This is a genomic window from Pseudomonas sp. JL2 (assembly GCF_031570495.1).
GTDB lineage: Bacteria > Pseudomonadota > Gammaproteobacteria > Pseudomonadales > Pseudomonadaceae > Aquipseudomonas > Aquipseudomonas rhizophila.
The window spans coordinates 114,669-172,339 of the sequence record NZ_JAKUDH010000008.1; the positions used below are offsets into that span (position 1 = coordinate 114,669).

Below are 57,671 nucleotides of genomic sequence, written 5' to 3' on the forward strand. Positions count from 1 at the left end.
CCGGCGACGACAGCTTGGTGCCTTGCAGCGGCAGGAATTGCCCGGTGATGCCGGTGTCGTCGCGGGTGTACTGAGACAGGAAGGTCAGACGGGTGTCGTCGTTGATGTTCCAGGTCAGGCTCGGGGCGATGTTGTAGCGTTTGTCCGGGATGTGATCGACCTGGGCGTTGCTGTCGCGCACCGTGCCGCTGAGTCGATAGAGGAACTGGCCTTCGTCATCGACCTTGCCGGTGCTGTCGAAGTTGATCTGCTTGTGTTCGTAGCTGCCGGCTTGCAGTTCGACCTCGTGGCTGCTTTCAGCTTGCGGACGACGGCTGACCATGTCCAGCATGCCGCCGGGTGGCGTCTGGCCGTAGATCGAAGACGCCGGACCACGCAGCACGGCGATGCGCTCGAGGTTCCAGGGCTCGATTTTCGGCGTGACGTAGTTGCCCTTGGGCAGCGGCAGACCATCGAGGAACTGCGTCGGTACAAAACCGCGCACCAGCAGCCAGTCGTTGCGTGAGTCCGAGCCGTAGCCGCTGCTCTGCACGCCAGCGGTGTAGCGCAGGGCGTCATTGAGGTTGAGGACCGAGCGATCTTCCATCTGCTGGCGTGTGACCACGGAAACCGAGCGCGGCAGTTCGACAATCGGCGTATCGGTCTTGGTGCCGGCTGCCGTGCGAGTGGCGACATAGCCATCGGTCGGACCCCACGCGGTCTCGCTGAGGCCGGCGCCGATCACGCTGGTTTCCGGCAAAGCCATGACGCCTTCGGGCACGGCCACCAGGCTGTAGGTGCCGGCGCTGCTTTGTTGCAGTTGAAGGCCGGTGCCGCGCAACGCCTCACGTAATGCGCCAATGGCATCGAACTGGCCCTGGACTGGTGCCGAGGTTTTGCCCGAGGCCAGGGACGGGGTCAGACTCAGGGCGAGCCCGGCCTGACTGGCAATCTGGTTCAGGGTGCTGGCCAATGGTGCGGCGGGCAGGTTGTAGGTGCGCACGCTCGAGGCTTGTTCGGCGGCCAGCAACGGGCCGCTGACCAACGGGGCGGCAAAAGCGATGGCAACGGCCAACAGACTGGGGCGCAACAGGGTGTCTAGCGGGCGGGACATACGGCGGCTCCTGAATGGAAATATTTCTCAATTGCCTTGGTGCCGGATGAAAATTCAAAAGTGATAGGGCTGGATGAAAATAATTTAGATTCAGATTGAGGTGAGGTGTCCAACGGGTCTTCGGATCGGGACGGCTTCATCGCGAGCAGGCTCGCTCCCACAGGGGATCACTGAAGATCAAATGTGGGAGCGAGCCTGCTCGCGATGGGGCCTCAAGGCTTGGTCTCGACCCTCGGCCCCACCATCACCCACCAGCGCGTGTGATGCTCGACTTGCACCGGCAAGGTCGGCAGCAGGGCGCTGAGTGCCAGATCGGTATCGTGCAGCGGGAAGCTGCCCGTGATGCGCAGGTCGGCTACCTGTGGCTCGACGCCCAGGTAGCCGCGACGATAGCGTCCCAGCTCATGGACCAGGTCTTCGAGGCGGGCGTTGTCCACCACCAGCATGCCGCGGGTCCAGGCATCGGCGCCCGGACTCAGGGCCATCGTCGGCCCGAGACCGTCGCGACGCATCAACACCTGCTGGCCTTCGCGCAGGATCTGCTCTTCGTCGGTGGCCTGCGGATGCGCCGCCACTGCCGACTTCAACACGCTCAGGCGCGTGCCTTCTGCTTTTCGCTTGACCAAAAACCGGGTGCCCAGGGCGCGCATGTTGCCTTCGCGGGTTTCAACGATAAACGGACGCGGATCGTTGTGGCCGGTTTCCACCAGGATCTCGCCTTCTTGCAGGACAATGCGGCGCTGCTTGTCATCGAAACGCACGTCCAGCGCACTGTGGGTGTTGAGGTTGATCAGCGTGCCGTCGGCCAAGCGCAGGACGCGTTGTTCGCCGGTGGCGGTGCGCTGGTCGGCCAGCCAGTAATCCAGCGGCAAGTAACGATCTCCGGCAAACAACGCCAGGCCGATCACTGCAACAATGCTGGCCAGGCTGCTACCGAGCTTGCGCACCCGGCGACGGATGTTTGCTCTGGATTGCAACAAGGCGGCTCGCCCAGGGCCGTTGGCGACACTGAAGCGTTGGTCAAGCATGCCCAGTTGCCGCCAGGCCCGGGCGTGTTCTTCGTCGGCGGCATGCCATTGGGCGAACGCTTCCCGCTCCTGGGCACTACCGCCGCCTGAGTCCAAGGACAGCTGCCAGGCAATGGCCGCATCCAGAACCCCGGTCGAGACGGGTTTGGAAGAAGGCGTGCTCATGTCGGCTCACCATAAAGCGCGATGTAGCACTGGCGCATGCCCTGGGCCAGGTACTGCCGCACCCGGGGCACGGAAACCCCCAGGCGCTCGGCGATTTCTGCATGGCTGAGGCCGTCGAGGCGGTTGTAGAGGAAGGCGGCGCGGGCCTTGCTCGACAATTTGCCAAGCAGCCGATCGATAGCCTTGAGGTCTTCGACGATCAGTTGCTGCTCTTCCAACGACGGCTGTTCGTTTTCCGGGATCAGCATCAGCTCGGTGAGGTAGGCCTGCTCCAGCGCCGCCCGACGGAAATAATCGAACAGCAGTCCCTTGGCGATCGCCACCAGAAACGCCCTGGGCTCTCGGGGCGCTGTCAGTTCCTCCCGGCCCAGCAGGCGCACGAAGGTGTCCTGGCTCAGATCTTCGGCCCGTTGCGGGCAGGCCACGTTGCGGCGCAGCCATGCCAATAGCCACCCGCGATGGTCACGGTACAACGCACCAACCAGATCACTGTGGGGGCTTGGGACTGACGACACGAAGCATCACCGACGTTTTAAGTAACGAGAATTGTTCGCGATTGTCGCAGAGGCGGGGGAGAGAAAGCAATTGGCGCTGGTCGGAGCACGATCCGCAGATTCAGGAGAGTCTGGCGCAAGGCTTGCCCGCGATGGCATCGCCGGGACTGGCAGCCTGGCCGAGTCGCCTGCATCGCGGGCAAGCCTTGCTCCCACAGGTCAATCACCTTGGGCTAAAGCGAAGGCGCCCGTTGCCGTCGCTTCCATTGGCTCAGGTGCTGTTGCAGCTCAAGCGGGCTATGGATCTGCTGCTGACGGGCACGGCTGAACAGAATGAGCGCCAATTCGGCGGTGGCCAGGGCGTCGGCGCTGGCGTTATGGCGGTCGAAGACTTGCAATTTGCACCAGTCGATCCAGTCGTCCAGGCCGGCCTTGCGCAGGTGCGCTTGAGGGCAGAGCATCGGCGCCAGGTCAGCGACATCCAGAAACGAATGCTGCAAGCGATAACCGAGGTAATCCTTCAGTGCTCGCCCCAGCATGTGGGAGTCGAACGGCGCATGAAATGCCAGCAGAGGGCTGTCGCCGACGAATTCCATGAACGCCAGCAGCGCCTCGGCGGGGTCGCTGCCGGCGGCAATTTCACTCGGCGCCAGGCCATGGATCAATACGCTGGGTCCCAGCTTCTGCTTGTCGCACTGCAAGGTGCGTTCGAACTGTTGGCTGAAGTCGATGGCGCCGTCTTCTATGACCACCGCACCGATGGACAGCACCTGATCCTTGTTCAGGTTCAACCCCGTGGTTTCCAGATCCAGCACCACCCAGCGTTGCTCCCTCAGGCTGCATTCACCCAGGGGCGCGGGGGCCGGCAGGCGCTCCAGGCGCTGTTGCACGTCTTCAGGCAACATCGGTTGGACCGGGCGTAACCAGGAAAAAATGCTCACAACTGGTACCTCAGCGTCAGGCTGCTTTGCAGCCGTTGGGCCTGGCGCAGGGATTCGCGCAGAATGCGCCGGTCCAGATGATTAAGGCTGTCGGGGTCGACCCGGTTGGAGTAGGGCAGGTTTTCGCGGGTCTGCAGTTGATGTTGTTGCATGCGGGTTTGCTGGATGAAGTGGTAGGCCTCTTCATAGGCCGCGCCATCGAGCGGTTGGATCACGTCCTTGATGACCAGTTGCCGCAAGCGCTCCAGGGTATTGTTGGCTTCGATGCCATTGGCCAGGGCCAGCAGGCGAGCGCCGTCGACAAAAGGCGTCAGGCCTTGCACTTTCAGGTCCAGGGTGGCTTTTTCGCCGTTCTTGCGGCTGAGCACGAAATCCCTGAAGCGTCCCACCGGTGGACGATGACGCAGCGCGTTCTCGGCCATCATGCGCTGGAACAAACGGTTATCGGCCACCTGTTCGAGTACTTGCTGGCGCAACTGCTCACAGCCTTGCTCATCGCCCCAGACCACCCGCAGGTCGAAATAGATACTCGAGCTCAATAGGTTTTCCGGCGTCGCTTCACGAATGAATGCGGCAAAGCGTCGGGCCCATTCGGCGCGGGACAGGCACAGCTCCGGATTGCCGGCCATGATGTTGCCCTTGCACAAGGTGAAACCACAGAGGGCCAGGCTCTGGTTGATCTGTTGGGCGATGGGCAGCAGCAGCCCGCGGATCTGCGCCGCATGGGCGGCGTCCCGGGCTTCGAACAGGATGCCGTTGTCCTGGTCGGTGTGCAGGGTCTGCTCGCGCCGGCCTTCACTGCCGAAACACAACCAACTGAACGGCACGCCCGGGTCACCCTTGTCGGCCAGGGTCAGTTCGATGACCCGGCACACGGTGTGGTCGTTGAGCAGTGTGATGATCTGGGTGATCTGCGTCGACGACGCACCATGGGCCAGCATGCGCTCGACCAATTGACCGATCTCGCCGCGCAGGGCCACCAGGGTCTCGACTTTCGGGGCGCTGCTGATGGTCCGTGCCAGATGCACCAGGTCGACCCGCTGCAGGGAAAACAGATCGCGCTCGGACACCACGCCGCACAAGCGATGGTCCTTGACCAGACAAACATGGGCGATGTGGCGCTCAGTCATGGCGATGGCCGCGTCGAAGGCGCTGTGGTCCGGCGAGAGATAGAAGGGTGTCGGGGTCATGTGCGCGGCGATGGCTTCGGAAAAATCCCCGGAGCCGTCGGCGACCACATGCCGCAGGTCGCGCAGGGTAAAAATCCCTACCGGCGCTTTTTGCTCGTTCACCACCACAATGCTTCCGACCTGCTGTTCGTGCATCAGTTTCACGGCTTCGCGCAGGGGCATGTCGGGGTTGCAACTCACCGGATGACGCATCGCCAGCTCGCCCAGCCGGGTGTTGAGCGAATATTGGGTGCCGAGGGTTTGCGCGGACTTCTGCTGGACTTGCTGATTGAACTGGTCGAGCAGGCTGCTAACTCCACGCAGCGCGAAATCACGAAACGGGCTCGACAGGGCGAATAGCTTGATGAATGCCTGCTTGTTCAACTGCAGGCAGAAGGTGTCCTCGCCGGCACGGTGTTCGGTGCGCGTGGCCCGCTCGCCCAGCAGCGCGGCAAGGGGGAAGCATTCGCCGGTGGTGATTTCGAAGGTGGTCTCGGTGCCACCTTTTGCCGAATGCGGACGCTCGCCCACGACCCGGCCCTGCTTGACGATATAAAAGTGTTCCACCGTGCCGTCGGCCGGTTTGATGATGGTGTCCCCCGGTGCGTAAAAACGCAGCAGGCATTGCTCCACCAGATAAGCCAGGTGAGCGTTTTCCATTTGGTTGAACGGGGGAAAACGCTGAAGGAATTGCAGCGTTCCCTGGATGTTCTGCAACACCGCGGTTTTCCCAGCCTGGGTAAAGGCGTCCGTTTTTTTCATAACCATGGCGCAGTCTTTTTTGAATTGTTGTGGTCGGATCTGTCCCCATGGTCAACCCCTGAGGGTAGGGTGCCCATTGGACGTAAGTCTAGGTCAACGCAAAAGGCTGGGAACGATAGAAAAATCCCTCGTGTGGTCTATCCGAAGCCTGCAATAAATGTACTTGGAAAAAAATCCGACGAAGTGCACATTGAAGCGACGCAGAACGATGTCTGACCACTGTGCCGGGGATCGATTAAAGAACGTAGAGAGCATCATGTCCGACCACGATATTTTGAGTGACGCCGAGCGCGAGGCGCTGAGTGCCGTCATGCTGGAACCCGACCTGCCGCCGCAACGAGTCTTGATTGTCGATGACGACAAGGACGCCCGTGAGCTGCTATCGGAAATTCTGGCCCTGGACGGCATTCACTGCATGACCGCCGCCAGCGGTGAAACGGCGCTCAAGTTGCTGGAAACCAAGCCGTCGATTGGCCTATTGATCACTGACTTGCGTATGGGCAATGTCGATGGCCTTGAACTGGTCCGCCTGGTCCGTGAGTCGGAGCGGGCAGCGCTGCCGATCATCCTCGTCTCCGGCGATGCCGACGTGAAGGACGCCATCGAAGCGATGCACCTGAGCGTAGTGGATTTTTTGCTCAAGCCTATTGATACGGAAAAATTGCTGGGTCTGGTCAAGCATGAGCTGGGGATGGATCTTTAAAATTGTCTGTGGGAGCCGATGAATCCCACAATGACTCGAGCATCAGCTAGGGCTTGGTGATTTTGCAATGAAAAAGCCCTGATCTTTCGATCAGGGCTTTTTCTTGTGCTGCGTTTTACCCTTCAATCACAGCCCATTGGCTGCCTTGAACTCGCGACGACGACGGTGCAGCACCGGCTCGGTATAGCCGTTAGGCTGCCGGGTGCCTTCGATCACCAACTCCACCGCCGCCTGGAAGGCGATGTTGCTGTCGAAGTCCGGCGCCAGTGGACGGTACAGCGGGTCGCTGGCGTTCTGGCGGTCCACCACCGGCGCCATGCGCTTGAGGCTTTCCATCACCTGGTCCTGGGTGACGATGCCATGGCGCAGCCAGTTGGCGATGTGCTGGCTGGAAATACGCAGCGTCGCACGGTCTTCCATCAGGCCAATATCGTTGATGTCCGGCACCTTGGAGCAACCTACGCCCTGGTCGATCCAGCGCACCACGTAACCGAGGATGCCCTGGGCATTGTTGTCCAGTTCGTTCCTGATCTGCTCCGGCGTCCAGTTCGGGTTCACGGCCAACGGGATGGTCAGGATGTCGTCCACCGAGGCGCGGGCACGTTGGGCCAGTTCGGCCTGACGGGCGAACACCTCGACCTTGTGATAATGCAGCGCGTGCAGCGCTGCAGCGGTCGGCGACGGAACCCACGCGGTGTTGGCACCGGCCATGGGATGAGCGATTTTCTGCTCCAGCATCGCTGCCATCAGGTCCGGCATGGCCCACATGCCCTTGCCGATCTGTGCGCGACCCTGCAGGCCGGTGCTCAGGCCGATATCGACGTTCCAATTCTCATACGCGGCGATCCACTTCTCGGCTTTCATATCAGCCTTGCGCACCATCGGGCCGGCTTCCATGGAGGTGTGGATTTCGTCGCCGGTGCGGTCCAGGAAGCCGGTGTTGATGAACACCACGCGTTCACTGGCGGCCTTGATGCAGGCCTTGAGGTTGACCGTGGTCCGGCGCTCCTCGTCCATGATCCCGACCTTGAGGGTGTTGCGCGGCAGGTTCAGCACGTCCTCGACGCGACCGAACAGTTCGTTGGTGAACGCCGCTTCTTCCGGCCCGTGCATCTTCGGCTTGACGATGTACACCGAGCCGGTACGGCTGTTGCGGCGCGAAGTATTGCCGTTGAGGCTGTGGATTGCCGCCAGGCTGGTGACCAGGCCATCCAGGATGCCTTCCGGTACTTCCTGACCGTCCTTGTCCAGGATCGCGTCGATAGTCATCAGATGACCGACGTTGCGCACGAACAGGAGCGAGCGGCCATGCAGGGTCAGGCCCGAACCGTCGACCGTCGTGTACGCCCGATCGGGGTTCATGGTGCGGGTAAACGTTTGACCGCCCTTGGCGACCTGTTCCGACAGATCGCCCTTCATCAGGCCGAGCCAGTTACGGTAGATCACCACTTTGTCATCGGCATCGACGGCGGCGACCGAGTCTTCGCAGTCCATGATGGTGGTCAGCGCCGCTTCCATCAGGATGTCTTTGACGCCGGCGGCATCGGTCTGGCCGACGGGGGTGCTGGCGTCGATCTGGATTTCGAAGTGCAGGCCGTTGTGCTTCAACAGCACGGTGGTCGGTGCCGAAGCGTCGCCCTGGAAACCGATCAGTTGCGCGTCGTCACGCAGGCCGCTGTTGCTGCCGCCCTTGAGGGCAACCACCAGTTTGCCATCGACGATCTTGTAAGCGGTGGAATCGACATGGGAGCCGGCGGCCAACGGCGCGGCTTCGTCGAGGAAGGCGCGGGCAAAGGCAATGACCTTGTCGCCGCGTACCTTGTTGTAGCCTTTGCCTTTCTCCGCGCCGTCGGCTTCGCTGATGGCATCGGTGCCGTACAGCGCGTCGTACAAAGAACCCCAGCGGGCGTTCGAGGCATTGAGGGCGAAGCGGGCATTCATCACCGGCACGACCAGTTGCGGGCCGGCCATGCGGGCGATTTCGTCATCGACATTTTGCGTCGTGGCCTGGAAATCCGCCGCTTCTGGCAGCAGATAACCGATGTCTTGCAGGAAGGCTTTGTAAGCCACGGCGTCGTGGGCCTGGCCGGCACGGGCCTGGTGCCAGGCATCGATCTGCGCCTGGAAATCGTCGCGTTTGGCGAGTAGGGCTTTGTTCTTCGGGGCCAGGTCGTGGATGACTTTGTCGGCACCGGCCCAGAACGCATCGGCGGTGAGGCCGGTTCCGGGGATAGCTTCGTTATTCACGAAGTCGAACAGGACTTTGGCGACCCGCAGGCCACCGACTTGAACGTGTTCAGTCATTGCTTGCCTCACTCTGCTCAGCTATTTCGCTTTTCAGCTCTTCGATTTTGACAATGAAGCCTCGGGACATTTAAACCACAAACCCCGGAACCAGTACATGCCATCGCTGGCGGCTGGGTGGGACCTGTCACGGGCGTTAAGCCTTGCTGACGGGGCTTTCAGGGATGCGACCGCGCCTTGAACAGTCATTGGTCCAACATTATGTAGTGCGCGCTGCGGCATACTACATGATCAATTGCGGTTGTGAAAATTAGACTAATTGCGTCGTTCCGCGACCCACTAAAGTGTTACGGTCACGACGAGGCACGGGATGTTCTCAAAAAACGTATGGATTGTTCCATATAAATCTTGATTTTTGTACACGATGTATCTGGTTTCATCCTGTGGGAGCAAAGCTTGCTGCGATACAGGTGCCCTGGTTTCAGAAGGACCGAGTTGTTTTCATCGCGAGCAAGCTTTGCTCCCACAGAGGCGAGGTTTATATCTTTAGGGCACCAGCCTGTCCGCGACCACCTGCCTATACTCTTCTTTCCACAACAAGAGGGCTCGCGCCATGGACCATCTCGTCATCACTGTTTTCGCCCCGGACAAGCCCGGGTTGGTCGAGCAGATCGCCCTTTGCATCGCCGAGCACGGCGGTAACTGGTTGGAAAGCCGCATGTCCCGTCTGGCGGGACAATTTGCCGGAATCCTGCGCCTGAGCGTTCCGGCTGAATCCCATGATGAATTGATCGAAGCCTTGCAAGGCCTGTCGGCCCACAACATCCGCGTGCTGATCGCCGAGGGCATCGTCGAAGAGTCCTGCACTTGGAAGCCTATCGCGATGGAGCTGGTGGGTAATGATCGCCCGGGGATCGTGCGCGACATCACGCGCTTGCTGAGTGAGCAGGGCGTCAACGTCGAGCGACTGGTCACGGACGTGCGGCCGGCGCCGATGAGCAGCGAGTTGCTGTTTCATGCCGAAGCGATCCTCGGGGTGCCAGTGACCTTGTCCCTGGACACTTTGCAGGAGCGTTTGGAAACCCTGGCCGATGAACTGATGGTGGAGCTGAAACTCAGCGACGAGAACTGATACGGGTTATCCAAGGAAAAACTGCGCCTGCCTGTGGATAACCTGTAGAGACACCTCGCCAGCCCACGTCCGCCGGGCGCTGGCGGGATATGATTAAAAAATCACCAGTTTTCAAGGGCTTGTGCACAAACGGCGGGGATCACGCTGTGGATAACCTTGGGAAGGATACGCGCAGGCCACGCCAGGCGTGGCCTGTGGAGGTTCGTGCGTTTTTTGATCAGTTGCGCCGGCGCATGCTGATCACGGCATCGACGCTATACACCGCAAGCCCAGCCCAGATAAACAGGAACGCCACCAATGTGCTGGACGACAGATGCTCACCGAACAGCAGTACGGCGAGCAACAACACCAGCGTCGGTGCGATGTACTGGAGGAACCCGAGGGTGGTGTAGGGCAAATGCCGCGCCGCAGCGTTAAAGCACACCAACGGCACCAGCGTCACGGGCCCTGCCGCCACCAGCCACCAGGCTTCGGAGGTGGTCCAGAAAACGGCTTGGGCGCTGGTAGCCGCCGGGTTGAACAACAACCAGGCAATGGCGATCGGCACCAGCATCCAGGTTTCCACTACCAGTCCGGGTAAAGCCTTGACCGGCGCTTGCTTGCGGATCAGCCCATAAAAGCCGAAGGTCAGCGCGAGCACCAGCGACACCCAAGGCAGGCTGCCCACTTGCCAGACCTGCTGCGCCACACCGACCGCGGCCAACCCCACCGCCAGCCACTGCATGCGTCGCAACCGTTCACCCAGGATCAACATGCCGAGCAATACGTTCACCAGCGGGTTGATGTAGTACCCCAGGCTCGCTTCGAGCATGCGCTCGTTGTTCACCGCCCAGACGTAGGTCAGCCAGTTGGCCGCGATCAACGTACCGCTCAGGGCCAGGATTGCCAGCCGCTGTGGATTGTCCCGCAGTTCGCGCCACCAGCCCGGGTGTTTCCAGACCATCAGCAACGCCGCGCCGAACAGCGCTGACCACAGCACCCGGTGGATGATGATTTCCACGGACGGCACGTTGGCGATGGCTTTGAAATAGATCGGGAACAGACCCCAGATGATGTAGGCACTCAGGCCCAGGATATACCCGCGACGCGGGTTGGCGGCTTGCATGCAGAATCCTTGCTTAGGCAGCTAACAAAAGAGTGATTGTAAGGAGATTTGTCAGATTGTGCTGTGAACCTTTATGAGCGCCATCGCCTGCCCCTGTGGGAGCGAGCCCGCTCGCGATGACGATGACCCATTCAACATGGACATCGACTGACCTACCGCGATCGCGAGCAGGCTCGCTCCCACAGGGGGGCGGCAGTGGCAAATCAGAACAACTTCAACGGCTCCTCATTGAGCGCCGCCAATTGCTCGCGCAACGCCAACACCTGGTCGCCCCAGTAGCGTTCGCTGCCGAACCACGGGAAGCTGCGCGGGAACGCCGGATCGTCCCAACGGCGCGCTAGCCAGGCGCTGTAGTGCATCAGGCGCAGGGCCCGCAGAGGCTCGATCAAGGCCAGTTCACGCGGGTCAAAGTCATGAAACTCGCGGTAGCCGTCCATCAATTCCGACAACTGCCCCAGGCATTCCTGGCGATCACCGGCGAGCATCATCCACAAATCCTGTACCGCCGGGCCCATGCGGCAGTCGTCCAGGTCGACGATATGAAAAACCTCGTCGCGGCACATCATGTTGCCGGGGTGGCAGTCGCCGTGCATGCGGATGTTCTGGTGAGGCGTGGCGGCATAAACCTCTTCGACCCGTTTGAGCAGGTCCCTGGCCACCGACTCGTAGGCCGGAAGCAGGCTGCGGGGTACGAAACCGCTTTGCAGCACGGTGGCCAGTGAGTCGTGGCCGAAGTTTTTCACGCCCAACGCTTCACGATGCTCGAACGGACGGGTCGACCCGACCGCGTGCAGGCGCCCGAGCAATTGCCCCAGGCGATAGAGTTGGTCGAGGTTGCCCGGCTCAGGCGCGCGGCCGCCGCGACGGGGAAACAGGGTGAAACGAAACCCGGCGTGTTCGTGCAGACTGACGCCGTTGTGAATCAGCGGCGCTACCACCGGCACGTCGCATTCGGCCAGTTCGAAGGTGAAGCGGTGCTCTTCCAGAATCGCTTCGTTGGTCCAGCGCTGAGGGCGATAGAACTTGGCGATCAGCGGCTCGGCGTCTTCGATACCCACCTGATAGACACGGTTTTCATAGCTGTTGAGGGCCAGCACACGGGCATCGCAGAGCAAGCCCATGCTTTCAACGGCATCGAGCACCAGGTCGGGTGTGAGGGTTTCAAACGGATGGGACATGCTGACTCCTGCGCAGCGGCAGGGCTGCCGCGTCCGGCCCAGCATGGTAGCGCAGACGGAGGGAGATAGGTGACGGCTGTGCCGATGCCATCGCGAGCAGGCTCGCTCCCACAGGATTTTGTGGCGCACCGTAGATAGCAGGTGCACTGGAATCAATGTGGGAGCGAGCCTGCTCGCGATAAGGCCCGATCAGGCGCCGATGACCCCGCCATCCTCACGGGTAATCACCATCACCGACGACCGCGGCTTACCGTTGGGCAGATGCTCGGGGAACGTCGAGCCGCCGCTGGGATGCTGGATGCCGACGAACAGGGTTTTGTAGTCTGGCGAGAAGCTGATGCCGGTCACTTCGCAACCCACCGGCCCGACCAGGAATCGACGGATTTCGCCGCTGTCGGGGTCGGCGCAGAGCATCTGGTTGTTGCCCATGCCGGCGAAGTCCCCGGTATTGCTGAAATCACCGTCGGTCTGAATCCACAGCCGCCCGGCCTTGTCGAAGCCCAGGCCATCGGGGCTGTTGAACATGTTCTGGGCGTTGATGTTGGACGAGCCGGCTTTCGGCGTGCCGGCGTGTACCGCCGGGTTGCCGGCGACCACGAACAGATCCCAGGAGAAGGTCTTGGAGGCATGATCGTCGCGGTCGGTGCGCCAGCGCAGGATCTGCCCGTAGACGTTCTTGGCCCGAGGGTTTGGCCCTTCCACCGGTTGACCGGCATCACCGCGCTTGGAGTTGTTGGTCAGGGTGCAATAGACCTGGCCGTCCTTGGGGCTGACCACGATCCACTCGGGGCGGTCCATGCGCGTGGCGCCAACGGCACTGGCGGCCAGGCGCGCATGGATCAGCACTTCGGCCTGGTCAGCGAAACCGCTGCTGGCGTCGATGCCGTTCTTGCCGTGGGTCAGCTCGATCCACTGGCCCTTGCCTTTGGGGTGGTCCGGGTTGCCGTCGCCGGCATCGAAGCGCGCCACATACAAGGTGCCGTGGTCCAGCAGGTTGCGGTTGGCTTTGGCATTGCGATGGTTGATGCGCTCGCGGCTGACGAACTTGTAGATGAATTCGCCGCGCTCGTCATCGCCCATGTACACCACGGCGCGACCGTCATTGGTCTGCGCGAGGGCGGCGTTTTCGTGTTTGAAACGGCCCAGAGCAGTGCGTTTTACCGGGGTGGATTGCGGGTCGAACGGATCGATTTCCACCACCCAGCCATGGCGATTGAGTTCGTTGGGGTTCTTCGCCAGATCAAAACGCGGGTCGTGCAGGTGCCAGTTGATTTCACTGCTGGTGACGGTGGCGCCATAGCGTTTTTGTGCCGCGTCGAACTGCAGGTCCGCCTTGCTGCTGCCGAAGCAGTCAGTGAAGTTCTCTTCGCAGGTCAGGTACGTGCCCCACGGCGTCATGCCGTTGGCGCAGTTCTGGAAAGTCCCCAGCACTTTTTTGCCGCTCTTGTCGGCGCTGGTTTTCAGCAGGTCGTGGCCGGCTGCCGGACCACGCAGGCGAATCGGCGTGTTGCCGTGGATCCGGCGGTTGTAGCGCGATTCCTGGACGAACTGCCACTGGCCGCGACGACGCTGGATCTCGATCACCGACACGCCTTCGGCGGCTTGGGCCTTGCGCACGTCTTCGGCCGACTGCGGCTGGCCGCCGTGAGGGAACAGGTATTGGTAGTTGGTGTACTCGTTGTTGATCGCCATCAGCGCCCGGTTCTTGTCGCCGGGGAATTCGAACAGGCTCATGCCGTCGGTGTTGTCGCCAAACTGCTCTTCCTGAGCGCGGGCTGTTCCATTGCCACTGGGGTCGAACGCCGGTGCATTTTTGCGCAGTGGCTGGCCCCAACTGATCAGCACCGAGGCTTTGTAGCCCGGAGGCAGGGTAATGGTGTCGGCCGTGGCGGCGGCGATGCTTTTAAAGCCCAGCAGCTTGCTGTTGCCTTCGCTCACGGCGGCGGCCAGCACGCTGCGGCTCAGCAGGTTGCCGCCCAGGAACATCGCCGCGCCGCACAGGGCGCCGGCGCTGATGAAGCTTCGACGGCTCAGGCCGACGATCTTTTCCAGGTCGGTGGATTGGTTTTCTTCTAATAGGCTCATCATCAGGCTCCCTGCTGGTTTTGGCAGTCACCTTAAAGCGGGTCGATGAAACTATTGTTGCAGCGCGCTACAGCGGTGTGCCGAGCAGCACATTTGTCGGTGAAAACGCGACGTGCACCGCAGAACCGGTAGCCAGGTTTCGCTCATGCAATTGGAGCGGATCGGCCAGGGCGCACAATGTCTGGCCGTTGGGCAGGCCGATACGCACTTCACTGGGGCCGTCTTCGGCGGCGGCAACCTGCTCGATCACGCCGCGCAACGTGTTGATTCCCGATTGCTCCGCTGACTCGATGGGGTGCAACTCCAACCAGCCGGCCTTGATCAGGGCCACCACTTCGGTGCCGATAGCCAGCTCCAGGCGTAAGGTGCTGTCATGGGTGATTTGCGCCTCGATGACCAGACCCCGGGCCAGTTCCAGGCGTACCCGGTCATTGTGGCCCTGGGCCTCGATCCCCAGGACTTTGCCATGCAGTTGATTGCGCGCGCTGGTGCGCAGCATCAAGCGACTGAGCAGGCCCAGATCCCCGGCGTCCTCGCTGGCTTCCAGTAACTGCGCCTGCAGCGCTTGCAAGCGCTGATACAGCCGCAGCACGCGTTGCCCCTCCTCTGACAGCTTGGCGCCGCCACCGCCCCTGCCGCCGACGCTGCGTTCCACCAGCGGCTGGTCCGCCAGGTTATTCAACTCGTCGATGGCATCCCACGCCGCCTTGTAGCTCAGGCCCGCGCTCTTGGCGGCACGGGTGATCGAGCCTTGTTCGGCGATGTGCTGCAACAAGGCGATGCGTTGTGGGCGCCGGACGATGTGCTGGGTCAGGAGCGGGGGCAATGACATGATGGAGAACTGCGCCAAGGAATCATGAGCGGACGTTGGCGCCTCGCAGGCGGCGCGTCAAGCCGGCTCACCGGGTTTCGGCGTGCGGGCCAGGCAATACACATCGACCCGGGCGGCGCCGGCATCCAACAGCAGGCGGGCCAGCGCCTGGGCTGTGGCGCCGGTCGTGAGCACATCGTCGACCAACGCCAGGTGACGGTTGCCGAGCACGGCGTCGGGTGTGATGGCAAAGGCTTGACGCAGGTTTCGGCGCCGGGCCCTGGCATCGAGTGCCTGCTGGGCGGGGGTGTCCAGGACGCGCCGCAGCAGTTGTTCTTCGCAAGGGATCTTCAATGTCGCGCTGAGCCAGCGTGCAAGCATCGAGGCCTGATTGAAACCCCGTTGACGCAAGCGCCGATTGGCAAGCGGTACTGGCACCAGTGCGTCGGGTGGCTCCAGTCCTTCATTGAAGTGATGCTGCAGGGACTGCGCCAGCAGTTCGCCCATCAACCGACCGAGCGGCCATTTGGCCTGATGTTTGAAGCGTGCGATCAGGCTGTCGATAGGAAAGTCGTAGGCCCATGGCGCCAGGACCCGCTCGAAGGCTGGCGGTTGAGTGGCGCACTGGCCACAACGCAGCCCGGCCATGGGCAGTGGCAAGGCGCAGATACTGCACTGGTCACCGAGCCAGGGCAGTTCGCTCTCGCAGGGGGTGCAAATGGGTTGGGGCGTGTCGGTGGTTTCGCCACACAACAGACAAGGTTGTTTGTTTTTTAACCAGATGTAAACCGGTCCATCGTATCGTGGTTGACAGCGCATGACTCTTCCTTAAATATGCCGAACATCCGTGTCGCGCCTGTGGGTATTCCATGTCCCCAGGTGCCAGCCAAGCATAATCAAGGAAATGCCCATGAGCGCCAGCACCACTGCCAACCTGCGTCATGACTGGTCTTTGGCCGAAGTCAAAGCTCTCTTCGTCCAGCCCTTCAATGACCTGTTGTTCCAGGCGCAGACCGTGCACCGCGCGCATTTCGATGCCAACCGCGTCCAGGTGTCCACGCTGCTGTCGATCAAGACCGGCGCCTGCCCGGAAGATTGCAAATATTGTCCGCAGTCCGGCCACTACAACACCGGGCTGGAAAAAGAAAAGTTGCTGGAAGTGCAGAAAGTCCTCGAAGAGGCCGCCCGTGCCAAGGCCATCGGCTCGACCCGTTTCTGCATGGGCGCGGCGTGGAAGCATCCGTCGGCCAAGGACATGCCTTATGTGCTGGAGATGGTCAAAGGCGTGAAGGCCATGGGCCTGGAGACCTGCATGACCCTGGGCCGCCTCGATCAGGACCAGACCCAGGCCCTGGCCCAGGCCGGCCTGGACTACTACAACCACAACCTCGACACGTCGCCGGAGTTCTACGGCAGCATCATCACCACTCGTACCTACAGCGAGCGTCTGCAAACCCTGGCTTACGTGCGAGATTCGGGGATGAAGATCTGCTCCGGCGGCATCCTGGGCATGGGCGAGTCCCTGGACGATCGCGCCAACCTGCTGATCCAGCTGGCGAACCTGCCGGAGCATCCGGAATCGGTGCCGATCAACATGCTGGTAAAAGTCGCCGGCACGCCACTGGAAAACGCCGAAGACGTCGATCCGTTCGATTTCATTCGCATGCTCGCCGTGGCGCGGATCCTGATGCCCCAGTCCCATGTACGCCTGTCCGCCGGCCGCGAAGCGATGAACGAACAGATGCAGGCCCTGGCATTTTTCGCCGGTGCCAACTCGATTTTTTATGGCGACAAACTCCTGACCACCGCCAACCCGCAAGCCGACAAGGACATGCAACTGTTCGCTCGCCTGGGCATCCAGCCGGAGGCCCGCGAAGAGCATGCTGATGAAGTGCATCAGGCGGCTATTGAACAGGCGCTGGTGGAGCAGAAGAGCAGCGAGCAGTTCTACAACGCCGCCCTCTGAGCTGACGCAAAAAAATGTGGGAGCGAGCCTGCTCGCGATGGCGATGGAGCATTCAACATTTGTTGACTGGCACGCCGCTATCGCGAGCAGGCTCGCTCCCACAGGGGGATCTCCTCCAGTCTTTAAATAGCGGTTCACCCCGAGGCCTGCATGCCCTTCGATCTCGCCGCACGCCTGACTGCCCGTCGTGCCGAAAACCTCTATCGCCAGCGCCCGCTGCTCGAAAGCCCGCAGGGGCCAGAGGTGGTGGTGGACGGCCAGCCGCTGCTGGCGTTCTGCAACAATGATTACCTGGGCCTGGCCAATCATCCACAAGTGATCGAAGCCTGGCGCGCCGGTGCGGCGCGATGGGGCGTGGGTGGCGGTGCTTCCCATCTGGTGATCGGCCACAGCGGGCCTCATCATGCCCTGGAAGAAGCCCTGGCTGACTTGACTGGCCGCCCGCGGGCACTGCTGTTCACCACCGGCTACATGGCCAACCTTGGCGCTGTCACCGCACTGGTGGGGCAGGGTGATACGGTGCTGGAGGATCGACTCAACCACGCTTCGTTGCTCGACGCCGGGTTGCTGTCCGGCGCGCGCTTCAACCGTTACCTGCACAACGATGCCCAGAGCCTGGCCAACCGTCTGGAGAAAGCCACCGGCAATACGCTGGTGGTTACCGATGGTGTGTTCAGCATGGACGGCGACATCGCCGATCTGCCGGCCCTGGCCCGTGCAGCCAGGGCCAAGGGCGCCTGGCTGATGGTCGATGATGCCCACGGTTTCGGCCCGTTGGGGGCCAATGGCGGCGGGATCGTCGAACATTTTGGCTTGAGCCAGGATGACGTGCCGGTATTGGTCGGCACCCTGGGCAAAGCCTTCGGTACTGCCGGTGCTTTTGTCGCCGGCAGTGAAGACCTGATCGAAAGCCTGATCCAGTTCGCTCGTCCCTACATCTACACCACCAGTCAACCGCCGGCTCTGGCCTGCGCTACGCTCAAGAGCCTTGAGCTGCTGCGCAGCGAGCATTGGCGGCGCGAACATTTGCAGGTGCTGATCCGCCAGTTTCGCCACGGTGCCGAGCAGATCGGCCTGCAATTGATGGACAGTTTCACGCCGATCCAGCCGATCCTGATCGGCGATGCGGGGCGGGCGATGCGCTTGTCGCAGATGCTGCGTGAGCGGGGACTGATGGTCACTGCGATCCGCCCACCCACCGTACCGGCCGGCAGCGCTCGTCTGCGCGTGACCTTGACCGCCGCTCACAGTGAGGCTCAGGTGCAGCTACTGCTGGAGGCATTGGCCGAGTGTTTTGCACAACTGGGACCGGAGCCAAGCCATGCGTGATCGACTGATATTGCTGCCTGGTTGGGGCTTGGGCGTTTCCCCGCTGGAGCCTCTGGCGGCTGCGCTGCAAGGGCTCGATGAACATCTGCGGGTCGAGATCGAGCCGTTGCCGACACTGACCTCAAGCGACCTCAATGAATGGCTCGATGAGCTGGATGCCACATTGCCCCAGGATGCCTGGTTGGGTGGCTGGTCGCTGGGCGGCATGCTGGCCGGCGAGCTGGCGGCGCGTCGGGGCGAGCGCTGTTGCGGCTTGTTGACCCTGGCGAGCAACCCTTCTTTCGTGGCCCACGATCAATGGCCGAGCGCGATGGCCGGTGAAACTTTTGATGGGTTTCTCGCCGGGTGCGCCGCCGACCCGCGCCAGACCCTCAAACGCTTCAGTTTGTTATGTGCCCAGGGTTGCAGCGATCCGCGCGGCTTGTCGCGATTGTTGCTGGCGGGTGCGCCAGTCACTTCGCCGGATGTGTTGATGGCCGGGCTCGAGCTGCTGGCGCAACTGGATACCCGCGCCGCCTTGCAGGGCTTCGGCGGCCCGCAGCTCCACGTGTTTGCCGGGCTCGATGCCCTGGTACCGGCTGAGGCAGCGGGTGAACTGCTGGTGTTGCTGCCCGATGTTGAAATCGGTCTGATCGAACAGACCGGCCACGGATTCCCTCTGGAAGACCCCCACGGTGTGGCGGGGGCGATTCAGGCTTTTTTGCATGAGTCCGATGATGACTGATTTGTCTGTTGCCAAATTGCCCGGTGCCTTGCCGGACAAGCGCCAGGTGGCGGCCTCGTTTTCCCGGGCGGCGACCAGTTACGACAGCGTCGCCGAGCTGCAGCGCGACGTAGGCCAGCAGTTGCTGGACCGGCTGCCTGCTTCGATCATGCCTGAGCGCTGGATGGACCTGGGTTGTGGCACCGGCTATTTCACGCGGGCGCTGGGTACGCGCTTCGGCGAGGTGACCGGGTTGGCGCTGGATATCGCCGAAGGTATGCTCAACCATGCTCGCCCTCAGGGTGGTGCTGCGCACTTTATAGCCGGTGATGCCGAGCGGTTGCCCTTGCAGGCATCCAGCTGCGATCTGGTGTTCTCTAGCCTGGCGGTGCAGTGGTGCGCGGATTTTGCCTCGGTGTTGAACGAAGTCCATCGGGTTTTGAAACCCGGTGGCGTGTTTGCCTTTACAAGCCTTTGCGTCGGCACGTTGTACGAATTGCGCGACAGCTGGCGTCAGGTGGATGGCCTGGTGCACGTCAACCGTTTTCGCGGGTTCGAAACGTATCAACAGCTATGTGAGGCCAGCGGGCTGAACGTTATCAGCCTGGAAAACCGTCCCCATGTGATGTATTACCCGGACGTGCGCGGTCTGACCCATGAATTGAAAGCCCTCGGCGCCCACAATCTGAACCCCGGCCGGCCCGGCGGGTTGACGGGCAGGGCGCGGATCCTCGCGCTGGTTGACGCTTACGAACAGTTTCGTCAGGTACAGGGTTTGCCCGCGACCTACCGGGTGGTTTACGCCGTGCTGGAGAAACCGCTATGAGCCAGGCTTATTTCATCACCGGTACCGACACCGACGTGGGCAAAACCACCGTCGCGGCAGGCCTGCTGCATGCTGCGCGACAGGCTGGCATGAGCACCGCCGCCGGTAAGCCTGTGGCCTCCGGTTGCGAAGTAACGCCCAAGGGCCTGCGCAACGCCGATGCCTTGGCGCTGTTGGCCGAATGCTCGGTGCCGCTTGTGTATGCCCAGGTCAACCCGGTGGCGTTCGAGCCGGCCATCGCGCCTCACCTGGCCGCTCGGGAAGCCGGCGTGGCCTTGACTGTGCAATCGTTGCTGGGGCCGATGCGTGAAGTGTTGGCCTTGGAGGCCGATTTCACTCTGATCGAAGGCGCGGGCGGCTGGCGCGTTCCGTTGGCCGATCAGGACAACCTCTCGGACTTGGCGATGGCGCTGGGACTGCCGGTGATCCTGGTGGTGGGCGTGCGCCTGGGCTGCATCAGCCACGCCCTGCTGACCGCCGAGGCCATCGCCCGGGACGGCCTGCAACTGGCGGGTTGGGTGGCCAATATCATCGACCCCAAGACATCGCGCCTGGAAGAAAATCTGGCGACCCTGGCCGAACGCCTGCCGGCGCCGTGCTTGGGGCGTGTGCCGAAAATCAAGGGCATCACCGCCGAAGCCGTGGCTGCGCATCTGCACCTGGATTTGCTGGACTACTAAGGTTTTCACTATGACAAGGCACTGTGCCATTAGTGTTTTTGTCGGGCCTTTTCCCCAGGCTTCTGTTTCAATGTCCGCTGTCTACCCTTCAAGAAGACGAGTTCTGCCATGGAAATCTCAGGAAATACCGCGTTCTATGCCGGTCTGAGCACTATTCAGACAGGGCAGAACCGTGTCGATCAGGCCTCTAGCCAGATTGCCAACAATACAATCGAGCGTTCGGTCACCAGCCAGTCGTCCGAACTGCAAGCCGATCGCTTGCGGTCGGTGGATCGCAGCCAGCAATCGGACTTGGCCAGCAACATGGTTGAAATGTCCCAGGGCAAATTTCAGGTCGAACTGGGCGTGAACGTGGCCAAGGCTTCCGATGAAATGCTCGGTACGTTGATCGACACTTTCGTCTGATCCTCTACTTCAGGTTTGTCAAAACGCCGCGATTATTCGCGGCGTTTTCGTCTCTAACTCCTTCTGGCTCAACTAATCTTTTCCTACGGACGCTGTGAGTGTTTCGCTGCGGTGAATTGCTGTGCCTGGGATTTTTTCCGGGACGATGACGAACGGCAAAAGATCGACGCTTGACAAGATTTAGGCGTAAACGTATGTTTCAAACAACTGTTTGACCGTCACAACAAATCCATGCGGTCGTTCATTCCCGGTTACATCAGCAGAGGTTTATCGCTATGCCTGACTACAAGGCCCCCTTGCGTGATATTCGCTTCGTTCGTGACGAACTGCTTGGCTATGAAGCGCACTATCAGAGCCTTCCGGCTTGCCAGGACGCAACGCCAGACATGGTTGACGCCATTCTTGAAGAAGGCGCCAAGTTTTGTGAGCAGGTGCTGGCGCCGCTGAACCGTGTGGGCGACATCGAGGGCTGCACCTGGAGCGAATCCGGTGTGAAGACCCCGAGCGGCTTCAAGGAAGCCTACAAGCAATTCGTCGAAGGCGGCTGGCCAAGCCTGGCCCACGACGTTGAGCATGGTGGTCAAGGCCTGCCGGAGTCCCTGGGCCTGGCGGTCAGCGAGATGGTCGGCGAAGCCAACTGGTCGTGGGGCATGTACCCAGGCCTGTCCCATGGCGCGATGAACACGATTTCCGAGCACGGTACGCCCGAGCAGCAAGAGGCCTACCTGACCAAGCTGGTTTCCGGCGAATGGACCGGGACCATGTGCCTGACCGAGCCGCACTGCGGCACTGACCTGGGCATGCTGCGCACCAAGGCCGAGCCTCAGGCCGACGGTTCGTACAAGGTCAGCGGCACCAAGATCTTCATTTCGGCCGGCGAACACGACATGGCCGACAACATCGTCCATATCGTTCTGGCACGCCTGCCGGACGCTCCGGCCGGTACCAAAGGTATTTCGCTGTTCATCGTTCCCAAGTTCCTGCCTAACGCCGACGGCTCCATCGGTCAGCGCAATGCGGTGAGCTGTGGTTCGCTGGAACACAAGATGGGCATCCACGGCAACGCCACTTGCGTGATGAACTTTGACGCGGCCACCGGTTTCCTGATTGGCCCGGCGAACAAAGGCTTGAACTGCATGTTCACCTTCATGAACACCGCACGCCTGGGCACCGCGCTGCAAGGCCTGGCTCACGCCGAAATCGGCTTCCAGGGTGGCCTGAAGTACGCCCGTGACCGTCTGCAAATGCGTTCTCTGACTGGCCCGAAAGCGCCGGACAAGGCTGCCGACCCGATCATCGTGCACCCCGACGTGCGTCGCATGCTGCTGACCATGAAGGCCTTCGCCGAAGGTAACCGGGCGATGGTTTACTTCACCGCCAAGCAAGTGGACATCGTCAAATACGGCGTCGATGAAGAAGAGAAGAAAAAAGCCGATGCGCTGCTGGCGTTCATGACGCCGATCGCCAAGGCGTTCATGACTGAAGTCGGCTTCGAATCGGCCAACCACGGCGTGCAGATTTATGGCGGTCACGGTTTCATCGCCGAGTGGGGCATGGAGCAGAACGTTCGCGACAGCCGCATTTCGATGCTGTACGAAGGCACCACCGGCATCCAGGCCCTCGACCTGCTGGGCCGCAAAGTGCTGATGACCCAGGGCGAAGCGCTCAAGGGCTTCACCAAGATCGTTCACAAGTTCTGCCAAAGCAACGAAGGCAACGACGCGGTCAAAGAGTTCGTAGAACCTCTGGCTGCGCTGAACAAGGAATGGGGCGAGCTGACCATGAAGGTCGGTATGGCGGCCATGAAAGACCGCGAAGAAGTTGGCGCGGCCTCGGTGGATTACCTGATGTACTCCGGTTACGCCTGTCTGGCCTACTTCTGGGCTGACATGGCGCGCCTGGCGGCGGAAAAACTCGCCGCCGGCACCACCGAAGAAGCTTTCTACACCGCCAAGCTGCAGACCGCGCGCTTCTACTTCCAGCGCATCCTGCCACGCACCCGCACTCACGTGGCAACCATGTTGTCGGGCGCCAACAACCTGATGGACATGAAAGAAGAAGACTTCGCACTGGGTTACTAAGCCTTACGCGGTTCTTCTAAAAAAGCCGCTGCTTCCTTCGGGAGCAGCGGCTTTTTTGCGCCTGACCACAACCCCTGTGGGAGCGAGCCTGCTCGCGATGACGGCGGCATATCCAACATCATTGTGGGCTGACCCACCGCTATCGCGAGCAGGCTCGCTCCCACAGGAGTTGTTGGCAATCGTGGAACAACATTCATCCAACAAAGCCCTAAGAAAACATCCCCCCCTGCCGTTACAAGGATGGCAGTGTGACATCTGTCACATCTTGCGTGCCTTAATGCCCCAGTAGCAGGCACAATGCCATCTTTGATCAGCCGGGTCGGAGCTTTACCCTTGCCGCGTTCTTCCGCTGTACGTCTCAGTCATTTCCTACCGTCATTGGTGCTATTGCTGGCGGGGCTTGCGGCTGCCTACGTCAAGGATCTCAATGTCTTTTTCACCTCCCTGTTCAACGTTCTTCCTACATTGGTGTTGTTGCTCGGAGGGGCGTACTGCGCCGTTTACCGACGTCAGCGTGAGCTGTTTCTGATGATCACGGTGTACATCGCCTATTTCCTGCTGGACACCCAGACCGACTTCTATCGCGACAATGGCAAGGTGCGCGATGACGCAGCGGTGGTGTTTCACCTCGTCTGCCTGTTGTTGCCGCTGTTGTTTGGCCTGTTCGCCGCGTGGCAGGAGCGGACTCATTTGTTCCAGGACATGGTGGCGCGGTTCGCGGTGCTGCTGATCTTTGGAAGCGTGGCGCTGGCCCTGGAGCAAAGTTTTCCCCAGGCACTGCTGTTGTGGCTTTCGGAGATCCGCTGGCCAGCGTTGCACGGTGCCTGGATGAGCCTGATCCAGTTGTCCTACCCGGTGTTCATCGCCGCCTTTGTGTTGCTGGCCTGGCAATACTGGCGCCATCCGCGACCGTTGCATGCCGCGCAATTGGTGGGTTTGCTCGGCGTGTTCTGGATGTTGCCCAAGACCTTCATCCTGCCATTCACCCTGAACATCATGTGCAGCCAGGTGATGCTGATGATCGCGGCGGCGGTCGCCCACGAGGCTTATCAGATGGCGTTCCGTGACGAACTGACCGGCCTGCCGGGGCGTCGGGCACTGAATGAGCGCATGCAGCGCCTGGGTCGCAATTATGTCTTGGCGATGAGCGACGTGGACCATTTCAAGAAATTCAATGACACCCACGGCCACGACGTGGGCGACCAGGTGTTGCGTCTGGTCGCCAGCAAACTGTCGAAAATCAGCGGTGGCGGTAGGGCTTATCGCTACGGTGGAGAGGAATTTGCGCTGGTATTCGCAGGAAAAACCATCGAAGAGTGCATGCCTCATCTGGAAGTCATTCGCGAATCCATCGCGAACTACAGCATCCAGCTACGCAATCCCGACAGTCGTCCCCAGGATGATCAACAAGGTCGCCAGCGTCGTGCCGGTGCCGGGGCATCCAGTGTATCGGTGACGGTCAGCATCGGTGTGGCCGAGCGCATCGAACAGCGCACCCCCGAAGAAGTGCTCAAATCCGCTGACCAGGCTCTCTACAACGCCAAGGGAGCCGGGCGTAACTGTGTGATTGCCTATGGGCAGAACCGTCGCGGTGCGGTGCGCATGGAAGCGGCCGCGGGTTGAGTGATGATGGCGCATTCAGCGTCTGGACTGTGATTGTGAGCCTCGGTGGCCGGCAGTAGGTTTGAACGACCTGTTACCGGAGAAGACCACCATGCCCGAGTACAAAGCCCCGCTGCGCGACATGCGCTTTCTGATCGATCACGTCTTCGATTTCCCTGGCCGCTATGCCGAACTGGGCGCCAGCGATGCCAGCCCGGACATGGTCAGCGCGATCCTCGAGGAAGGCGCCAGGTTCTGTGAGAATGTGCTGGCGCCGCTCAATCGCTCCGGTGACGAAGAAGGCTGCCATTTCGACAACGGCGTGGTCACCACGCCTACAGGCTTCAAGCAGGCGTTCGCACAGTACGTGGAGGGCGGCTGGCACGGCCTGGCGGCGGACCCGACTTACGGCGGCCAAGGATTGCCCAGTTCCCTGGGCCTGGTCATCAGCGAAATGGTCGGCTCTAGCAACACCTCCTGGGGCATGTACCCGGGCCTGACCCATGGTGCGATGTCGGCCATTCATGCCCACGGCACCGAAGAGCAGAAACAGGCCTACCTCACCAAGCTCACGGCCGGTCAATGGACCGGCACGATGTGCCTCACCGAAGCCCATTGCGGCACGGACCTGGGCATCATCAAGACCCGAGCCTTGCCTCAGGCCGATGGCAGCTACGCGATTACCGGCAGCAAGATTTTCATTTCCGCCGGCGAACACGACATGAGCGACAACATCATTCATTTGGTGCTCGCCAAACTGCCGGATGCGCCTGCCGGGACCAAAGGTATCTCGCTGTTCATCGTGCCCAAGTTCCTGCCAGACGCCAGTGGCGAAGCGGGACCGCGCAATGGCGTCTCCTGCGGCTCGATCGAGCACAAGATGGGCATCAAGGCGTCCGCCACCTGCGTGCTTAATTTCGACGGGGCCAAGGGATTCTTGATTGGCGAGCCGAACAAGGGTCTGAACTGCATGTTCACCATGATGAACCATGCCCGGCTGGGCACCGGCATGCAGGGCCTGTGCCTCGGGGAAGCGAGCTTCCAGGGCGCGATCAAATATGCCAACGACCGTTTGCAGATGCGCTCGCTGACCGGCCCCAAGGCGCCGGAAAAAGCCGCCGATCCGATCATCGTCCACCCCGATGTGCGCCGGATGTTGCTGACCATGAAAGCCTTCAACGAGGGCAACCGGGCGCTGACTTACTTCACCGCGCAACTGCTGGATATCGCACACCTGAGCAGCGACGAAACCGCCCGCCAGGAGGCCGAAGACCTGCTGGCGTTCCTCACCCCGATCTGCAAGGCTTTCATGACCGATACTGGCCTGGAAGTGACCAACCACGGCATGCAGGTGTTTGGCGGCCATGGTTTCATTCGTGAGTGGGGCATGGAACAGCTGGTGCGCGACTGCCGCATTGCGCCGATCTATGAAGGCACCAACGGCATCCAGGCCTTGGATCTATTGGGGCGCAAGGTGTTGGGCAGCCAGGGCAAGTTGCTGCGAGGGTTCACCAAAATCGTCCATAAGTTCTGCGCCGCCAACGCTGAACATGCGCAGCTCAAGGATTACGTCGCGCAACTCAACGGGCTCAACCAGCAATGGGGCGAAATGACCACCCGGGTTGGCATGGCGGCCATGAAGAACCCCGATGAAGTCGGCGCCGCTTCGGTGGACTATCTGATGTACAGCGGTTACATCATCCTGGCCTATCTGTGGCTGCGCATGGCGTTGGTGGCCCAGGCGCAACTGGATGCAGGCGAAGGTGATGCGGATTTCTGCCGGGGCAAACTGGCGACCTGTGAGTTTTACTTCAAGCGCCTGCTGCCAAGGACCGCTGCCCATCGGGCCGCGGTGGAGGCGGGGAGCGATTGCTTGATGAAGCTGCCGGCGGAGTTGTTTGCCCTCTGATGTGAGGAGGACAAAGATCGCAGGCTTCGCCAGCGCCTACAGACGTGCGCATATTCCCTGTAGGAACTGGCGAAGCCTGCGATCTTTTCTGTGGTGACTAAAAATAACAAAACAGTCACTGGCTGACCCTATGTGTCGCAAAAGTTGTTGGGGTACACTCAGGCCACTGCAAAAACCGTTTTCTTACGAACCAATTGTTTAGATCTTGCGAGGTTTGCCATGGCTGACTACAAAGCGCCCCTGCGCGATATGCGCTTCGTCCTCAATGAAGTGTTCGAGGTCGCGAAGCTCTGGGCTCAACTGCCGGCGCTGGCCGAGACCGTAGACGCTGAAACCGTCGAGGCGATCCTTGAGGAAGCCGGCAAAGTCACCAGCAAAAGCGTTGCCCCCCTCAGCCGTGCAGCTGACGAAGAAGGTTGCCACTGGGCTGATGGTGCCGTCACCACGCCAGCCGGTTTCCCACAGGCCTACAAGACTTACGCTGAAGGCGGCTGGGTCGGTGTCGGTGGTGATCCGACCTACGGCGGCATGGGCATGCCCAAGGCTGTTTCGGCTCAGGTCGAAGAAATGGTCAACTCCGCCAGCCTGTCCTTCGGCCTGTACCCCATGCTGACCGCCGGGGCTTGCCTGTCGATCAATGCCCACGCCAGTGAAGAGCTGAAAGCAGCCTACCTGCCGAACATGTACGCCGGCGTCTGGGCCGGTTCCATGTGCCTGACCGAGCCGCATGCCGGTACGGACCTGGGCATCATTCGCACCAAGGCCGAACCTCAGGCCGATGGTTCCTACAAGGTCAGCGGCACCAAGATCTTCATTACTGGCGGCGAACACGACCTCACCGAAAACATCATCCACCTGGTGCTGGCAAAGTTGCCGGACGCACCGGCAGGCCCTAAAGGCATCTCGCTGTTCCTGGTGCCCAAGTTCATGGTTAACGCCGACGGCAGCCTGGGGGCGCGTAACGCGGCCAATTGCGGGTCGATCGAACACAAGATGGGCATCCAGGCGTCCGCCACCTGTGTGATGAACTTCGACGACGCCGTGGGTTATCTGGTCGGCGAGCCGAACAAAGGCCTGGCGGCGATGTTCACCATGATGAACTACGAGCGTTTGGGTGTGGGTATCCAGGGCCTGGCCACCGGTGAGCGCTCCTACCAGAACGCCATCGAATATGCCCGTGACCGCCTGCAAAGTCGTTCGCCAACCGGTGCGCAGAACAAAGACAAAGTCGCTGACCCGATCATCGTCCACCCGGACGTGCGTCGGATGTTGCTGACCATGAAAGCCTCGAACGAAGGTGGCCGGGCATTTTCCACCTACGTGGCGATGCAACTGGACACCGCCAAGTTCAGCGAAGACCCGGCCACCCGCAAGCGTGCCGAAGATCTGGTGGCCTTGCTGACCCCGGTAGCGAAGGCGTTCCTGACGGATCTGGGACTGGAAACCACTGTCCATGGCCAGCAGATTTTCGGCGGCCACGGCTACATTCGCGAATGGGGTCAGGAGCAACTGGTGCGTGACGTGCGCATCACCCAGATCTACGAAGGCACCAACGGTATCCAGGCGCTGGACCTGGTAGGGCGCAAGATCGTCGGCAGTGGCGGGGTGTTCTACAAGCTGTTCGCTGACGAAATCCGCCACTTCACCGCTACCGCGAGCAGTGATCTGGCCGAGTTCACCAAGCCGTTGAACGACGCTGTCGGTACGCTGGATGAACTGACCGAATGGCTGCTGGACCGGGCGAAAAGCAACCCGAACGAAATCGGCGCGGCTTCGGTGGAATACCTCCAGGCGTTCGGCTATACCGCCTACGCCTATATGTGGGCACTGATGGCCAAGGCGGCCTTGGGCAAAGAAGCGCAGGATGATTTCTATGCGAGCAAACTGGGCACGGCGCGGTTCTACTTCGCCCGTTTGCTGCCGCGCATCCACTCCCTGAGTGCCTCGGTGAAGGCGGGTAGCGAGTCACTGTTCCTGCTGGACGCCGGGCAGTTTTGAAATCTGACGGCGTGTAAGCAAATGCTTACACGCCGTGCTGGCGTTTTCCCTCTATCGGCTGATTGGATCCAGAGCTAATCTACTTCGCATGGACGTCGCGCAGGATGCGCAAAGCAAAAACACGGACACGTAGGATTCTGCCAGGATGGCGGAGCGAAATGGATGTCAGGGAAACAGTCTGCAAAGCCCCGCTTCGGCGGGGTTTTCTTTTGTCCGCGTTTTTATCTTCCCGCGCTTTATCCCTTCTGGATGGCTTCTCACTGAACCCTGACGAGCGGTCGGGTGTCCATGAGCTATATGGCAATGTGGCCATCGCCAATCAGGAGTCATCCATGGATATCATTCGAATCATCATCGCCATTCTGCTGCCGCCATTGGGTGTGTTTCTGCAAGTGGGCTTCGGCGGGGCATTCTGGCTCAACATCCTGCTGACTCTGTTGGGTTACATCCCGGGTATCGTGCATGCGGTGTACATCATCGCCAAGCGCTGAATTTTTTGGTTTGCACATATCCCCTGTGGGAGCGAGCCTGCTCGCGATAGCGGTAGATCCAGTCAAAATCTCCATGGACTGATCCACCGTTGTCGCGAGCAGGCTCGCTCCCACATTTGGTTTTGCATTTGCCCTATAGGGGGCCATCCATCACCCTGCGATAGAACAACCATTCATGTTCCAGCGCATGAGCCTGGTTGATCGCCTTGCGAAAGCCATGGCGCTCATCGGCGTAGTAATGCGCTTCTACCGCGATGCCGTTGTTCTGCAATGCCTCGACCATATCGCGTGTCTGCTGCGGCACGACCACGGCATCCAGTTCACCCTGGAAAAATATCACCGGGGTGCGGATCTGATCAGCGTGCAGCAGTGGCGTGCGGTCCCGGTAGCGTTCGGCGTCCTGTTGCGGGTCGCCGATCAACCAATCCAGATAATCGCCTTCGAATTTGTGCGTGGCGTGGGCCAGGGCGACGGGGTCGCTGACACCATAGAGACTGGCGCCGGCGCGGAACACGTCATGGAACGCCAGGGCGCAAAGAGTCGTGTAGCCGCCAGCACTGCCGCCACGAATGAACGCGCAACGGCCATTGATCAAGCCTTGTTCCTCAAGGTACGTGACCACCGCGCAGGCATCCTCGACGTCCACCACCCCCCAATTCAAATACAGCGCCTGTCGATAGGCCCGGCCATAACCGCTGCTGCCGCGGTAATTGAGATCGGCTACGGCAAAGCCGCGCTGGGTCCAGTACTGGATGCGCGGATCAAAGATGGGATAACACGCCGAGGTCGGTCCGCCATGGATGAACACAACCAATGGCGGCTTCTCTTCGGCGTTCATGGCCGGGTAAAAGAACCCATGGGCTTGGCTGGAAGCCGAGGGATAGCGCAGGGTCCGGGGGCGACTGATGTGTTCGATGGGCAACGGCGCAACGCCACCGGCGAGCACCACCACTGCATGGTTTTGCCGCTCAATGGCTATCACCGCCGACGGGCTGATTGGCGAAGCGGCGATGGCATAAATGAACCGCTCATCGAGTGCCAGGCTGCGAAACCGCGAATAGGAGCCGGTGAAATCCTCGGATACGCCGTCACTGCGGCAGAGGCCCAGTCGCCCGAAACCCGCCTCGGTCCAGCTCGCCAGGTAAGCGCTTTCGCCCAGCGGCAGCCAGGTACAGCCGCCCAGTTGCCAGGGTGCTGGGGCGTGATCGGCTTCGGCGGCGGGCAGTGGCTCCAGGTCGTCGGCGGATTCAATCCAGGGCTGCCAATAACCGCCACGATCGCTCAGGCAATAAAGGCGACCGCAATCATCAAAACGCGGTTGCTGAATAGACTCCTCGTGACCGCTGCCCGCGACGCAACGCGGCTCGTCCCAGGTGCCAGCGTTGCGCTCGGCCAGCATCAGTCTCGTTGACGTCCACGGTTGATGGGGGCGGCTCCACTCAATCCAGGCCAGTCTTCGACCATCTGGACTCAAGGTCGGCGCGGCGTAGAAGTCCGCACCTTCGGCCAGCAGATGTCGCTGATGATCTGCCAGGCCGATCGAGACCAGGCGATGCTGATTGGCCTGCTCCTCCACCGCCAGCACCTGGCCGCAAGCGAAGTGAAGATCGCCATATCGACAATCACCTGAGGTCAGCGCCACGGGCTGTTCGCCGGCCAGCGACTGGTGATACACCTGCTGGTCGGCCTCATTGACGAACAGCACACCGTCGTCGCTCAGGCAGAACGATCCGCCGCCATATTCATACACCCGACTGCGGACACTGAATCCATCCGGGGTCAGGCATCGGGCCTTGGCATCCTGCCAATGCCAGATCCGGCAGGCACCGTCTTCGGGACGGTATTGATTCCAGAACAGTCCAAGGGGCCCGACTTGCAGCTCAGCGAAGTCGATGCCTGCCGCAACGGCCTGGGCTGCGCTGAAAGAATCAGCCTTTGGCGATGAGGCGTGAGTTTCGTTCATTGCGAAAGGCCAGTTGTTCAATCGTCTGAGTGGCATGCTCGGCGTCTTCCCGAGCCTGAAGAATCATCCCGTGATGCTCGGATTTGCTGCACACCGGGTCGGCATTGCTCGCATCGCCCGTGAGCATGAATGCCTGGCAGCGACAGCCGCCGAAGTCCTTTTCTTTTTCATCACACGAGCGGCACGGTTCGGGCATCCAGTCATAGCCGCGGAAGCGGTTGAAACCGAACGAGTCGTACCAGATGTGCTGCATGCTGTGGTCGCGCACGTTGGGAAATTGCACGGGCATCTGCCGGGCGCCGTGGCAGGGCAATGCAGTGCCGTCCGGCGTGACGGTCAGGAAAATGCTGCCCCAGCCGTTCATGCAGGCCTTGGGGCGTTCTTCATAATAGTCCGGGGTGACGAAGATCAACTTGCACGGATGCCCTTGGGCCTCAAGTCTGGCGCGGTACTCGTTGGTGACACGTTCGGCGCGTATCAGTTGTTCCTGGGTGGGCAGCAGGCCGACGCGGTTGAGCTGTGCCCAACCGTAGAACTGGCAGGTGGCAAGTTCGACGAAGTCGGCTTCAAGGGCGATGCACAGCTCGATAATGCGGTCGATCTTGTCGATGTTGTGCCGATGGGTGACGAAGTTCAGCACCATCGGATAGCCGTGGGCCTTGACCGCCCGGGCCATTTCCAGTTTTTGCGCGAAGGCTTTCTTTGAACCGGCCAGCAGGTTGTTCACCTGTTCGTCGCTGGCCTGGAAACTGATCTGGATGTGGTCGAGGCCGGCCTTTTTGAAATCGCTGATTTTCTGCTCGGTCAAGCCGATGCCAGAGGTGATCAGGTTGGTGTAGAAACCCAGCCTGCGCGCCTCGGCGATCAGTTCGGCCAGGTCCTGGCGCACCAGCGGCTCGCCGCCAGAAAAGCCCAATTGCGCGGCGCCCATCTCACGCGCCTCGCGAAACACCTTGAACCACTGCTCGGTACTCAGCTCCTTGCCCTGCTCGGCGAAGTCCAGCGGATTGGAGCAGTACGGGCATTGCAACGGGCAACGGTAGGTCAGCTCGGCCAGCAGCCACAGCGGCAGGCCGACTTCAGGCTTGGGCGGCAGGCTTGTGGCGTCAGACAAGTTCGATCCAATGCTCTGCACGGGCGACCTCCATGAATTGCTCGATGTCGTCACCGAGTTCCGGCACGTCGGGGAACTGTTTGGCCAACTCGCCAATGATGGCGGCCACATCCCGTTCACCGTCGATCAGGCCGCCAATCAGCGAAGCGCTGTCGTTGAGCTTGATCATGCCTTCAGGATAGAGCAGCACGTGGCCCTTCTGTGCCGGCTCGTACTGGAAACGATAGCCGGGGCGCCAGCGTGGGGTCTTGCTGCGATCGAAACTCATAAGGTAATTCCTTTGTGCCACACCCGTTGCCCGGTCACGCTGTGATAGGGCGGGCGGTTCAATTCGTAGGCCATGCTCATGGCATCGAGCATGCTCCAGAGGATGTCCAGTTTGAACTGGAGAATCTCCAGCATGCGCTCCTGGCCTTCGCGGGTGGTGTAATGCTGCAAGGTAATCGCCAGGCCGTGCTCCACGTCTCGCCGGGCCTGGCCCAGGCGGGTGCGGAAATATTCGTAGCCGGCGGGGTCGATCCAGGGGTAATGCTGCGGCCAGCTGTCCAGGCGCGACTGATGGATCTGCGGTGCGAACATTTCGGTCAGGGAGCTGCTGGCGGCTTCCTGCCAAGAGGCGCGGCGGGCGAAGTTGACGTAGGCATCCACCGCGAAGCGCACGCCCGGCAGCACCAGTTCCTGGGAGCGCAGTTGATCGGGATCCAGGCCAACCGCCTGACCCAGCCGCAACCAGGCTTCGATGCCGCCGTCTTCGCCGGGCGCGCCGTCATGGTCGAGCAGGCGCTGGATCCACTCGCGGCGGATTTCCCGGTCCGGGCAGTTGGCCAGGATCGCGGCATCCTTGAGCGGGATGTTCACCTGATAGTAAAAACGGTTCGCGACCCAGCCCTGGATCTGCTCGCGAGTGGCGCGGCCCTCATACATCGCCACGTGATACGGGTGATGAATGTGGTAATACGCACCCTTGGCACGCAGGGCCGCTTCGAACTCGGCGGGGGACAGGGGGGTATCAGTCATTGCGGTTCTCCGGGCAATTCCCGTGGATTCTGTGGCGTCAGGGTTGGTCTCATCGCGAGCAGGCTCGCTGCCACACTTGATCTGTAACGCATGAAATATCCGGTACGACTCAAACTACTGTGGGGGCGAGCCTGCTCGCGATGGCGTCTCATCAGCCAGCAGCGATTGGCTGAAACAGCGCACACCCACGCCCACAATCGTCGCGCCCGTCCTACAACTCAATACTCATTCCGTCGTAAGCCACCTCAATCTTTCGACGTACAAGCTCGGCCCGCTCGGGCGAGTCTTCGTCGAGGATCGGGTTGGTATTGTTGATATGAATAAGGACCTTGCGCGGCTCGGGCAGTTGCTCCAGCACTTCGATCATCCCGCCAGGCCCGTTCTGTGCCAGATGGCCCATCTCGCGACCGGTGCGGGTGCCGACGCCACGACGCTGCATTTCATCGTCGTCCCACATCGTGCCGTCCACCAACAGGCAATCGCTGCCGGCCATGATCTCCAGCAAAGGCTCGTCGACTTTGCCCAGGCCAGGGGCGTAAAACAGCTTGCCGCCGGTGCGCAGGTCTTCGACGATCAGGCCGATGTTGTCGCCTGGGTGCGGATCGAAGCGGTGCGGTGAATAGGGCGGCGCGGCGCTGCGCAGCGGCAGGGGAGTGAAGCGCAGGTTCGGGCAGGCCGGGATGGTGAACGGCTGGTCGAGTTCGATGCGGTTCCAGCTCAGCCCGCCGTTCCAGTGGGTCAGCATGTTGAACAGCGGAAAACCCGTGCTCAGGTCTTCATGGACCATGTCGGTGCACCAGACTTGATGCGGGCAGCCTTCGCGCAGGCTGAGCAGGCCGGTGGTGTGGTCGATCTGGCTGTCCATCAGAATGATGGCGCCGATACCGGTGTCCCGCAGTGCCCGACCCGGTTGCATCGGGGCGAACCCTTGGAGCTGGGCGCGAATGTCCGGGGAGGCATTGCACAGCACCCAGTTCACGCCATCATCGGAAATCGCGATGGACGACTGAGTGCGTGCCTGGGCTCGCAGGCTGCCGTTGCGAAAACCTGCGCAATTGGCGCAGTTGCAATTCCACTGGGGGAAACCGCCGCCGGCGGCGGAACCTAGAATCTGGACAAACATGGCCGCTCCATCTGCAAACCGAAATAAAAAACGCCCCGGCTGACCGAGGCGTTGTGCTGCGCGTTCAACCGCCTGCAGCAATCAACGGCTGGCGAAGTACATGGTGACTTCGAAACCGATACGCAGGTCGATATATGCGGGTTTGGACCAAGACATGGAAATACTCCTTTAGGTGGGATGCTGTAATCAGGATGGGTCGGTTGAGACCTATACATATAGTCCACCTCCGAAGGGAGATGTTCAGATGCTTAGGCGGCTATGTTACTAAATCTGACATATTCGTTGGCCGCAATTCTCCAAGAAAGCTCATTGCACAGACTGTAATGATCACGGCACCGCGTGCCAGGGCTCTCCAGGGCAGGCTCCATTGGTCAGGCAGTAGCGTGCACTTTCGGCGCTAGTCAGATGCCGCACGGCGTCCATCAGCTGTTCTCGATCCACACGCATGATGGCATCGGACAATTGCTCAAGATAATCCGACGGGTGGCCAGCGAGTTTGCCCTGCCAGAGCAGTTCGGCCGCTTGGGCGCAGGGCAGGACGGCGCTCTGGAATTGGGCGGCGAGGGCCTGCTGCTGACTGGCCAGCGTCGAATCGTCGAGCTGCCGGAGCAGGTCCGGCAGGCCGCTCAGGAACTGGTCGATATGGGCGATCAACTGGGCCGCCGAGGCGCTGGGTGATTGGACACCGAACAACACACCGGTCTGCCCATCGATCTGCTTCACACCGCTGAACACTGCGTAACCCAACTGCAACTCGACCCGCAGGCGCTGGTAAAACGCTGTTTGACACAGCTGTGCCAGCAACCGCCATGCGGCTTCGTCGCGCAGGGCTCGGGTAGGCGTGGGACAAAACAACAACACGGCCTGTTCGTCGCCGTGGGTCTGAAGGGTGTGCCAGATCGGCTGCCCGCAAGGGGAGGCCGGTTGGGCTTGCTGGCCGGCAATGCCGGGCACCCGGGCCAGCACCGGGCCCATTGCTCCCTGGGTGGCGGCCGAGAGACCGATGGCCAGTGCGTCCCAATGCGCCGTCGTCCACACGCTGTTGTCGCGATCGGGCAGCGCCAAGGCTGACGATGAGGGGTTTTGCTGGCAATGAATCGGCAGCTCCTTCAACAGGTGTCGAATCGGTATCAGCGCAGGTTCGCTCTTCGCTGACGCCGGCGGCAGTGGTTGTCCCAGCTTCGTCAGAATGTGCTCTAGCACCAAGGGCATCGGTGCCTGCAGGCCAACCAGCTTCAGCAGCCATTGGTCGGCGCAGGGCTCAAAGGTGACTTCCACGCCGGCCTGCTGCGCGTCTTCACGCAGATCCTGCAGATGCCGATCAAGCCTGGCCGAGAGGTCGAGCGGGGGCAGCGTCGCCAGGCGCCAGCGCAGATACACCGCGCCTTGTGGGGTGTTGTCCGCCAGCCCTTGGCTGAACTGCATGGGGGAACGTTCCCGCCGGCCCCGGGAGCGGTCCTGGGCGAAGGTGCGCAGACCGCGATGGGCGCTGGTCTGGCCGCGTATCAAGCCGGTACGGGGTGGTTCGCTTGCCGTTTGCAGGAACGGGTTGGGCGCGGGCAGTTGCCATTGCCCGGTGACGTGCTCCGCCGGGTGCAATTGCTTGAGAATTTCCCTGAGCCGCGACAGATCGTTTTCCGACAGTTGAACATCACGTTCCTCATTGTCCCAACGGGCCAGTTGCAACGCCGTCGCGGTCTCCTGCCGACGTTGCAGGCGGGCGCTGAACTCATCGCGCAAGGGCGCCCAGTCGTCTTGGGCGGCGAAAAATCCCAACCAATCGTGCAGCAATGGCTGAATGTCGTTCAGTGCGTGATCGTTGTCGAGTTTGAACTCGATGTGCAACAGCGCCTGCTCGGCAAACTCGTACAGCGCCGATGCCTTGAGGCTGTCAGCCAGACCGCGTTGACGCAAGGTGGCGAGCAGGCCGCCCGGTTTGCTGTTGTTCAGCCATGTGCAGAGAAAATCCATGGCTTGCGGCGAGGCGACCGGTAAACCTTCGAAGGCGTACAGCAGATCGAGACGTCCTGGGCTGACCTGTTGATAACCGGCCTGGTGCGATGCCATCAGCTCCGGCGCTGGCTGCCGGGTGACCGCATCACCCGCAGGCACATCGCCGCTGAACTGCTCGGCCAGTGCCTTCAAGGCTTCGATGCTTTGCGGGCCCGCCAGACTCAGCGTCATTTGGCCGCTCTGGTAGAACCTTCGATAAAAGTCTTGCAGTGCCATTTGGAACTCGGCCCGCTGCACCGCGAGGCTGTCGCGATTACCCGCATGGAAACCTCGCAGTGGATGAGCTGCGGACAGTCCTTCGTGCAGGGCCACTTGTCGCTGGGCCGTGGGGTCCTGAGACCAGGCGATGAATTCCGCGTGCAGCACTTCTCGCTCGCGCAATTGGACGGTTTCATCCAGGCGCGGATGGGAGAGCATGTCCCCGAGTCGCTCCAGACCGCCGGCAAAGGCAGCCGGTGATAATTCGAAGAAGAAATCGGTGGTGCGATCGCTGGTGCGGGCATTGACCTGGCCGCCATGCCGTTGCACGTAGGTCATCAGGTTCTGCTCTGTGGGAAACCGCTCAGTGCCGAGGAAGAAAAGATGTTCGAGCAAGTGCGCCAGTCCCGGCCAGGCGAGCGGCGCATCATGGCTGCCGACCGCCACCCGCAGCACCGCAGCGCTGCGCTTGAGGCCGGGGACATGGCGCAATGTCACTCGCAAGCCGTTGGCCAGGGTTTCAGTGTGGGGGCAGAAGGAATCGACGGCCGACATGAGCGTTTCCAGAACAGAGAAGCGCTCATGCTAGCGGATTAGGGAGCGTTCTCAATCAGTGTTTGTTCAAGTCGTCGTAAAGCTCAGGGCGGCGGTCATGCAGGTAGTTGTAGGCCGCACGGCAATCCTCCATCAGTTGCCGATCCAGGTCCCCGACGATCAAGGCCTCGTCCAGCCCGGCCAGGGCAGGGCGGCTGCCATCCGGGGCGGCGATGCTGCTTTGCCCGCAGTACTGCAATTCACCTTCATGACCGCAATAGTTGGCGTAAGCCACAAAACACTGGTTCTCGATGGCCCGGGCGCGCACGGTGACATCGGCGATGAACTCGTAGGGCTGCATGTTGGCGGTGGGCACCAGGATCAGTTCGGCGCCGGCCAGGGCCAGGCGCCGGGCGTTTTCCGGAAACTCCAGGTCATAGCAGATCAGAAAGCCGAGCTTCCAGCCGTTAAGCTCGACGATGGGCAGCTCGCTATCGCCAGCGCTGAACATCGCGTGGTCCAGATCGCCAAACAGGTGACTCTTTCGATAATTTGCCAGGCGTTCGCCGTGGGCGTCGATCAGTTGCACCGCGTTGTAAATCTGCCCATCTTCGCTGCGTTCCGGGTAGCCATAGGCGATCGCCAGACTGGCCGCCTTGGCGATGCGAGCGATCTGCTGCGCCCATTCGCCGTTGTAGACCTCGGCCAATACATTCACCGCGTCGACGCCAATGTTGTAGCCGGTCAGGAACATTTCCGGCAACACCAACACATCGGCGCCCCTGGCCTCCAGCGCAACCTGATGCAGGCGTTGCAGGTTGGCGGCCGGGTCCAGCGGCAGCGGTGAACATTGGTAAAGGGCTACACGCATCAAAAACTCCTTTTATTCGGGCAGGGCGATCGGACCGATTTCGTCGAACACATCACCTGGCCCCGGGTTCTCGGGGTGAGTTTCACCGCCGAAGTGCTTCATGATTCCCCACACGGCATTGAGTGAGGTTTGTACCGCGCCCTCAACCCAGGCCGGTGTCCATGAGACGTCATCGCCGGCGATAAAGATCCCTCGCTGTTCGGCCGGCATGTCGTCCTGCATGAAATGGGCGTACATGCGCTGGTTATAGCGATAGTGGCCGGGCAGAGCACCTTTGAATGCGCCGAGGAAATGCGGGTCGGCTTCCCAGGAGACGGTGATCGGATCGCCGATGATCCGTGCGGCGATGTCCACCTTGGGGTAAATCTTCTTCAAGGCGTCGAGCGCTAGCTTCACGCGTTTTTCCACCGGATGGGGGAGCATTTTCAGCGCATCGCTCATCCACGAGTACGACAGGCAAATGACCCCCGGCTTGTCATCGCCATTGTCGAACAGATAGGTGCCACGGGTGAGGCGGTCAGTGAGGGTCATGCTCATCAGGTCGCGGCCGGTTTCCGGATCCTTGTCCTTCCAGAACGGCCGGTCGACCATCACGAAAGTCTTCGACGATTGCATGTAGCGGGTGCGATCCAGGGCCATCCACATTTTTTGCGAGAACAGCGCCTCTTCGCATTCGATCTGAGTGGTCAGCAGCCAGCTTTGGCAGGTGACCAGCACCGCGGCATATTCGCGGGTGTTGTCCCACACGTCGGTCACGCTGAACCGGCCATCGTCGGCGCGTGCGATGCGCTTCACACCGCTGCGCGGGGCGCCCAGGTGCAACGAGTTGAGGCTGGTACCTTCTGGCCAGTGCGCGCAGCGCTCCGGCACATGTTTCCAGATGCCATGGGGCACCTGCTCGACGCCGCCGACCACCAGGTGCTGATGATCGTCGCAATTGGTCATCACCACGCGGAAGATTTCCAGCATCGAATTGGGAAAGTCCGAGTCCCAGCCGCCGGTGCCGAAACCCACCTGGCCGAACACTTCACGGTGCTGGAACGAGAGTTTGGCAAACGCCTTGGACGTGGCGACGAAGTCGTAGAAAGTGCGGTCGTCCCACAGGGGGACCAGGGTGTTCCACAGTGCCTTGAGGCGTGGCACGTCGCGGTCGCGAATCGCCTGCTGGATATCGCCGAAGCGCGAACCGTCCTCCAGCGCATCGGCCCAGGCGTCGGCCACTTCCTGGAACAATGCCGGCAGGTCGGCCAACTTTTGTGCGTAGTAGGTCTGGCCTTCCAGATCGATGACCGTGCTGCCCGAGGCCGGGGTCAAAGGGTTGGGAAACGGTTTGGTCTCCAGGCCCAGTTTGTCGACGTAGTGATAGAACGCCGTGGACGACACCGGAAAACGCATGCCCCCCAGCTCGGCTATGACACCCTCGGCGCCGTTGAACGCTTGTGAGCGCAGGCGCCCACCCATCTTCGACGCTTCGTAGACCACCGGCTTGAGGCCCAGCTTCATCAACTCGTAGGCCGCCACCAGACCGGCGATCCCGGCACCGACAATCGCGACTTCTGCCCCGTGGTTTTGGGCGGGAATACTGCCCAGGCCGGCGGGATGCTCGATCCAGTCGTCAAAAGCGAAAGGAAAGTCCGGCCCGAAAATGGTGATGGGCTTCTTGCCGTCTGCTGGGTGGCGATTGTTCTTGTTCATGGCTGACCTTGATTGGGTGACTCGACGCGGCTTTCGCGTCTGAGTATAGGAAAGATGCCAGCCATTCTAGAGAGGGTGAAACACGTTAATAAGACGCAATGTGTCGTCGTTCTGGATTGTTATCAGTCATTTTTATGCATTGATTGGTCATATTGACGAGATGAGTCTTGTGGACATGGGCCTTCTGGTGAAGGGGGTGGGCGGTTACTGGGAGGCTGGCTGTGCTGACGCCTTCGCGAACAAGCCCGCTCTCACATGTACAAATTTCGAAGTGATGGTCTTTTTCACACCGTTCACGCTGTCGATCCTGATCGAACGCCCACAGAAACCCCATTTAACAATTGCCTGCAGGATCGAGCTGGTCAGACAGCTAAGGTTATTCCCTTGAGGTTATATAACTTGGGTGGCATATTGGAATGAGATGGGATGTTGAGTACACCGACGAATTTGAGATGTGGTGGGACCGTCTCAGTGAATCTGAGCAGGATGATGTGCAGGTATCGGTGATGTTGCTTGGTGATGCCGGGCCATATTTGGGCTTTCCTCACACCAGCGATATCAAAGGTTCGCGCCACGGCAACCTTCGGGAGTTACGGGTGCAACATGCAGGCAGACCTTATCGTGTGCTGTATGCATTTGATCCACGTCGCTGCGCCATCCTGCTGATCGGCGGGGACAAAACCGGTCAGGATCGTTGGTATCAGGAGCACGTACCGTTGGCTGAGCGTCTTTATGACGAGCATTTGGAAGTCTTGAAGAATGAGGGTTGTGACAATGGCTAAGAAGTTTGCAGATTTAGTAGCGCGTCGTTCGCCTGACGCCCAGGCTCGTACGCAGGCTCTGTATCAGAAACTGAGGGCAGAAATGCCGCTTCACGAGTTGCGTCAGGCGCAGGAGTTGAGCCAGGACGCTCTGGCCAGGACGCTGCATATCAATCAGGCAGCGGTGTCGAAGATGGAGCGTCGCACCGACATGTACATCAGTACATTGCGTAACTACATTCGTGCTATGGGTGGAGAGTTGGAAATTATTGCAACGTTCCCTGAGGGGCAGGTCAGAATCGAAAATTTCTCCCATCAAACACGGTAATCCGCATTTTCTGTGGGAGCAAACCGGCTCGCGAAAGCGGCATGTCGGTCATGGAAAGGTAGCTGGTCCGACGCCATCGCGAGCACGTTAAGTCGCACCCTCTAGACCGGCTGCCCCCGATCGATCTTGCTGCTGAGGATGATCGAAGTGGTGGTTTTCTCCACCCCATCCACACTGCCAATCTGATCCAGTAACTGATCCAGCTGCTCCGGTGAATCCGTGCGCAGCCAGGCCACATAGTCGAATTCGCCGCTGACCGCACACAGTTGCTGGACCTGGGCCATCGCACTCAAGCGCCGCAGCACGTCCTTGCCGGAGCGCGGTTGAACCTTGATGCCGACGTAAGCCTGTAACCCGCCGTCTATCACCCGCTGCCCCAGACGCACGCCGTACCCGGTGATGACCTTGGTTTTTTCCAGCCGCGCCAGCCGCGAAGTCACGGTGGTGCGGGCGATGCCCAATTGTCGGGCGAGCATGGCGACGCTTTCCCGGGCATTGATTTGCAGGGCGGCAATCAGCTGGCGGTCGATTTCGTCGAGGACGGGAGGGCGGGTGTCAGACAAGATGGGCTCCGGCGTGGATATCGGTGGCTGGCATGTTACAGGCTCGCATGCCTTTGCCACCTACTCCATTTGGGATGCGCTCGGGAATGCCTGCCACCATGAGGTTGGTCATGGCGGCAGTATCCGCAGATTTGACGATGCTGGCATCAGCCCGTTTCAGATGCGGCCGCAGCCCGATTTAGGCGATGACCGGGCCGGGATCATTTCCAGCGATTGGTATCCCATGCCTTGCGGTCGAGATCGAGGTCGGGGAAATTTGCCGGATCGAAGACCGGCCTTGCCACACCGGCTTTCAACTGCGCGCGGAAGTCGTTGATCACCCGTATCGCAGTAGGGAACAGCATCAAAATCGCAATGAGGTTCACCAGTGCCAGAATGCCCATCATCGGATCTGAGAAGAAGAACACCGAGGTGGCGTTCGGGGCCGCGGCGCCGAGGAAAATCAAGCCCAGGATAAACACGCGCAGCACCAGCAGGGCCGGTTTGGATTTGGTGATGGCCGCCAGTGCGTTCTCACCCAGATAGACGTTATAGATGATGGACGAGAAGGCGAAGAGCAGGATCGCCAGGCTCAACGCGTAGCGCGACCACTCACCAAAATGGCTGGCCAGTGACTGTTGTGTCAGCACGACACCGTCGATACCTGTAGCACCGGCAACATAGACATCACCCAACAGGATGATGAAAGCCGTGCACGAGCAAATCACGATCGTGTCGATGAAAACCGAAAACGATTGGGTAATGCCCTGGCTGACCGGGTGATGTACCAACGCTGTCGCTGCAACGTTCGGTGCTGAACCAAGTCCAGCCTCGTTTGAGAACAGACCGCGGCGCAAGCCTTGTGCAATCGCAGCCCCCATGCCGCCGGCGATGGCTTCTTCATAGCCGAAGGCACTGGAGACGATGCGTACGAAGAGCGCCGGAATTTCACCGATGTTCATCACGATGACGATCAGGGCAAGCGCCAGGTAACCCAGCGCCATGACGGGCACCACGACATCGGCCGCCTTGGCGATGCGCTTGATTCCACCAAAGATCACAAAACCGGTGACAAGCACCAGGAGTGCCCCGGTCACAAGGCGGCTGATCCCGAACGAATCCTGCATCGCGCCGGCAACCGTGTTGCCTTGAAAGGCGTTGAAGCCAAGGCCGAACGCCGACAGCAGGCAGACTGCATAAACTATCGCCAGCCAGTTGTAGTTCGACCCGAGGCCGTGCCGGATATAGTCGGCTGGGCCGCCACGGAAGGAGTGTTCACCGTCGGTGCGCTTGTAGATCTGGGCAAGCGTACATTCGACGAGACTTGTCGCCATGCCGACGAGCGCGATGCACCACATCCAGAAAACCGCGCCGGGCCCACCGAGCGTGATCGCGACGGCTACACCGGCAATGTTTCCGCCGCCCACGCGGCCGCCCACGGATACGAGTAGCGCTTGTCGCGCGCTGAGGTTGTTGGGGTCACTGTTCTGGTTCTTCCCTGACAGCACGCGGAACATCCGGCCGAAGAATTCGAACTGGACGAAACCCGACATGATCGTGATGAACACTCCGAAGACCACGAGAATGGGTATGAGCGACCACCCCCACGTGAGGCTGTCGACATACCCAAACAGCGTTTGCAGGAATTCCATCTGTTTCTCCTATATTTCTTATTATCGGCGGAATCGCTCTCTTGAGCGTCCCGCGATCAGTTTATGCCTGGTTTTACATCCGATTTCGCGTCTTCGGACGTTTCGGTGCCGCCGATCGTTCCCGATCTGAAAACTCGCTATATGGCACCGTCGAGTCGTTCGAGGGCTAAACCGGCCTTTATCGCTGGCAGTGGCCGGGCCCTGGCGGGCGCAACTGTACTACAGAGCGGTAGTTTCGGCGCCCTGAGAGTTGTGTTTAATCCGTCTCAGGAGCTGTCCGACGCCTGTTCAGCGGGGACTACCAGTTTGATTCACTGAATGTCCGGTATAGGCGAAATTCACTATAGCTGGGCGGGTACATACCGCATGGATGACGCTCTTGTTGCGCGGTTTATGAAGACCTTGGGCCAGATCACACAGTCTCGCCACTCAAAAACGCAAAAGCCGCGCAATGCGCGGCTTTTTGTATGGTGGGCCCACACGGACTCGAACCGTGGACGAAAGGATTATGAGTTGCTGGGCGAGCTGCTATGCCTAGAGAAACCGTTCGTAGGTGAACGTAGGTTGGCATAGCTGGAGGGCCCGTAGTTACTGGTTTTGAGCGTAATTTTGAGAAGGTTGCTCAAGCTGAGTACTGGACCGTGGTTGTACTGATTTTGCGGACTTTGAGTTTCGCAATTCGCCCCGCAGTGAAATCTTCTCCCACGATTTTCTGTAGTGCCCCCGGGCTAATTCTCTCGCAGCTCCAGAACCACGTTCCATTCACAGATCAAGAAGCAAAACGCGGCTTGGTCTAAGGCATGCGTATCGTCTGACTTTAAAGGTTGGCGATTGCGGTGACCTTTCATGTGCGTTAGATCCGTGCTGTCTAGGATCAGAATTAGGCCGCGCCCGCAGAGTTGGCGAGGCTGGTCAATGTGGCATTACACATTTCCGACTGCACCTGGCCTGCGTTACAGCCGCCACCCATCATTTAGCAGTGATTTTTGGCGGCATCTAACCTACGTTAGGAGTTATCAGTATGTTCAAAGTAACCCCCAATCCGCCGGCAAGGTCCAACGCTAAGATCATCGATCAACGCGCTGTTGATCGACTGTTGTCCCATATGATTTTGGGTCAGAGACGGCACCGAGAAATCGTGCCAGGGCTTCAGTCCCCCTCCGTGAACCGGCGCCGCGTCAGGAAAAGCACCACGCCCAGCGGCACGGCCAGCAGTGCTAGCAGCTCCAGGTCAAAGCCCAGCACCTGCTGCTCACCAACCTTGAAGATGCTGACCAAGCCCGTTGCCAGCAGCGCCAAACCCAGCCACTTGCGCAGCGGGTATGGTTTCAGAAACTGAACGAGGATCGTGCCCAGTACCAGAAGGACGACAGTTTGCATGATGTAGGGCATGTGCAGTTCCTCAGTCCTTGATGACCAGCGTCACGACAGAGCGCTGTGGGCCAATCCCGCCATGGACCTCTCCCTCGATGCTGACCAGCACGTCACCTGCATGCAGGTTCGGCAAGGCCCCTTTGAGGTACCAGTTGACACCTGTCGTCACGACTGCGCCTGAAGCCCAGCCAATGAGCGGCCCGCCCAACGCACCTACCCTCCCGGCAACGCCACCTGTGGCCGCAGCAATTCCCTTGGCGACGTTGCCGCGCATAGTACTGATAGCATCGGCCTGCTGCCGGGTGAGGGGATTGGAAATGCAGACTGTCAGCAGGCATGGCAGGTTTCGAGCCTGCATTCGGTCGTACATATCGACGACCATGCTGTTGACTTGGTAATGGGCGCGTTTCGCTTCGCCAAAGTGCAGCTCGCGCAGGCGACCTCGGTCGCTTTCCATGAGGGTGATTCGAGACAGATTGAAGACGATCCCTTCTGCGGACCTGTACTGCGTGGTCTTCTCGAACTTCATGCGCGTATCCATTCGTGCAAAAAGACGATGATTTTCTACAAGCGGTGACTAAGATGCAAACGGTCTTTGATGTGAGGCCCCGGGGAATTTGATGTCTGCACGGGTCTCATCGCCAGCGAGCCAACTCCCCGGTAACAACACATCGAGCGCGTCGGTTTTGGAGACGTTAGGCCGAGGCGCCTCCGCACGAGGCACTGGCCGGGGTATGCTGTGACCGTGTAAAGCTCCGTCGACAACTTCTGCGTTGCGCTGAGGGTTAAGGGCGTTCAATCAAACTGCAATCGCGGAATCCCGCCGCAAGGTGTCTAGAGAATCCGGGGTGATTCAGGATAACGGGATGGATCTCCCGTAGATATACGCATCGTCTGAATCGATGAGCGCTTGGGGGGGGCACTTTGTGGACACGGCAGCGGGTCGAAGTACCACTTTTTTCTCTGGGAGAAAACGAAAGCCGCGCAATGCGCGGCTTTGGAGTTGGTGGGCCCACACGGACTCGAACCGTGGACCAAAGGATTATGAGTCCTCTGCTCTAACCAACTGAGCTATAGGCCCTCAGTAGGCCGCGGATTATAGCGACGGTTTCTCGGCTGTGCTATCCGAAAAATCCGATACGGTCATACGAAGAAACGTTGCGGCGAACTCTTCGGCGCACAGGGGCAGGCTGACGATGTAGCCCTGGATCTGTTCGCACCCTTCTTCAGCCAGGAATTGTTGTTGGGCCAGGGTCTCGACGCCTTCGGCGATGATGGTGAATTGCATACTGCGGCCCAGCGCGATGATTGCCCGCACGATGGCCACGTCGTGCGGGTCATCGGGCAGGCCACGGACGAAGGACTGGTCGATCTTGAGGAAGTCCAATGGCAAACGCTTGAGATAGCTCAGGGAGGAGTAGCCGGTGCCGAAGTCGTCTATCGCCAGTTGCACACCGAGTTTTTTCAGCTGGTGCAGCACCGCGAGGGCTTCTTCGGCCTGGCTCATGATGAAGTTTTCGGTAATTTCCAGTTGCAACAAGCCGGGCTTGAGGTGGTGCTCACGCAGCAACTGTTCGATACGCCCCAGCAGGTTGGGTTGGCGCAATTGGGCTCCGGCAAGGTTGACCGACAGCGGGCCGAGGCTTTCGTAGGCGTCGTTCCATTCGGACAGTTGTCGACAGGCATGTTCCAGTACCCAGTCGCCAATCTGCAGGATCATGCCGTTTTCTTCGGCCAGGGGGATGAAATGCTCCGGCGGTACGTCGCCAAATGTGGGGTGGGTCCAGCGAATCAGCGCCTCGGCGCCCACCAGGCGATTGTCGGCAAGGCTGAATTTGGGTTGGAAGGACAACGATAATTCGTTGCGCTCGATGGCGCGTCGCAACTCGTGTTCCAGTGCCACCCGCTCACTGGCCTGGGCGGTGAGGTCGCGGGTGTAGCTTTCAACCCGGTTGCGGCCCTTGGCCTTGGAGCGGTACATCGCCGCATCGGCATTCTTGACCAGCGTGGCGACGTCGCAGCCATCCTGTGGGTACAGGCTGGTGCCGATGCTGGCGCTGATGAAGAACTCATGTTCGCCGGCCTGGAACGGTGCGGCAAAGCAATTCAACAGTTTTTGGGCAATGTGTTCGGCGTCGCTGGGTTGTTGCAGGCCTGGCAGCAGGATGATGAATTCGTCACCCCCCAGGCGCGCCACGGTATCGATATCGCGCAACTGCTCGCGCAGGCGCACGGCGATACCCTTGAGCAGCAGATCTCCCACCGGGTGTCCCAAGCTGTCATTGATGTGCTTGAAGCGGTCCAGGTCCAGGAACAGTACCGCACCCTGGCCGCCATCTTCCTGCTGGCTGTTGAGCGCCGTCAGTAATCGGCTTTCGAACAATGTGCGATTTGGCAGGCCGGTGAGCGGGTCGTGGTGCGCCTGGTAATCGAGTCGGGCCTGGGCGTGCTTGAGGCTGGAAATATCGGCAAAGACCGCAACGAAATGGGTGATTTCCCGATCCCGGTTACGCACCGCGCTGATGGTCAGCCAACTGGGATACAACTCGCCGTTTTTACGCCGGTTGGAAATCTCCCCCTGCCAGTGTCCCTCGGCGGTCAACTGGTGCCACATCGCGGCATAGAACGCACTGTCATGCAGGCCGGAAGCCAACAGCCGCGGCGTGTGACCCAAGGCTTCGGTTTCGCTATAGCCGGTGATCTCGCTGAAGGCGCGGTTCACCGCGCTGATGTGCTGTTGTGTATCGGTGATCAGCACGCCTTCGGCAGTGCTTTCGAACACGGTGGCTGCCTGTTGCAGTTTTTCCTGCATCAGGTGGCGTTCGGTGATGTCCCGGGCGATGGTCAGCATGCAGTCTTCGTTGCCGATGGGCAGAGGGCGGCTGGACACTTCGCAGAGCCTTATCTGCCCATCGTTACGGCGGATATGACATCTGAAGTCCCTGACATAACCGTCTCGTTGTAATTGGTCGAGCATCTGTTTGCGCTCATTGAGGTTGACCCAGATACCCAGGTCCAGGGTGGAGCGGTCCACCGACAAGGCGCTGTTGAAACCGGTAATACGGCTGAAGCCTTCGTTGACCTCAATCAGCAGGCCGTCGCTTTGCCGGGACAGTAGCAGGCCGTCGGGCGAGGCATGAAAAGCTTTGGCGAACTTCTCTTCGGAAGTCTGCAACTGCTGCTGTGTTTCCTTGAGCTGGCTGATATCACGGACTACCACGACCAGGGCTGGGGTGGTGTCGAGGTCGAAGGGTTCGGCCGATATCAGCCCGGTGAACACCTGGCCATTGCTGCGGCGAAAAGGCATCTCCAGATTGCGGATGCTGCCGGCCTGTAATCGTTGCAGCAGGCCCGGGCCGACGTCCTGGATGCCCCAGATGTTCAGTTCGGTCGCGGTTTGGCCCACCACCTCTGCGGCGCTCAGGCCAATCTGCTCCTCGAAGGCTTTGTTGACCTCCAGCAGGCAACCGTCCATCAGGCGCGCTATCACCAGGATGTCCGGGCATTGACGGAATACCGAGGCGAATTTTTGCTCGGAGAGGCGCAGCGCTTCCTCGGTGCGTTTGGCTTCGCTGATGTCGATCATCAACCCGCGCATCACCGGTTCGTGGCCGTGTTCGATCAGGCTGACAATGTCGCGCACCCACAGGCAGCGGCCGTCAGCAGTGATCACGCGGTAATCAATGCAATGGTCCCGGCCCGCCAGCACTTCATGCTCACAATAGCTCTGGGCGCGGATCAGGTCGGCAGGATGAATGATGTTGCGCCAGAACCCTGGAATCAGCCAGTGGGAGAGGGGATAACCGAGCAGATCTTCGGCGTGAGGCGACACGTAGCTGTAGGTGAAGTCACTGACCCTTGCCTCCCAGGCAATTGCTGAAAGGCTCTCCACCAGCCCGCGGTAGTGGTATTCGCTGCTGCGCAGTTCTTGTTCCAGATCAACTCGTCGCGCGATCTCTGAGCTGAGGCGGCGATTGATGCGAATCACCGCCGCAAGGACACCGCTCAAGAGGAGCAGCGCAGGCAAGCCGTAAACCAGCAGGTCTGACCAGAACCTTCGGTAATCTCGGACATTGCCGACCCATTTCTCCTGGATTTCGCTGATCTGGGCCGGGCTCATGTCCGCTATCACCTTGTCCAGGATACCCACCAGTATCCTGTTCTCCCGGGGGACGCCCATGGCCAGTTGATAGCGATAGGGTGTTTCTCCGCTGACATAGAGCCCGTCAAGCTTGAGTTGGCGCAGGCTCCAGACACTGGAAGCCAGGTCGCCCACCACCGCATCCACTTTATCTGTGGCCAAGGCTTGCAAGGCTGAGCTGACATTGGGCAGCGCCACCAGATTCAGGTCTGGATGGTGGTTGCGCAACAGTTCGTGGGGCGCATAATTTTCCACCACGGCGATTTTCAGCCCGTACAAATCCTCAAGGTTATGAGGTTCTGCGCCGCCATGATGGGCCAGGATGACGATGGGAAAGTCCAGATATGGGCGGGTGAAAGCCAGGTAGTTCTGACGTTCGGGCGTGGACATGATGCCGGGTAAAAGATCGATTTTGCCCTGTGCGACCTGCTCCAGCACCATCGTCCAACTGACGGGCTCGATAGGCGTGAGCGTGACAGCCAGCCGCTCGCGGATAACATCCACGTAGTCGGCGGCCAGGCCCTGATACCGCCCCTGATCGTCGCGAAATTCGAACGGTGGCCAGGAGGCGTCGACACCCAGGCGCAGGTCGGGGTGGTCCTTGAGCCAGCGGCGCTCTTCGTCGGTGAGCGTCAGCGCGCCAGCCGTTGCGGTCCAGCTCATCAATGACAGCAAAATCACGGCCGTCAGTCTGGGCATCACGGTCTCGTCATGGCTTGGGGAGGATGTTTCGAGTGTAGACGGGCAATAGGGCGGGGGGGCGTAGCGGGGGGATTTTATCTGCACATAACAAAACCCCCGGCAGGGCCGGGGGTTTTTAACATCACTCGTCGAGGAAGGAGCGCAGGTGCTCGCTTCGCGTCGGGTGGCGCAATTTGCGCAAGGCCTTGGCCTCGATCTGACGAATCCGCTCGCGGGTTACGTCAAACTGCTTACCGACTTCCTCAAGGGTGTGGTCGGTATTCATGTCGATGCCGAAACGCATGCGCAGTACCTTGGCTTCACGGGCAGTGAGGCCGGAGAGCACTTCGCGAGTCGCTTCCTTGAGACTCTCAACGGTGGCGACATCGATCGGCGACTGCATGGTGGAGTCTTCGATGAAGTCACCCAGATGGGAGTCTTCGTCATCACCGATCGGGGTTTCCATGGAGATCGGCTCTTTGGCGATCTTCAATACCTTGCGGATTTTGTCCTCAGGCATTTCCATGCGTTCGCCCAGCTCTTCCGGAGTCGGTTCACGACCCATCTCCTGCAACATCTGCCGGGAAATGCGGTTGAGCTTGTTGATGGTCTCGATCATGTGCACCGGAATACGGATGGTGCGGGCCTGGTCGGCGATCGAGCGAGTGATCGCCTGACGGATCCACCAGGTGGCATAAGTCGAGAACTTGTAGCCGCGACGGTATTCGAACTTGTCCACCGCTTTCATCAGACCGATGTTGCCTTCCTGGATCAGATCGAGGAATTGCAGGCCGCGGTTGGTGTACTTCTTGGCGATGGAGATCACCAGACGCAAGTTCGCTTCGACCATCTCTTTCTTCGCGCGGCGGGCCTTGGCCTCACCGATCGACATGCGACGGTTGATGTCCTTGATCTCGGCGACGGTCAGGCCGGTTTCGGCCTCCAGCGCGGTCAGCTTCTGCTGGCAACGAATGATGTCCGGTTGCAGGCGGGCAATGGCTTCAGCGTATTTGCTTTTGCCTTTGGCCAGTGCATCGGTCCAGCTTTCGTCGACTTCGTGGCCAGGGAACTGACGCAGGAAATCAGCACGTGGCATGCGGGCATCACGCACGCACAGTTGCATGATCGCGCGCTCTTGCTGACGCAGACGATCCAGGGCGCCGCGGACACGCTCGACCAGGCCTTCGAACTGCTTTGGCACCAGTTTGATCGGCATGAACAGCTCGGCCAGTGCCAACAGCTCGGCAATTGCCTGCTTGTTGTTGCGGCCATGCTTCTTCAGCGCCTTGCGGGTGATTTCCATCTGGTCGGCCACAGCGCCGAAACGCTGGGCAGCGATGACCGGATCCGGACCGCTTTCGGCTTCTTCTTCGTCGTCGCTGGCTTCGGCGTCGTCGTCATCGGTGTCGTCGTCGGCCTTGGCGGCTTTCGCGTCGATCGGCGGCGGCACTTCGGCTGCAGGCGGCGCGATACCGTCGTCCGGGTCGATGTAACCGCTCAGGACGTCGGACAGGCGGCCACCTTCGGTGGTGACGCGGGTGTACTCGGAGAGAATATGGTCAACCGTGCCAGGGAAGTGCGCGATTGCGCCCATCACTTCGCGGATGCCTTCTTCAATGCGCTTGGCGATTTCGATTTCGCCTTCACGCGTGAGGAGCTCTACCGTACCCATTTCACGCATGTACATGCGCACGGGATCGGTGGTGCGACCAATGTCGGTCTCGACCGCTGCCAACGCTGCGGCCGCTTCTTCAGCGGCCGCCTCGTCGGTATCGGCGTCGGCCAGCATAAGGGCATCCTTATCTGGAGCAACCTCGAATACGTTGATCCCCATGTCGTTGATCATGCGGATGATGTCTTCCACCTGTTCCGGATCTGAAATATCCTCCGGCAGGTGGTCGTTGACCTCCGCGTAAGTCAGGTAGCCCTGCTCACGACCCAATAGGATCAACTCTTTGATACGAGACTGCTGTTGCGCTTTTCCGGACATAACACCCTATCCACTGAAGGTCTTGGCGGGCAAAAAACAAGCCGAGGATTATACCTGAGCTGTGACCTCACGCGCCAGTTGAGGTCGGGTTTGATGCGCAAACATTGCGGCTGAGTAAATCGCGCAATTGGTTTTTCTCTTCGCTGGTCAACTCGCTCTGGCGAGCTTTTCGCAGAAGTTGTTCCAGATTTCGCTCGCGTTGGCGGGCGGACAAGCTAGTAATGGTGTCGAAAAACTGTTGTTCAAGGTTGTCTCCATCAATCAACCATTCCTTCTCGGCCAGGGCCTTCAACAGGCGCCCTTGTTCGGTGCCGTGCCATCGGGCGATCAACTGGAAAGAGTTAAGTTTGGGGTTCTTCTGCACGGCTTCAAGGAGTGCGATCAGCAATTGCGTATTGCTGTGGTCCTCGGCGGCGAAGTGCCCGGCGTCCTCGACCTTTTCAGCCAGTTGCGGGTGGTGCAGCAAAGTCCGCAGGGCGGCCAGTGTTGGTGGTTCGACGGCGGCCGGCACGCGCGGGGCACGTGGCTGGTCGCGATCGCCGCGCTTACCGTTCTTGTCCCAGGGTTTTTTGTCCCATTTCTTGCCGCCGCTGCCCGGTTTCTTGGGTGTCCATTCCTGCGCAGGCGCGTAGTCCTGCTGAGGTTGATGATAGTCGGCGAAATCCGGCATCGCGTCGTAATCAATGCCTGGGTCGTAAGCCGGCGGTGCTTCCTGGGGGGCGCTGTGGACCAACTGATTGACCGTTTCGCTGTTCAGGCCGGTGATTTCGGTCAGACGCTGGCGCATCAGTGTGCGCAAGTTGGCGCCGGGTACCTTGTCGATCAGCGGTGCCGCGAGGGTGGCCATATGAGCCTTGCCTTCGAGGGAGCGTGGATCGGCTTCTTCGGTCAACTGCTGGAAAAAATAATCGGCCAGCGGTTGCGCGTGCTGGTTGATCCGCGCACGGAAAGCATCGGTGCCTTCGGAGCGCACCAGGGTATCCGGGTCCTCGCCCTCGGGTAAAAACAGAAAGCGCGCTCGCCGCCCATCCTGCAGGCATGGCAATGTCGCTTCCAGTGCTCGCCAGGCGGCATTGCGGCCGGCCTGATCGCCGTCGAAGCAGAACAGCACGCTGGGCACGACGCGAAACAGGCGCTTCATGTGCTCTTCGCTGGTGGCGGTGCCCAGGGTAGCAACGGCATTGCGCAAACCTTGCTGGGCCAGGGCGATCACGTCCATGTAACCTTCGACGACGATGATTTCGTCGAGGTTGCGGTTGTTCTTGCGCGCTTCGTACAGCCCGTAGAGTTCCTGTCCTTTATGGAATACCGGGGTCTCCGGGGAGTTCAGATACTTGGGTTTGTCGTCGCCCAGGACCCTGCCGCCAAACGCGATGATCCGTCCGCGCGTGTCACGGATCGGGAACATTACCCGGTCGCGGAAGCGATCATAGCGCTTGCCGGTTTCGGCATTCTCGATCAGCAGGCCGGCGTCGATCATCGCGCGCTGCTGCAAGGTGTCGCTGCTTAAGTGCTTGTACAGATTGTCCCAGCCGGGCGGGGCAAAGCCGAGGCCGAAATCCCGGGCGATTTCCCCGGTCAGGCCGCGGCCCTTGAGATAATCCACGGCTGCCTTGCGGGCAGGATGGCTTTTGAGGGCCTGGCGATAAAAATCGGCCGCCGCTGTCAGCAATGGGTAGAGCGGCGAGTCGGTGGGTTGGCGCGGTTTGTGCGCTCGGCCACTTTCCTCGCGGGGAATTTCCATGCCGGCGGCTTTGGCCAGTTCTTCGACAGCCTGGGGGAAGTCCAGGTTGTCGTGGTCCATGATGAAGCCGAGGGCATTGCCGCCAGCGCCACAGCCGAAACAGTAGTAAAACTGTTTGTCGGGGCTGACGCTGAAGGACGGGGTCTTTTCCTTGTGGAACGGGCAGCAGGCCGTGTAATTCTTGCCGGCTTTTTTCATTTGCAGGCGAGAGCTGACCACATCGACGATGTCGGTGCGGTTCAGGAGGTCGTCAATAAAGCTCTGGGGAATCAGCCCGGCCATGGCGTTCTCATCATCACTGCGCGAAATATGGACCCGAAATCAGCAGGCGTAACCGACTCTTGGTCTTGAGGCACGGTAAAACGGTGGCTCGACCGGGTCGTCTGCATCATCGCTGTCGGGAAGTGTATCTGCCGATAGTCCACTGACGTTAATCACTAATCAGTATTCGACTGTTTGAATATGTTGCGCTGAGTCCGGTAACGGCCGTTCAGGCCTCGGATCATCAGGCGGGCACGCAAGCAGGTGCCTTGGGCTGATCGTCGTTAGAGGAATCAGGGTGTGCTCGTCAGTAGCCTTGGAAGGCTCGTCAGAAGAGACGTGCACCGCTGGCAAAAGAGCCAGGTCTGACGTGGTAAAGCAGGTTGTCTCGGTCGCATGTGCGACTTTGACAGTGAAGCATCAAGCGTTTTCCGCAAATGCCATAAGCCCGGCTTGAGGGCCGGGCTTGGCAGAAGCTTGCTACGGACGTCTGTGTATTAGTACAGACGTACGGCGCGGCGCTGTTCGCGCTGAACTTTCTTGGCGTGACGCTTAACAGCGGCTGCTGCTTTGCGCTTACGCTCGGAAGTCGGCTTCTCGTAGAATTCGCGGCTACGAACTTCAGCCAGAACACCGGCTTTTTCGCAGGAGCGCTTGAAACGACGCAGAGCTACGTCGAAGGGTTCGTTCTCTTTTACTTTGACGGCTGGCATCCAGAGCTACCTTCATTCATTACCGGGGTCAACATCCTCGCGGCAAAAGAGCACTTGAAGACGTCGGTTTTTAAGGGTTGCGGATGTTAACCCCTCATCGCTCGGAATGCAAAGCCTCTGATCGAAAACCGCTGGTCGGGGCACAACGTGACGACTATTATGCGCGCCTTCGAATTCAGCCTCTACAAGGCGCAAACCCATGCTAGTACTGGGATTAGAAACTTCCTGCGACGAAACCGGTGTCGCATTATACGACAGTGAACGCGGCCTGTTGGCCGATGCGCTGTTCAGCCAGATCGACCTGCACCGCGCCTATGGCGGCGTGGTGCCCGAGCTTGCGTCCCGCGATCACGTCAAGCGCATGCTGCCCTTGATTCGCCAGGTCCTGGCCGAGGCCGGCTGTGTGCCGACCGAGATCGACGCCATTGCCTACACCGCCGGGCCGGGCCTGGTGGGCGCGCTGCTGGTGGGTGCTTCCTGTGCCCAGGCGCTCGCCTTCGCCTGGGGTATCCCGGCCTTGGGTGTGCATCACATGGAGGGTCATTTGCTGGCGCCGATGCTGGAGCCGCAACCGCCTGAGTTTCCGTTCGTCGCTTTGTTGGTCTCTGGCGGTCATACACAGTTGGTCCGGGTCGATGGCATCGGCCAATACGAACTGTTGGGGGAAACCCTGGACGACGCTGCCGGTGAAGCCTTCGACAAGACCGCGAAGATGATGGGCCTCAATTACCCGGGCGGACCGGAAATCGCACGGTTGGCGGCCCAAGGAGTGGAAGGGCGTTTCGTCTTCCCGCGGCCGATGTGTGACCGCCCCGGTCTGGATTTCAGCTTCAGCGGCCTGAAAACCTTCGCCCTGAACACCTGGCAGCAATGCGTCAGCGCCGGAGACGACGGCGAGCAAGCCCGTTGCGACATCTCGCTGGCGTTCCAGCAGGCGGTGGTGGAGACTTTGACCATCAAGTGCAAGCGCGCCCTGAAACAGGCCGGACTCAAGCGTCTGGTGATCGCTGGCGGAGTCAGTGCGAACAAGGCTTTGCGCGTGTCACTAGAGAACATGCTTGGCAGCATGAACGGCGACGTTTACTACGCCAGGCCGGAGTTCTGCACAGATAACGGGGCGATGATTGCCTTCGCCGGATGCCAGCGTTTGCAAGCCGGCCAGCACGAAAGCCTGGCAATCAGCGTGCAGGCGCGCTGGCCCATGGAGCAGTTGTCACCGCTGTAGGGCGTATGGATTAAAAATGCCGTTCGCGCCCGGCAAACAGGTCGCGTAGATTGCCCCGGTGGCGCCAGACGATCAGTGCAACGAGTGCGGTTACCGGCAGCAAGGCCGCCGGCTCCTGCCAGGCCAGCAATGGCAGGATCAGCGGTGTGGCGATCAGGGCGGCCAGGGAGCTGGTGCGGGTCAGGTAGAACGTCAGCAGCCAGGCAGCGACGGCCAGCAGGGCGGCGGGGGGATACAGACCCAGCAGCATGCCGGCGGCGGTGGCGACGCCCTTGCCGCCGCGAAAGCGAAAGTACAGTGGGAACAAGTGACCCATGACCGCGCAGACACCGATCCAGGCCTGTTGCTGCAACGAAAGTCCTGCAAGATTGGCGAGCAGAACCGGGACAAGGCCTTTGCAGAGGTCGCCAAGCAAGGTCAGGATGGCAAGTTTGCGTCCGGCCAGGCGCAGCATGTTGGTGGCGCCGGCATTGCCCGAGCCACTCATTCGCGGATCCGGGCGACCGGTCAGGCGGCTGAGCAAAATGGCGAAGGACAGCGAGCCGAGCAGGTAGGCGAAAGTCGCCAGTAACCAAAACATGCTAACTATTCCGGGCGAGGACGCCCTGATTCTAACGGCGCATTGCGCCCTTGTCGTGCTGCGGAGAAGAGTGCTTGGACAGAGTGTTTATCGAAGGCCTGGAAGTCGACACGGTCATTGGTGCCTACGACTGGGAGCGCGGCATCCGCCAGTGTCTGCGGCTGGATCTGAGTTTCGCCTGGGATAACCGTCCGGCCGCCGCCGGCGATGACCTGACCCTGGCGCTCGACTACGCCAGCGTATCGTCGCGCATCCAGGCATTTGCCGAGCAAGCCCAGTTCCAATTGGTCGAGACCTTTGCCGAACGACTGGCCCAGGCGCTGATGGACGAGTTCAAGATTACCTGGTTGCGCCTGAAAGTGACCAAGCCCGGCGCTGTGCCGGCCGCCAGTGGCGTGGGCGTGGAGATCGAGCGCGGATGTCGCTGACTCAGGTTTTTCTCGGGCTCGGCAGCAATATCGAGCGCGAAGCCCACTTGTGCGCAGGTCTTGAAGCCCTTGCCGGTTTCCTGGTGGACATACGCTGTTCGGCGGTATTCGAGAGCCAGCCGGTGGGGATCAAGAGCGGGCCTTTCTTCAATTTCGTCGTAGCTGCCTACACGGATCTGCCGCTGATGGAGCTGGACCGTCGCCTCAAGTTCATCGAGGCAGACAACGGTCGTTATGCGCCGGACCGTAAAGGGCTGCCGCTGGATATCGACGTGTTGTTGTATGGCGAGCAGGTCGGCAATTTCGATGGCTTGATCCTGCCCCGCGCCGAAATTCTCAAGAACGCCTTTGTCCTGTGGCCATTGTCGTTGATTGCACCCGATCGGATACATCCTGGCGTAGGTAAAAGCTTCGCGACTTTGTGGGATGAGTCGCAGATTGACCAGGTGTTGGCTCCGGTGGCTTTTGAATGGCGGGGTGTACCGCTCACGCCTTTGGAGCTGCTGTCAGGCCTCTGACGTCATCGCGAGCAGGCTCGCTCCGACATTGCGCCTGAGCGGCCCGCGATGCCTTTGGGAGCGAGCCTGCTTGCGATGGCCAAGATGCAAGCCGACACAAAGCTTTCTCAGCTCGCCGCGTCTTTATACGCTTTCAATGCCCGAAGACGCTCGCGCTTGATCGCCTCGCCCAGTTCAGGTCCCTTGAAGCCTTTTTCCAGCAAGGGCTGCACCGCTACTGCGCGAGCGGCCGCTGCCGCTCCACGCAGGTAATCCGCCTGTGGATAACTTCGACTCTCCAGGCCCTTGCGGCCGCGCGCATCCATCTCGCACGCGGCGATGAACTCCTCGAAGCGCTGAGGGCGGCGATACACGTCAAAACTCTGCAACAGCTCAAGCAAAGTGGAGGCCTTCAGCTCAAGCGCACGATGGCCGTGGGTATGGTATTGACCGACCAATAAAGCCAACTCCTGACAGTCGCGTGGAGCCTTGAAACGTTCATTGACCGCCTTGATCAGCTTCAGGCCCGTGTGTTCATGGGCGATATGCCGGGGCCATTCGTGCGCGGGTGTCAGGCCTTTGCCCAAGTCATGCAGCAGGCACGCCCAACGAACTGTCAGGGGTTGTTCATGCAGCGCGGCCTGCTCCAGCACGCTCAGGGTATGGACGCCGGTGTCGATTTCAGGGTGATGGGCCTCGGGTTGCGGCACGCCGAACAGTGCATCCACCTCGGGCATCAAGACTTTGAGGGCTGTGCAATCGCGCAGGACTTGGATAAACACCTGCGGTTGTTTTTCCATGAGAGCGCGGGAAATTTCTTTCCAGCTGCGCTCGGCGGTCAAGGCTTGCAGTTCGCCCGAGTCGCTGAGCTGGCGCATTAGTTCCAGGGTTTCGTCCGCCACTTTGAAACCCAGCGGAGCATAGCGCGCGGCAAAGCGGGCAACCCGCAGGACCCTGAGGGGATCTTCGGCGAACGCGGGGGAAACATGGCGTAGAAGGCGGGCTTTGAGATCGCGTTGGCCGTGGTACGGATCGGTAAGATTGCCATGGTCATCTTCGGCCATGGCGTTGATCGTCAGGTCCCTGCGGATCAGGTCTTCTTCGAGGGTCACTTCAGGGCTGGCGTGGAACACGAAGCCGCCATAACCGCGGCCACTTTTGCGTTCGGTGCGGGCGAGGGCGTATTCCTCCCCGGTCTTGGGATCAAGGAATACCGGAAAGTCAGCTCCCACCGGGCGAAAGCCCTTGGCGAGCATATCCTCGGCCGTAGCCCCCACCACGACCCGATCAATGTCGGTGACAGGAATGCCCAGCAGGCGATCGCGA

Annotated in this window: 49 protein-coding genes and 1 tRNA gene (2 of these 50 cut by a window edge); 19 read left to right on the forward strand and 31 right to left on the reverse strand. The window is 60.4% G+C overall.

Translation table 11 applies throughout. The annotated features are described in order from the left end of the window. The 5 genes from MKS85_RS13105 to MKS85_RS13125 form a co-directional block, all read right to left on the reverse strand. Positions 1-1,093, reverse strand: the 5' end (the start) of a protein-coding gene (locus MKS85_RS13105; protein ID WP_188251819.1) for a TonB-dependent siderophore receptor. It extends 1,346 nt beyond the left edge of the window; the window shows 1,093 of its 2,439 coding nt (coding positions 1-1,093); it begins with the start codon at positions 1,091-1,093; its stop codon lies off the left edge, out of view. A 212-nt stretch (positions 1,094-1,305) separates the two neighbouring features. After that, positions 1,306-2,286 carry a FecR family protein gene (locus MKS85_RS13110; protein ID WP_310662950.1) on the reverse strand — a complete coding sequence of 327 codons (981 nt, stop codon included), beginning with the start codon at positions 2,284-2,286 and terminating at the stop codon, positions 1,306-1,308. Further along, complete coding sequence (locus tag MKS85_RS13115; protein ID WP_173406478.1) at positions 2,283-2,801, reverse strand: RNA polymerase sigma factor; 519 nt, start codon at positions 2,799-2,801, stop codon at positions 2,283-2,285. The genes MKS85_RS13110 and MKS85_RS13115 overlap by 4 nt, the downstream gene beginning before the upstream one ends. Before the next feature lie 212 nt (positions 2,802-3,013). Further along, positions 3,014-3,721 (reverse strand): PolC-type DNA polymerase III, encoded by a 708-nt coding sequence (locus MKS85_RS13120; RefSeq protein WP_047228127.1) that lies wholly within the window; start codon positions 3,719-3,721, stop codon positions 3,014-3,016. Beyond that, on the reverse strand, positions 3,718-5,652 hold the full coding sequence (locus MKS85_RS13125; RefSeq protein ID WP_305468590.1) for a putative nucleotidyltransferase substrate binding domain-containing protein: 1,935 nt from the start codon (positions 5,650-5,652) through the stop codon (positions 3,718-3,720). Before MKS85_RS13125 ends, MKS85_RS13120 begins: the two co-directional genes overlap by 4 nt. 256 nt (positions 5,653-5,908) lie before the next feature. Between MKS85_RS13125 and MKS85_RS13130 the strand changes: the two genes are divergently transcribed. Continuing rightward, positions 5,909-6,355, forward strand: coding sequence for a response regulator (locus tag MKS85_RS13130; protein ID WP_047228125.1), 447 nt, complete (start codon positions 5,909-5,911; stop codon positions 6,353-6,355). A gap of 126 nt (positions 6,356-6,481) precedes the next feature. Here MKS85_RS13130 and MKS85_RS13135 read toward each other — a convergent pair whose 3' ends face one another. Continuing rightward, the gene (locus tag MKS85_RS13135; RefSeq protein WP_188251817.1) at positions 6,482-8,659 is read right to left on the reverse strand and encodes a malate synthase G; all 2,178 of its coding nucleotides are present in this window, start codon (positions 8,657-8,659) and stop codon (positions 6,482-6,484) included. A gap of 553 nt (positions 8,660-9,212) precedes the next feature. On the opposite strand from MKS85_RS13135, the gene MKS85_RS13140 reads away from it, so the two are divergent. Further along, positions 9,213-9,731, forward strand: a complete 519-nt coding sequence (locus tag MKS85_RS13140) for a glycine cleavage system protein R (RefSeq protein WP_047228123.1) — start codon at positions 9,213-9,215, stop codon at positions 9,729-9,731. A 217-nt stretch (positions 9,732-9,948) separates the two neighbouring features. On the opposite strand, the gene rarD is transcribed toward MKS85_RS13140, so the two are convergent. The 5 genes from rarD to MKS85_RS13165 all read right to left on the reverse strand — a co-directional run bounded on the left by rarD (position 9,949) and on the right by MKS85_RS13165 (position 15,729). After that, positions 9,949-10,836: an EamA family transporter RarD gene (rarD, locus tag MKS85_RS13145; protein WP_047228122.1), complete on the reverse strand. Its 888-nt coding sequence runs from the start codon at positions 10,834-10,836 to the stop codon at positions 9,949-9,951. A 203-nt stretch (positions 10,837-11,039) separates the two neighbouring features. Then, entirely contained in the window at positions 11,040-12,014 is a 975-nt protein-coding gene (locus tag MKS85_RS13150) for a serine/threonine protein kinase (protein ID WP_188251816.1), read from the reverse strand. A gap of 189 nt (positions 12,015-12,203) precedes the next feature. Next, complete coding sequence (locus MKS85_RS13155; protein ID WP_047228120.1) at positions 12,204-14,099, reverse strand: PhoX family phosphatase; 1,896 nt, start codon at positions 14,097-14,099, stop codon at positions 12,204-12,206. Positions 14,100-14,166: 67 nt separating this feature from the next. Beyond that, positions 14,167-14,931, reverse strand: coding sequence for a TOBE domain-containing protein (locus MKS85_RS13160; RefSeq protein ID WP_047228119.1), 765 nt, complete (start codon positions 14,929-14,931; stop codon positions 14,167-14,169). A 57-nt stretch (positions 14,932-14,988) separates the two neighbouring features. After that, positions 14,989-15,729: a ComF family protein gene (locus tag MKS85_RS13165; RefSeq protein ID WP_188251815.1), complete on the reverse strand. Its 741-nt coding sequence runs from the start codon at positions 15,727-15,729 to the stop codon at positions 14,989-14,991. A 91-nt stretch (positions 15,730-15,820) separates the two neighbouring features. Here MKS85_RS13165 and bioB point away from each other — a divergent pair, with 91 nt between their 5' ends. From bioB to MKS85_RS13220, 11 genes are all read left to right on the forward strand, one after another. Further along, a complete protein-coding gene (bioB, locus tag MKS85_RS13170; RefSeq protein ID WP_076383416.1) occupies positions 15,821-16,876 on the forward strand; it encodes a biotin synthase BioB in 1,056 nt (351 codons plus the stop codon). A gap of 150 nt (positions 16,877-17,026) precedes the next feature. Beyond that, complete coding sequence (gene bioF, locus MKS85_RS13175; RefSeq protein ID WP_047228116.1) at positions 17,027-18,205, forward strand: 8-amino-7-oxononanoate synthase; 1,179 nt, start codon at positions 17,027-17,029, stop codon at positions 18,203-18,205. Next, positions 18,198-18,929 (forward strand): alpha/beta fold hydrolase, encoded by a 732-nt coding sequence (locus MKS85_RS13180; RefSeq protein WP_188251814.1) that lies wholly within the window; start codon positions 18,198-18,200, stop codon positions 18,927-18,929. Before bioF ends, MKS85_RS13180 begins: the two co-directional genes overlap by 8 nt. Continuing rightward, positions 18,922-19,734: a malonyl-ACP O-methyltransferase BioC gene (gene bioC, locus MKS85_RS13185; protein WP_047228114.1), complete on the forward strand. Its 813-nt coding sequence runs from the start codon at positions 18,922-18,924 to the stop codon at positions 19,732-19,734. Before MKS85_RS13180 ends, bioC begins: the two co-directional genes overlap by 8 nt. Continuing rightward, positions 19,731-20,414 (forward strand): dethiobiotin synthase, encoded by a 684-nt coding sequence (bioD, locus tag MKS85_RS13190; protein WP_139049011.1) that lies wholly within the window; start codon positions 19,731-19,733, stop codon positions 20,412-20,414. The genes bioC and bioD overlap by 4 nt, the downstream gene beginning before the upstream one ends. Positions 20,415-20,522: 108 nt before the next feature. After that, positions 20,523-20,819 (forward strand): pyrroloquinoline quinone biosynthesis protein PqqE, encoded by a 297-nt coding sequence (locus tag MKS85_RS13195; protein WP_107323009.1) that lies wholly within the window; start codon positions 20,523-20,525, stop codon positions 20,817-20,819. A gap of 275 nt (positions 20,820-21,094) precedes the next feature. Further along, positions 21,095-22,900: a phenylacyl-CoA dehydrogenase gene (locus tag MKS85_RS13200; RefSeq protein WP_047228111.1), complete on the forward strand. Its 1,806-nt coding sequence runs from the start codon at positions 21,095-21,097 to the stop codon at positions 22,898-22,900. Positions 22,901-23,233: 333 nt separating this feature from the next. Then, positions 23,234-24,523: a GGDEF domain-containing protein gene (locus MKS85_RS13205; RefSeq protein WP_047228110.1), complete on the forward strand. Its 1,290-nt coding sequence runs from the start codon at positions 23,234-23,236 to the stop codon at positions 24,521-24,523. A gap of 91 nt (positions 24,524-24,614) precedes the next feature. Continuing rightward, a complete protein-coding gene (locus MKS85_RS13210) occupies positions 24,615-26,411 on the forward strand; it encodes an acyl-CoA dehydrogenase C-terminal domain-containing protein (protein ID WP_188251813.1) in 1,797 nt (598 codons plus the stop codon). 219 nt (positions 26,412-26,630) lie between these two features. After that, positions 26,631-28,409, forward strand: a complete 1,779-nt coding sequence (locus MKS85_RS13215; protein ID WP_076383422.1) for an acyl-CoA dehydrogenase C-terminal domain-containing protein — start codon at positions 26,631-26,633, stop codon at positions 28,407-28,409. A gap of 332 nt (positions 28,410-28,741) precedes the next feature. After that, positions 28,742-28,900: a YqaE/Pmp3 family membrane protein gene (locus MKS85_RS13220; RefSeq protein ID WP_038436734.1), complete on the forward strand. Its 159-nt coding sequence runs from the start codon at positions 28,742-28,744 to the stop codon at positions 28,898-28,900. 133 nt (positions 28,901-29,033) lie between these two features. Here MKS85_RS13220 and MKS85_RS13225 read toward each other — a convergent pair whose 3' ends face one another. The 9 genes from MKS85_RS13225 to MKS85_RS13265 form a co-directional block, all read right to left on the reverse strand. Then, positions 29,034-30,863, reverse strand: a complete 1,830-nt coding sequence (locus MKS85_RS13225) for a S9 family peptidase (RefSeq protein WP_188251812.1) — start codon at positions 30,861-30,863, stop codon at positions 29,034-29,036. After that, positions 30,829-31,998: a pyrroloquinoline quinone biosynthesis protein PqqE gene (gene pqqE, locus MKS85_RS13230; protein ID WP_188251811.1), complete on the reverse strand. Its 1,170-nt coding sequence runs from the start codon at positions 31,996-31,998 to the stop codon at positions 30,829-30,831. The genes MKS85_RS13225 and pqqE overlap by 35 nt, the downstream gene beginning before the upstream one ends. Then, positions 31,970-32,245 (reverse strand): pyrroloquinoline quinone biosynthesis peptide chaperone PqqD, encoded by a 276-nt coding sequence (pqqD, locus tag MKS85_RS13235; protein WP_047228106.1) that lies wholly within the window; start codon positions 32,243-32,245, stop codon positions 31,970-31,972. The genes pqqE and pqqD overlap by 29 nt, the downstream gene beginning before the upstream one ends. Then, entirely contained in the window at positions 32,242-32,994 is a 753-nt protein-coding gene (pqqC, locus tag MKS85_RS13240) for a pyrroloquinoline-quinone synthase PqqC (RefSeq protein WP_047228105.1), read from the reverse strand. The genes pqqD and pqqC overlap by 4 nt, the downstream gene beginning before the upstream one ends. Positions 32,995-33,205: 211 nt before the next feature. Continuing rightward, complete coding sequence (pqqB, locus tag MKS85_RS13245) at positions 33,206-34,117, reverse strand: pyrroloquinoline quinone biosynthesis protein PqqB (protein WP_047228104.1); 912 nt, start codon at positions 34,115-34,117, stop codon at positions 33,206-33,208. An 81-nt stretch (positions 34,118-34,198) separates the two neighbouring features. After that, positions 34,199-34,273 carry a pyrroloquinoline quinone precursor peptide PqqA gene (gene pqqA / locus MKS85_RS13250; protein WP_003177660.1) on the reverse strand — a complete coding sequence of 25 codons (75 nt, stop codon included), beginning with the start codon at positions 34,271-34,273 and terminating at the stop codon, positions 34,199-34,201. A gap of 171 nt (positions 34,274-34,444) precedes the next feature. After that, positions 34,445-36,883 carry a pyrroloquinoline quinone biosynthesis protein PqqF gene (pqqF, locus tag MKS85_RS13255; RefSeq protein WP_188251810.1) on the reverse strand — a complete coding sequence of 813 codons (2,439 nt, stop codon included), beginning with the start codon at positions 36,881-36,883 and terminating at the stop codon, positions 34,445-34,447. Between the two features lie 55 nt (positions 36,884-36,938). Further along, positions 36,939-37,733 (reverse strand): carbon-nitrogen hydrolase family protein, encoded by a 795-nt coding sequence (locus tag MKS85_RS13260; RefSeq protein WP_047228102.1) that lies wholly within the window; start codon positions 37,731-37,733, stop codon positions 36,939-36,941. 12 nt (positions 37,734-37,745) lie between these two features. Continuing rightward, positions 37,746-39,428, reverse strand: coding sequence for an FAD-dependent oxidoreductase (locus MKS85_RS13265; protein ID WP_310662951.1), 1,683 nt, complete (start codon positions 39,426-39,428; stop codon positions 37,746-37,748). A 100-nt stretch (positions 39,429-39,528) separates the two neighbouring features. Between MKS85_RS13265 and MKS85_RS13270 the strand changes: the two genes are divergently transcribed. The 3 genes from MKS85_RS13270 to MKS85_RS13280 are packed head-to-tail and all read left to right on the forward strand — an operon-like array spanning position 39,529 to position 40,517. Further along, entirely contained in the window at positions 39,529-39,816 is a 288-nt protein-coding gene (locus tag MKS85_RS13270) for a hypothetical protein (RefSeq protein WP_188251808.1), read from the forward strand. Between the two features lie 28 nt (positions 39,817-39,844). Continuing rightward, positions 39,845-40,210 (forward strand): type II toxin-antitoxin system RelE/ParE family toxin, encoded by a 366-nt coding sequence (locus tag MKS85_RS13275; RefSeq protein ID WP_139049020.1) that lies wholly within the window; start codon positions 39,845-39,847, stop codon positions 40,208-40,210. After that, the gene (locus MKS85_RS13280; RefSeq protein WP_139049021.1) at positions 40,203-40,517 is read left to right on the forward strand and encodes an XRE family transcriptional regulator; all 315 of its coding nucleotides are present in this window, start codon (positions 40,203-40,205) and stop codon (positions 40,515-40,517) included. The genes MKS85_RS13275 and MKS85_RS13280 overlap by 8 nt, the downstream gene beginning before the upstream one ends. 101 nt (positions 40,518-40,618) lie before the next feature. Here MKS85_RS13280 and MKS85_RS13285 read toward each other — a convergent pair whose 3' ends face one another. From MKS85_RS13285 to rpsU, 9 genes are all read right to left on the reverse strand, one after another. Next, positions 40,619-41,080, reverse strand: a complete 462-nt coding sequence (locus tag MKS85_RS13285) for an Lrp/AsnC family transcriptional regulator (protein WP_024779396.1) — start codon at positions 41,078-41,080, stop codon at positions 40,619-40,621. A 200-nt stretch (positions 41,081-41,280) separates the two neighbouring features. After that, on the reverse strand, positions 41,281-42,711 hold the full coding sequence (locus tag MKS85_RS13290; RefSeq protein WP_188251807.1) for a sodium:alanine symporter family protein: 1,431 nt from the start codon (positions 42,709-42,711) through the stop codon (positions 41,281-41,283). 1,149 nt (positions 42,712-43,860) lie between these two features. Then, complete coding sequence (locus MKS85_RS13295; RefSeq protein WP_188251806.1) at positions 43,861-44,103, reverse strand: hypothetical protein; 243 nt, start codon at positions 44,101-44,103, stop codon at positions 43,861-43,863. A gap of 10 nt (positions 44,104-44,113) precedes the next feature. Further along, positions 44,114-44,614 carry a hypothetical protein gene (locus tag MKS85_RS13300; protein ID WP_310662952.1) on the reverse strand — a complete coding sequence of 167 codons (501 nt, stop codon included), beginning with the start codon at positions 44,612-44,614 and terminating at the stop codon, positions 44,114-44,116. A 475-nt stretch (positions 44,615-45,089) separates the two neighbouring features. After that, positions 45,090-45,166 (reverse strand) — tRNA-Ile (locus MKS85_RS13305). Positions 45,167-45,181: 15 nt separating this feature from the next. Then, entirely contained in the window at positions 45,182-48,925 is a 3,744-nt protein-coding gene (locus MKS85_RS13310) for a bifunctional diguanylate cyclase/phosphodiesterase (RefSeq protein WP_047228084.1), read from the reverse strand. Positions 48,926-49,049: 124 nt separating this feature from the next. After that, a complete protein-coding gene (gene rpoD / locus MKS85_RS13315) occupies positions 49,050-50,897 on the reverse strand; it encodes an RNA polymerase sigma factor RpoD (protein WP_047228083.1) in 1,848 nt (615 codons plus the stop codon). Between the two features lie 67 nt (positions 50,898-50,964). After that, complete coding sequence (gene dnaG / locus MKS85_RS13320; RefSeq protein ID WP_107323001.1) at positions 50,965-52,923, reverse strand: DNA primase; 1,959 nt, start codon at positions 52,921-52,923, stop codon at positions 50,965-50,967. Between the two features lie 476 nt (positions 52,924-53,399). After that, the gene (gene rpsU / locus MKS85_RS13325) at positions 53,400-53,615 is read right to left on the reverse strand and encodes a 30S ribosomal protein S21 (protein WP_002551877.1); all 216 of its coding nucleotides are present in this window, start codon (positions 53,613-53,615) and stop codon (positions 53,400-53,402) included. A gap of 199 nt (positions 53,616-53,814) precedes the next feature. On the opposite strand from rpsU, the gene tsaD reads away from it, so the two are divergent. Beyond that, positions 53,815-54,840, forward strand: a complete 1,026-nt coding sequence (tsaD, locus tag MKS85_RS13330) for a tRNA (adenosine(37)-N6)-threonylcarbamoyltransferase complex transferase subunit TsaD (RefSeq protein ID WP_188251804.1) — start codon at positions 53,815-53,817, stop codon at positions 54,838-54,840. A gap of 10 nt (positions 54,841-54,850) precedes the next feature. Here tsaD and plsY read toward each other — a convergent pair whose 3' ends face one another. Then, positions 54,851-55,420, reverse strand: a complete 570-nt coding sequence (gene plsY / locus MKS85_RS13335) for a glycerol-3-phosphate 1-O-acyltransferase PlsY (protein ID WP_139049024.1) — start codon at positions 55,418-55,420, stop codon at positions 54,851-54,853. A 74-nt stretch (positions 55,421-55,494) separates the two neighbouring features. On the opposite strand from plsY, the gene folB reads away from it, so the two are divergent. Together folB and folK are read left to right on the forward strand one after the other, a co-directional pair. Beyond that, positions 55,495-55,848: a dihydroneopterin aldolase gene (gene folB, locus MKS85_RS13340; protein WP_018607238.1), complete on the forward strand. Its 354-nt coding sequence runs from the start codon at positions 55,495-55,497 to the stop codon at positions 55,846-55,848. Beyond that, entirely contained in the window at positions 55,839-56,366 is a 528-nt protein-coding gene (gene folK / locus MKS85_RS13345; RefSeq protein WP_047228079.1) for a 2-amino-4-hydroxy-6-hydroxymethyldihydropteridine diphosphokinase, read from the forward strand. Before folB ends, folK begins: the two co-directional genes overlap by 10 nt. 107 nt (positions 56,367-56,473) lie before the next feature. Here the strand turns inward: folK and MKS85_RS13350 are convergent, their stop codons facing one another. After that, positions 56,474-57,671, reverse strand: the 3' portion of a protein-coding gene (locus MKS85_RS13350) for a multifunctional CCA addition/repair protein (protein WP_188251803.1). 29 nt of this gene lie beyond the right edge of the window; 1,198 of the gene's 1,227 nt are visible here — the last part of the coding sequence; its start codon lies beyond the right edge, outside the window; the stop codon is at positions 56,474-56,476.

Excerpts from the sequence above, each read along its gene's own strand:
- MKS85_RS13110 (WP_310662950.1), bottom strand. The coding sequence starts at position 2,286 with ATGAGCACGCCTTCTTCCAAACCCGTCTCGACCGGGGTTCTGGATGCG.
- MKS85_RS13125 (WP_305468590.1), bottom strand. The coding sequence starts at position 5,652 with ATGAAAAAAACGGACGCCTTTACCCAGGCTGGGAAAACCGCGGTGTTG.
- MKS85_RS13130 (WP_047228125.1), top strand. The coding sequence starts at position 5,909 with ATGTCCGACCACGATATTTTGAGTGACGCCGAGCGCGAGGCGCTGAGT.
- MKS85_RS13135 (WP_188251817.1), bottom strand. The coding sequence starts at position 8,659 with ATGACTGAACACGTTCAAGTCGGTGGCCTGCGGGTCGCCAAAGTCCTG.
- MKS85_RS13140 (WP_047228123.1), top strand. The coding sequence starts at position 9,213 with ATGGACCATCTCGTCATCACTGTTTTCGCCCCGGACAAGCCCGGGTTG.
- rarD (WP_047228122.1), bottom strand. The coding sequence starts at position 10,836 with ATGCAAGCCGCCAACCCGCGTCGCGGGTATATCCTGGGCCTGAGTGCC.
- MKS85_RS13150 (WP_188251816.1), bottom strand. The coding sequence starts at position 12,014 with ATGTCCCATCCGTTTGAAACCCTCACACCCGACCTGGTGCTCGATGCC.
- MKS85_RS13155 (WP_047228120.1), bottom strand. The coding sequence starts at position 14,099 with ATGAGCCTATTAGAAGAAAACCAATCCACCGACCTGGAAAAGATCGTC.
- MKS85_RS13160 (WP_047228119.1), bottom strand. The coding sequence starts at position 14,931 with ATGTCATTGCCCCCGCTCCTGACCCAGCACATCGTCCGGCGCCCACAA.
- MKS85_RS13165 (WP_188251815.1), bottom strand. The coding sequence starts at position 15,729 with ATGCGCTGTCAACCACGATACGATGGACCGGTTTACATCTGGTTAAAA.
- bioB (WP_076383416.1), top strand. The coding sequence starts at position 15,821 with ATGAGCGCCAGCACCACTGCCAACCTGCGTCATGACTGGTCTTTGGCC.
- bioF (WP_047228116.1), top strand. The coding sequence starts at position 17,027 with ATGCCCTTCGATCTCGCCGCACGCCTGACTGCCCGTCGTGCCGAAAAC.
- MKS85_RS13180 (WP_188251814.1), top strand. The coding sequence starts at position 18,198 with ATGCGTGATCGACTGATATTGCTGCCTGGTTGGGGCTTGGGCGTTTCC.
- bioC (WP_047228114.1), top strand. The coding sequence starts at position 18,922 with ATGACTGATTTGTCTGTTGCCAAATTGCCCGGTGCCTTGCCGGACAAG.
- bioD (WP_139049011.1), top strand. The coding sequence starts at position 19,731 with ATGAGCCAGGCTTATTTCATCACCGGTACCGACACCGACGTGGGCAAA.
- MKS85_RS13195 (WP_107323009.1), top strand. The coding sequence starts at position 20,523 with ATGGAAATCTCAGGAAATACCGCGTTCTATGCCGGTCTGAGCACTATT.
- MKS85_RS13200 (WP_047228111.1), top strand. The coding sequence starts at position 21,095 with ATGCCTGACTACAAGGCCCCCTTGCGTGATATTCGCTTCGTTCGTGAC.
- MKS85_RS13210 (WP_188251813.1), top strand. The coding sequence starts at position 24,615 with ATGCCCGAGTACAAAGCCCCGCTGCGCGACATGCGCTTTCTGATCGAT.
- MKS85_RS13215 (WP_076383422.1), top strand. The coding sequence starts at position 26,631 with ATGGCTGACTACAAAGCGCCCCTGCGCGATATGCGCTTCGTCCTCAAT.
- MKS85_RS13220 (WP_038436734.1), top strand. The coding sequence starts at position 28,742 with ATGGATATCATTCGAATCATCATCGCCATTCTGCTGCCGCCATTGGGT.
- MKS85_RS13225 (WP_188251812.1), bottom strand. The coding sequence starts at position 30,863 with ATGAACGAAACTCACGCCTCATCGCCAAAGGCTGATTCTTTCAGCGCA.
- pqqD (WP_047228106.1), bottom strand. The coding sequence starts at position 32,245 with ATGAGTTTCGATCGCAGCAAGACCCCACGCTGGCGCCCCGGCTATCGT.
- pqqC (WP_047228105.1), bottom strand. The coding sequence starts at position 32,994 with ATGACTGATACCCCCCTGTCCCCCGCCGAGTTCGAAGCGGCCCTGCGT.
- pqqB (WP_047228104.1), bottom strand. The coding sequence starts at position 34,117 with ATGTTTGTCCAGATTCTAGGTTCCGCCGCCGGCGGCGGTTTCCCCCAG.
- pqqF (WP_188251810.1), bottom strand. The coding sequence starts at position 36,883 with ATGTCGGCCGTCGATTCCTTCTGCCCCCACACTGAAACCCTGGCCAAC.
- MKS85_RS13260 (WP_047228102.1), bottom strand. The coding sequence starts at position 37,733 with ATGCGTGTAGCCCTTTACCAATGTTCACCGCTGCCGCTGGACCCGGCC.
- MKS85_RS13265 (WP_310662951.1), bottom strand. The coding sequence starts at position 39,428 with ATGAACAAGAACAATCGCCACCCAGCAGACGGCAAGAAGCCCATCACC.
- MKS85_RS13275 (WP_139049020.1), top strand. The coding sequence starts at position 39,845 with ATGAGATGGGATGTTGAGTACACCGACGAATTTGAGATGTGGTGGGAC.
- MKS85_RS13280 (WP_139049021.1), top strand. The coding sequence starts at position 40,203 with ATGGCTAAGAAGTTTGCAGATTTAGTAGCGCGTCGTTCGCCTGACGCC.
- MKS85_RS13290 (WP_188251807.1), bottom strand. The coding sequence starts at position 42,711 with ATGGAATTCCTGCAAACGCTGTTTGGGTATGTCGACAGCCTCACGTGG.
- MKS85_RS13295 (WP_188251806.1), bottom strand. The coding sequence starts at position 44,103 with ATGCCCTACATCATGCAAACTGTCGTCCTTCTGGTACTGGGCACGATC.
- MKS85_RS13300 (WP_310662952.1), bottom strand. The coding sequence starts at position 44,614 with ATGAAGTTCGAGAAGACCACGCAGTACAGGTCCGCAGAAGGGATCGTC.
- MKS85_RS13310 (WP_047228084.1), bottom strand. The coding sequence starts at position 48,925 with ATGCCCAGACTGACGGCCGTGATTTTGCTGTCATTGATGAGCTGGACC.
- rpoD (WP_047228083.1), bottom strand. The coding sequence starts at position 50,897 with ATGTCCGGAAAAGCGCAACAGCAGTCTCGTATCAAAGAGTTGATCCTA.
- dnaG (WP_107323001.1), bottom strand. The coding sequence starts at position 52,923 with ATGGCCGGGCTGATTCCCCAGAGCTTTATTGACGACCTCCTGAACCGC.
- rpsU (WP_002551877.1), bottom strand. The coding sequence starts at position 53,615 with ATGCCAGCCGTCAAAGTAAAAGAGAACGAACCCTTCGACGTAGCTCTG.
- tsaD (WP_188251804.1), top strand. The coding sequence starts at position 53,815 with ATGCTAGTACTGGGATTAGAAACTTCCTGCGACGAAACCGGTGTCGCA.
- plsY (WP_139049024.1), bottom strand. The coding sequence starts at position 55,420 with ATGTTTTGGTTACTGGCGACTTTCGCCTACCTGCTCGGCTCGCTGTCC.
- folK (WP_047228079.1), top strand. The coding sequence starts at position 55,839 with ATGTCGCTGACTCAGGTTTTTCTCGGGCTCGGCAGCAATATCGAGCGC.